38 protein-coding genes and 1 pseudogene are annotated in these 42,721 nt (G+C 52.7%); 22 read left to right on the top strand and 17 right to left on the bottom strand.

What is annotated here, in order from left to right; genetic code table 11:
* From KKE17_11630 to KKE17_11620, 3 genes are all read right to left on the bottom strand, one after another.
* On the bottom strand, window positions 1–610 hold a 610-nt coding region (locus KKE17_11630), incomplete at its 3' end, for an RluA family pseudouridine synthase (protein MBU1710645.1).
* Entirely contained in the window at window positions 607–1,353 is a 747-nt protein-coding gene (locus KKE17_11625) for a hypothetical protein (protein ID MBU1710644.1), read from the bottom strand. The genes KKE17_11625 and KKE17_11630, both read right to left, overlap by 4 nt.
* Window positions 1,354–1,405: 52 nt before the next feature.
* Window positions 1,406–1,621: a hypothetical protein gene (locus tag KKE17_11620; GenBank protein ID MBU1710643.1), complete on the bottom strand. Its 216-nt coding sequence runs from the start codon at window positions 1,619–1,621 to the stop codon at window positions 1,406–1,408.
* Window positions 1,622–2,358: 737 nt separating this feature from the next.
* Here KKE17_11620 and KKE17_11615 point away from each other — a divergent pair.
* Genes KKE17_11615 through KKE17_11600 form a run of 4 tightly spaced genes read left to right on the top strand, consistent with a single transcriptional unit; the run spans window position 2,359 to window position 5,359 of the window.
* On the top strand, window positions 2,359–3,018 hold the full coding sequence (locus KKE17_11615; protein MBU1710642.1) for a hypothetical protein: 660 nt from the start codon (window positions 2,359–2,361) through the stop codon (window positions 3,016–3,018).
* A 16-nt stretch (window positions 3,019–3,034) separates the two neighbouring features.
* Window positions 3,035–4,126, top strand: coding sequence for a L,D-transpeptidase (locus KKE17_11610; GenBank protein ID MBU1710641.1), 1,092 nt, complete (start codon window positions 3,035–3,037; stop codon window positions 4,124–4,126).
* Window positions 4,092–4,745 (top strand): L,D-transpeptidase, encoded by a 654-nt coding sequence (locus tag KKE17_11605; protein MBU1710640.1) that lies wholly within the window; start codon window positions 4,092–4,094, stop codon window positions 4,743–4,745. Before KKE17_11610 ends, KKE17_11605 begins: the two co-directional genes overlap by 35 nt.
* Window positions 4,745–5,359, top strand: coding sequence for a hypothetical protein (locus tag KKE17_11600; protein MBU1710639.1), 615 nt, complete (start codon window positions 4,745–4,747; stop codon window positions 5,357–5,359). Before KKE17_11605 ends, KKE17_11600 begins: the two co-directional genes overlap by 1 nt.
* 93 nt (window positions 5,360–5,452) lie before the next feature.
* Here KKE17_11600 and KKE17_11595 read toward each other — a convergent pair whose 3' ends face one another.
* Entirely contained in the window at window positions 5,453–6,175 is a 723-nt protein-coding gene (locus KKE17_11595) for a cytidylate kinase-like family protein (protein MBU1710638.1), read from the bottom strand.
* Between the two features lie 292 nt (window positions 6,176–6,467).
* Between KKE17_11595 and ychF the strand changes: the two genes are divergently transcribed.
* From ychF to KKE17_11575, 4 genes are all read left to right on the top strand, one after another.
* Window positions 6,468–7,565: a redox-regulated ATPase YchF gene (ychF, locus tag KKE17_11590; GenBank protein MBU1710637.1), complete on the top strand. Its 1,098-nt coding sequence runs from the start codon at window positions 6,468–6,470 to the stop codon at window positions 7,563–7,565.
* A 367-nt stretch (window positions 7,566–7,932) separates the two neighbouring features.
* On the top strand, window positions 7,933–10,461 hold the full coding sequence (locus KKE17_11585) for an SUMF1/EgtB/PvdO family nonheme iron enzyme (protein MBU1710636.1): 2,529 nt from the start codon (window positions 7,933–7,935) through the stop codon (window positions 10,459–10,461).
* Window positions 10,462–10,889: 428 nt separating this feature from the next.
* Window positions 10,890–11,198: a hypothetical protein gene (locus KKE17_11580; GenBank protein MBU1710635.1), complete on the top strand. Its 309-nt coding sequence runs from the start codon at window positions 10,890–10,892 to the stop codon at window positions 11,196–11,198.
* A 127-nt stretch (window positions 11,199–11,325) separates the two neighbouring features.
* Window positions 11,326–12,735 carry an MBL fold metallo-hydrolase gene (locus KKE17_11575; GenBank protein MBU1710634.1) on the top strand — a complete coding sequence of 470 codons (1,410 nt, stop codon included), beginning with the start codon at window positions 11,326–11,328 and terminating at the stop codon, window positions 12,733–12,735.
* Between the two features lie 744 nt (window positions 12,736–13,479).
* Here the strand turns inward: KKE17_11575 and KKE17_11570 are convergent.
* A complete protein-coding gene (locus tag KKE17_11570; GenBank protein MBU1710633.1) occupies window positions 13,480–14,409 on the bottom strand; it encodes a DUF3786 domain-containing protein in 930 nt (309 codons plus the stop codon).
* 77 nt (window positions 14,410–14,486) lie between these two features.
* Here KKE17_11570 and KKE17_11565 point away from each other — a divergent pair, with 77 nt between their 5' ends.
* The gene (locus tag KKE17_11565; GenBank protein MBU1710632.1) at window positions 14,487–15,896 is read left to right on the top strand and encodes a radical SAM protein; all 1,410 of its coding nucleotides are present in this window, start codon (window positions 14,487–14,489) and stop codon (window positions 15,894–15,896) included.
* On the opposite strand, the gene truA is transcribed toward KKE17_11565, so the two are convergent.
* Complete coding sequence (truA, locus tag KKE17_11560) at window positions 15,873–16,667, bottom strand: tRNA pseudouridine(38-40) synthase TruA (protein MBU1710631.1); 795 nt, start codon at window positions 16,665–16,667, stop codon at window positions 15,873–15,875. The genes KKE17_11565 and truA overlap by 24 nt on opposite strands.
* A 94-nt stretch (window positions 16,668–16,761) precedes the next feature.
* A complete protein-coding gene (locus KKE17_11555) occupies window positions 16,762–18,189 on the bottom strand; it encodes an MFS transporter (GenBank protein ID MBU1710630.1) in 1,428 nt (475 codons plus the stop codon).
* A 312-nt stretch (window positions 18,190–18,501) separates the two neighbouring features.
* Between KKE17_11555 and KKE17_11550 the strand changes: the two genes are divergently transcribed.
* Window positions 18,502–18,855 carry an iron-sulfur cluster assembly accessory protein gene (locus KKE17_11550; GenBank protein MBU1710629.1) on the top strand — a complete coding sequence of 118 codons (354 nt, stop codon included), beginning with the start codon at window positions 18,502–18,504 and terminating at the stop codon, window positions 18,853–18,855.
* Window positions 18,856–18,888: 33 nt separating this feature from the next.
* Here the strand turns inward: KKE17_11550 and KKE17_11545 are convergent, their stop codons facing one another.
* Together KKE17_11545 and KKE17_11540 are read right to left on the bottom strand one after the other, a co-directional pair.
* Window positions 18,889–19,527, bottom strand: a complete 639-nt coding sequence (locus KKE17_11545; protein MBU1710628.1) for a porin family protein — start codon at window positions 19,525–19,527, stop codon at window positions 18,889–18,891.
* Entirely contained in the window at window positions 19,518–21,251 is a 1,734-nt protein-coding gene (locus KKE17_11540; protein ID MBU1710627.1) for a right-handed parallel beta-helix repeat-containing protein, read from the bottom strand. Before KKE17_11540 ends, KKE17_11545 begins: the two co-directional genes overlap by 10 nt.
* A gap of 365 nt (window positions 21,252–21,616) precedes the next feature.
* Here KKE17_11540 and KKE17_11535 point away from each other — a divergent pair, with 365 nt between their 5' ends.
* The 5 genes from KKE17_11535 to KKE17_11515 all read left to right on the top strand — a co-directional run bounded on the left by KKE17_11535 (window position 21,617) and on the right by KKE17_11515 (window position 26,916).
* On the top strand, window positions 21,617–22,078 hold the full coding sequence (locus KKE17_11535; GenBank protein ID MBU1710626.1) for a response regulator: 462 nt from the start codon (window positions 21,617–21,619) through the stop codon (window positions 22,076–22,078).
* A 122-nt stretch (window positions 22,079–22,200) separates the two neighbouring features.
* A complete protein-coding gene (locus KKE17_11530; GenBank protein MBU1710625.1) occupies window positions 22,201–23,019 on the top strand; it encodes a nitroreductase family protein in 819 nt (272 codons plus the stop codon).
* Between the two features lie 227 nt (window positions 23,020–23,246).
* Window positions 23,247–23,519: a hypothetical protein gene (locus KKE17_11525; protein MBU1710624.1), complete on the top strand. Its 273-nt coding sequence runs from the start codon at window positions 23,247–23,249 to the stop codon at window positions 23,517–23,519.
* Window positions 23,520–23,878: 359 nt separating this feature from the next.
* Entirely contained in the window at window positions 23,879–25,468 is a 1,590-nt protein-coding gene (locus tag KKE17_11520; protein MBU1710623.1) for a dehydrogenase, read from the top strand.
* 29 nt (window positions 25,469–25,497) lie between these two features.
* Window positions 25,498–26,916, top strand: a complete 1,419-nt coding sequence (locus KKE17_11515) for a DEAD/DEAH box helicase (protein ID MBU1710622.1) — start codon at window positions 25,498–25,500, stop codon at window positions 26,914–26,916.
* A 127-nt stretch (window positions 26,917–27,043) separates the two neighbouring features.
* Here the strand turns inward: KKE17_11515 and KKE17_11510 are convergent.
* The 5 genes and pseudogenes from KKE17_11510 to KKE17_11490 all read right to left on the bottom strand — a co-directional run bounded on the left by KKE17_11510 (window position 27,044) and on the right by KKE17_11490 (window position 32,147).
* A pseudogene (locus KKE17_11510) lies at window positions 27,044–28,256 on the bottom strand (ABC transporter permease).
* Entirely contained in the window at window positions 28,256–28,987 is a 732-nt protein-coding gene (locus KKE17_11505) for an ABC transporter ATP-binding protein (protein ID MBU1710621.1), read from the bottom strand. Before KKE17_11505 ends, KKE17_11510 begins: the two are co-directional and overlap by 1 nt.
* Window positions 28,984–30,291, bottom strand: a complete 1,308-nt coding sequence (locus tag KKE17_11500; protein MBU1710620.1) for an efflux RND transporter periplasmic adaptor subunit — start codon at window positions 30,289–30,291, stop codon at window positions 28,984–28,986. Before KKE17_11500 ends, KKE17_11505 begins: the two co-directional genes overlap by 4 nt.
* 5 nt (window positions 30,292–30,296) lie before the next feature.
* The gene (locus KKE17_11495) at window positions 30,297–31,772 is read right to left on the bottom strand and encodes an efflux transporter outer membrane subunit (protein ID MBU1710619.1); all 1,476 of its coding nucleotides are present in this window, start codon (window positions 31,770–31,772) and stop codon (window positions 30,297–30,299) included.
* A 99-nt stretch (window positions 31,773–31,871) separates the two neighbouring features.
* Window positions 31,872–32,147 carry a hypothetical protein gene (locus KKE17_11490; GenBank protein ID MBU1710618.1) on the bottom strand — a complete coding sequence of 92 codons (276 nt, stop codon included), beginning with the start codon at window positions 32,145–32,147 and terminating at the stop codon, window positions 31,872–31,874.
* A gap of 143 nt (window positions 32,148–32,290) precedes the next feature.
* On the opposite strand from KKE17_11490, the gene KKE17_11485 reads away from it, so the two are divergent.
* Window positions 32,291–33,241, top strand: a complete 951-nt coding sequence (locus tag KKE17_11485; GenBank protein MBU1710617.1) for an SPASM domain-containing protein — start codon at window positions 32,291–32,293, stop codon at window positions 33,239–33,241.
* Window positions 33,242–33,285: 44 nt separating this feature from the next.
* On the top strand, window positions 33,286–34,620 hold the full coding sequence (locus KKE17_11480; GenBank protein ID MBU1710616.1) for a hypothetical protein: 1,335 nt from the start codon (window positions 33,286–33,288) through the stop codon (window positions 34,618–34,620).
* Between the two features lie 186 nt (window positions 34,621–34,806).
* Here the strand turns inward: KKE17_11480 and KKE17_11475 are convergent, their stop codons facing one another.
* On the bottom strand, window positions 34,807–35,712 hold the full coding sequence (locus KKE17_11475) for a radical SAM protein (protein ID MBU1710615.1): 906 nt from the start codon (window positions 35,710–35,712) through the stop codon (window positions 34,807–34,809).
* 282 nt (window positions 35,713–35,994) lie between these two features.
* Between KKE17_11475 and KKE17_11470 the strand changes: the two genes are divergently transcribed.
* The 5 genes from KKE17_11470 to KKE17_11450 all read left to right on the top strand — a co-directional run bounded on the left by KKE17_11470 (window position 35,995) and on the right by KKE17_11450 (window position 40,021).
* Window positions 35,995–36,930: a tRNA-dihydrouridine synthase family protein gene (locus tag KKE17_11470; protein MBU1710614.1), complete on the top strand. Its 936-nt coding sequence runs from the start codon at window positions 35,995–35,997 to the stop codon at window positions 36,928–36,930.
* A gap of 174 nt (window positions 36,931–37,104) precedes the next feature.
* Complete coding sequence (locus KKE17_11465; GenBank protein ID MBU1710613.1) at window positions 37,105–37,788, top strand: spermidine synthase; 684 nt, start codon at window positions 37,105–37,107, stop codon at window positions 37,786–37,788.
* A 111-nt stretch (window positions 37,789–37,899) separates the two neighbouring features.
* The gene (locus KKE17_11460; GenBank protein MBU1710612.1) at window positions 37,900–38,895 is read left to right on the top strand and encodes a serine/threonine protein kinase; all 996 of its coding nucleotides are present in this window, start codon (window positions 37,900–37,902) and stop codon (window positions 38,893–38,895) included.
* A gap of 5 nt (window positions 38,896–38,900) precedes the next feature.
* Window positions 38,901–39,113, top strand: a complete 213-nt coding sequence (locus KKE17_11455) for a YwbE family protein (protein MBU1710611.1) — start codon at window positions 38,901–38,903, stop codon at window positions 39,111–39,113.
* Window positions 39,114–39,184: 71 nt separating this feature from the next.
* A complete protein-coding gene (locus tag KKE17_11450) occupies window positions 39,185–40,021 on the top strand; it encodes a GntR family transcriptional regulator (protein MBU1710610.1) in 837 nt (278 codons plus the stop codon).
* Window positions 40,022–40,063: 42 nt separating this feature from the next.
* On the opposite strand, the gene KKE17_11445 is transcribed toward KKE17_11450, so the two are convergent.
* Window positions 40,064–40,990, bottom strand: coding sequence for an HD domain-containing protein (locus tag KKE17_11445; protein ID MBU1710609.1), 927 nt, complete (start codon window positions 40,988–40,990; stop codon window positions 40,064–40,066).
* Between the two features lie 367 nt (window positions 40,991–41,357).
* Window positions 41,358–42,721, bottom strand: a 1,364-nt coding sequence (locus tag KKE17_11440) for a helix-hairpin-helix domain-containing protein (protein MBU1710608.1), incomplete at its 5' end; no start/stop codon positions are given.

Raw genomic sequence — 42,721 nt, 5'->3', positions numbered from 1 at the left:
TTGTCTCCCCGGTTTCCGGATGCAGAAACTCCAGGTAGGAGGCGTGCAGCAGGAGTTGGTCGCCATCCCGGCCGGTACCGTAAAGCTGGTCGCCGACTATGGGGAAACCAATGCCTTTCTCATGGGAGGCGTGCAAACGCAGCTGGTGGGTGCGACCGGTGAGGGGGGTAAATTCAATGCGTGTCCTGCTTCCTTCCGTGGCGATTTTTCGCCAGCGGCTGACCCCGATCTTGCCATGCACCGGATCATAAACCTGATAAGGTCGATTGTCCGGATCCAGTCTGAATGGCAATTGAATCTCCCCTGAATCCTGTGTAACCAGCCCCTCAACCAGGGCGATGTAACGCTTTTTTATCAGGCGATTTTCAAACTGCATGGAAAGATGCCGATGCGCCTTCCTGGTAAGGGCCAGCACCATGATGCCGGAAGTATGCATGTCAAGACGGTGTGCCGCTGGCTGGGGGATGCATTCGGGATAGAGCTTTTTCACCCGGCTCTCCACACAGTCCTGCTTGTCCGGACCACGTCCGGGAACCGCGAGCAGCCCGCCGGTTTTTTCAACCATAACGATGTGCGTATCGCTATAGATGATTTTCATTTGTCCAATCATTCCAGGCCACACAGGAGAAAACCCAGAATCGGTTGACACTTGCCGGCACAGGACGGGTAAAATCTCCGATGCAGCCGGCTGCTGGATTTGTTTTCCCTGCCCCAGTAGAATTCCGCCAGGCCGAGGGGGATCAGGCCGCTTCGGGCCGCATGGTTGAACAGCTTTGGGGCACAGCAATCGCCGGTGCCGGTGGGGATACCGTTTTGCCCGATAAAGACATCCTTGAGGGGCCGAGATTCACCGTGGAAATTGGTGAGGGTGTAAAGGGCGTGGATGTCTTTCATCAGTTGTTGTGATAACTCGCGGCGTTGCAGGACAATGTTTGCACGTCTGGCCGGGTCGGTGTCCGGACGATCAATTTCTTTGCCAAGGGTCTTGATCTCTTTTTCAACATCATGGCTGATCCGGTGCCATTGGCGCACATCAAAGAGCGGCGGCGCCCAGCCTTCCACCACCCAGGCGCCGTCGAACTGACCGGAAAAGGCTTTGAGGTTTACCTTAGAACCCTTCTGGTTCCGACACGCCAGAATGCCGAACATCTGTCCTCGTGCCTCGCCAAAGAGGTAATCCGTGGAGAAATGGGGATTTGCCTCTGCATCCGGTACGGTGAGATCAATGCGCTTCTTTTCCTCCAGTACCTCCATGAGCTCCAGGCAGTAATCACGGGCCGGCCCTTCTGCTATGGTATGCTCCTGGCCGCATTTCCGGCAATAGCCTGAACAGGATGGGATTTGCTCGGCGATCTGTTGTTGAGGCGTCGCACCGAGTGATATTCTGCGTTCGCCCTTTATTTCTTTACTCCTCATCCAGATCCTTCAGGCGGGACTGCAGCAGTGTAATGCAGTTCCCGAGGCGTTGCACCCCTGCCTGGTTATCCTTGTTCTCATAATAGAGTTGCCCCAGTTCCAGGGACTCCTTTGCCTGCAGCAGGAGGCTACGCTGCACTTTCACCGACTTGACGCTCCAGGCCTCGCAGCATTCCCGGGCCTGCTCTTCATTCCGTATTTCCATGGTCTTCTTTTCTCTCTTGGTCTTTTTTCAATATTATTAACCTTTGTATCTACTGTCCATCAGGGCAGATTTCTTGACGGGTTAAGTTGCAGCTTATTGGCAGATCCTCATCCTTCTGACAAACAGGTCATGGCAAACCGGTGATTTGTTTATTCGAAATCATCCTTCTTGTCAATGTGGCAGATATGCGCCTTGGGGAAAGACCCGATGTTCAGTTAAATCAGAATCAATTCAAGGCCTGTTTATCGACAATACATTTCTATTGACTATTTCTAAAGCAGAGGTATATATGCGCATCTTCCTGCTTTGCTGAAAAAAATCAGCAATTCACGGACCACGGGCGACTTCCCACGGTCCGTGCATTCCAGGCTGCCTGCAGCTAAGGAATTTAACAAGAGTTTTTTATCGGGTCAACGCAATGTGGCCTTACCTTTATATGATATATAACGATATTCCAGAGTGCCTGTTCTGGAAAGAGCACCCATACAGGTGTGCGCTTCACATCAAGCCGTTTCTTTACACCCCTCAGTTTTACCTCCCCTAGTTTTATTTAAACTTTGCCGGACTCCGGCTCCGTTACGCCTTGGCCGGACTGTTTCTTGTCGTTGTAAACCCTCCTGCTTCAGCTGATAAGGCGATTAATGTTCCGGCCGGCATAAAGAATTTCTATTGATCAAAATGCGGATCAAACATCCTGTTCGATCCGCTCACAACCAAGCAGTTATGGAGGATATGCAGTGAAAAAGCAGATTAGGTTTATTGTTGTGGCTCTGATGTTTGTTGCAGGTATCACGGGATGTTCGAAACAGCCAGTCGAAGAAATAAGCTCTTCCCGTGCCGCAGTGGAAACTGTGGCCCAGGAGAGTGCCGGGATCTATGCCGCGCAGGAACTCCGGACTTTGCAGGCTGATCTGGCAGCGGCGCTGGATGAAGTCAAGGTGCAGGATGGAAAAATGTTGAAAAACTATGATAATGCCAAACAGCTGCTTGCCAAGGTGATGAGCGATTCCGAGCAGGTCAGATCTGTTGTCGCTACCAGCAAGGAACAGGCGCGGTTGAATTCCATCGACGCCCTCCAGGGTGCGCAGGCTTCCCTTGCCGAGGCTAAAAACGCCCTTGCCATTGCTCCAAAAGGAAAAGGCAGTCGCGCTGATATCGAGGCCATGGGTGCAGACCTCAACGGTCTTGAAGAATCAATGTATACCATTCAGCCCTTGATTGATGCCGGTGAATATGCCGGTGCAACTGAAAAGGCTGGCATCGTTTCCCAGAAGGCCAATGAAATTTCCTCCCAGGTGAAACTGGCCATGGAGAAGGTCGCCAAGGAGAATGCCGAAAAAGAAATGCTTGCCAAGCTGAGGGCAAAGAGCGCCAGCGCCAAAAAGGTAAAGAAATAAGTCTGGTTCTGCGTAAATGCCGCATCAAATTCTGGCGTTGATTTTCTGCCTGCCATTTTTTTTACTGGAAGGCTGCAACCGGCCGCCTGTCCCTCCGGAGGTCTACCTGGTGGAAATCCAGGAGAAGGATCTCTGGAGGGATGGAGCGGACGTTTATGCTGCCGCGGAATTTATTACCTATCGGGCAAAACTGCGTGAGTGCAGGGAAATGCTCGCTGCGGAAAGGGCGCGTTTTATCTGGTTCGTGAACTATGAATCGCTTCGGAAGGAATTCAGCGCGCTGTATAACCGCGGACAGTTGATCAGCATGGAAACCTCAAGCGAGCAGGAGCGAAGGACCGGCGTTGTGACCGAGGCCATTGCTTCCCGTGAACAGAGACTTGAAGCCCTGGCGGCACTGGCCGACTCCATCAACGAGGGACGAGTCGCGCGCAGGTTTCTGACGCGAGTCGAAGTCCTGCTCTCTGTGTCGCGGACCATGCTGCTGCAGCAAAAACATGACGAGGCCATGCTTCGGCTCGGCGATGCCGATCCTTATCTGCAACAGGCCGAGGATGCCCTGCGCCGGGTCGCAGGCCGCTATGCCGACAGAAAACAGATTGAGCACTGGCGGCGTCTTGTGGCGACGGCAAAACAGGGTTCTCAGAAAAACAGCGGCATTTCCATCCTGGTAAGTAAACTCGACAGGAGGCTCATTGTCCTCAAAAACGGTGCTGAAATCAGGAGATATCGCGTTGGTCTGGGTCGGAATGGACTGAAGGACAAACTCTACTCCGGGGATCAGGCTACTCCGGAAGGGCATTACCGCGTCGTAAAAAAGAATGATGAAAGCCGGTTTTATAAGGCGTTGCTCATCAATTATCCAAACGCTGAGGATATGAAGCGGTTCGCCTCTGCAAGAAAAAAGGGCTTGGTCCCGGAAAAATCGGGCATCGGCAGCCTCCTTGAAATACACGGGGGGGGGAAAGACGGAATTACCGATGGATGCGTATCCCTGGACAACTCCGATATGGCGGAGTTGTTTGACATGGCCGAGACCGGTACGCCAATTACCATCGTCGGTGTTACTGATTATGAAAATATCGTTTCCATTGCTCTGGGCAAATAAGACTAAAATACTCCTGTTCGGCGCGGTCATGCTGGCAGGTGGGGCATTATTTTTTTTCGGTTTTCCGAAAATCCCGGATGGCAATGCGGGGATTGCCGCGCCCGCTCCCACAAAAGCAAAGAATAGAAAAGGTGACGATGTTGCAGCGCTCAGGAAAAAGCTGAACGCCTTGTCTCCTCAGGGAATTCACGTGGTTATCGATACGGGGCAAAACCTCCTCTTCATCAGAAAAGGAGAGCAAACCCTTCACCGGGCGCTGGTTTCCACAGGCAGCGGCAACGTGCTTCAGGATCCTTCCGGGGAAAGAAAGTGGATCTTTGACACCCCCCGCGGCGTTTTCTCCGTTGGTTCAAAAACCCGTAAACCTTACTGGGTCAAACCTGACTGGGCGTTTATCGAGGAGGGTGAAGCAATTCCCAAGTCATACAATGACCGTATTGAAGCCGGAGGACTCGGTGAATATGCTGTTGGTATCGGCAACGGCTATTTTATTCACGGGACTCTTTATACCCGGCTCCTGGGCAGGAATGTCACGCACGGATGTATCCGGATGGCTGACGAGGATCTCAAACGCCTCTACCAAACCGTGCCCATCGGCGCAAAGGTAATGATATTCTGATGGCATCCTTGTTTACTCTTCTGCTTTTTCTTCTGGCCTTTTCCTTTCCGGAGTCGGCAAACAGTCTGGCCGATATCCGAAAGGACGAAAAACAACAACTTGAAATAGAACTCGCACTGGCAAAAAAGGATCGGATTTACGCCGTGTTCGACCTTCGCGGCAAGAAGATCCAGCTCAAGGCTAAAAGCTTGCAGCTGCAATCGTTTCCCATAAACAATATTCGGTTCAGGGGCGACGCTTTGGGTGTCGAGCTGATTAATTTTGAGAGAAAAGAATCCTTTCAGGCGCCGGAGCGACGCGAAATTCGTCCCGGAGGAAAAAACGCTGGCGACAAGGTTATGGCCCTGGAACTTGCCCACATGCCAACGCATTTTATCATGCATTTCAAGGAAGGTATTGAACTGACGGTGGTTGCTGATTCTCCCGACGCCGGTCTCGCCCGCCACATGCACCGCTGGGCCTGGGAGTTAACCGCCCGACTGCCGAAAATCATCAGGGGCGGAGATAAAAGGCGCCTTGTTAATGTTATGTTGCTGATGGAACCCTCTGCCGCCCGGGCGCTTTACTGGTATGTCTCTGAAAACGCCGAGGCGCTCATCATTCCCGGCGGTTGAAAGTGACCCTGCAACCCTGCATTAATCCTTTTCTCCCTGAATTGTTGCGTTGTTGAATGGATCATGGACAGCATGGATTAGATCACTGAAATATCAGTATTTGATTCCCTTTTCCACCAGATATTCGCAGAGGGTTTTTATCATGAAATCAGTGGGAACATGGTCATTATGAAACACCATGTGATAGAGATAGGGATCATTGACTGATGATCCGGTGAAATCCTTTACAAAATTGTCACTGGCCGACTGCTTCTCCTTGAGATGCTTTTGCGCTTCTTCCCTGCCGAGCCCGTAATATTCCATGATTTTTCCGGTTCTGAACTCCTCGCTGCCGATGATCCTCACATGGACTCCTGTGTAGCGCTCGGGATTTAAATCGCTGGTGATAATCTGTGCCGCCGATCCTACAATAATGCAGTTCCCCAGCTCCACCAGTTTGAGGTAAAGTTTCTGCATCTTCTCAAAAGTCTGGGAATGTGGTGACTTCATGAAATCAGGCACATAATTATCAATGAATTGATAGGAGAAACCATACCGCATTTCGCTGAGTTCATGAATGAACTTGGAATCGAATTCATCGTCTTCGATGAGCTTTTCTATGATGGGTCGTGTGAAAATCATCCATGGTGCTGACCGTTTGTTGAGACAGTCACGGAGTTCCTCTGCAATGGGATAGGCCTCGCATCCATACTCACGGGAGATTGTCACGAAATGGCTGTGCCCTTGTTTTTTTATGGATTTTGCCCGTTGGTTCAGCCAGGCATGAATCTCGTCGATGTCAAACTCGGGGGAGTATGGATTTTGGGATTTCGGCATTAATTTCCCTCCAGGGAAAAAGCATTGGAGAAGAGTTCTCAAGTCACTAATATAAAATAAACAGATAGAGCAATATATTTCAAGTATTCATGACACCGGACCTGCGACCAGATAGCCATTTAAGAGTAACCGAATTGCAATATTTGCGATTAATCATGGACATAATCGTCACAATGGTATAAAGAACTACTCCCTTCTATCAGCCTGCATTTCTCACAAGCGGTCTGCTACGAAAATGACAGTCAAACCCCCATCAATCGACCCCTTTAGCAAAGCAGCAGGAGTTCCACAGATGAAAATCGGAATTGTCGGTTTGCCAAACGTTGGCAAATCAACCTTGTTTAACGCCCTCACCAGAGCCGGTGCTGAGGCCAGTAATTACCCTTTCTGTACCATTGAGCCCAATATCGGCATTGTCGCGGTCCCGGATCATCGTCTTACTGTTCTGGCCAACCTTGGCAGGTCAAATAAAATTATCCCCACCACCATCGAATTTGTCGATATTGCAGGCCTTGTCAAGGGTGCGTCTCAGGGTGAAGGGCTGGGTAATATGTTTCTCGCCCACATCCGCAGCGTGGAAGCCATTGCCCATGTGGTCCGCTGCTATGATGATGAAAACGTCACTCATGTTCATGGCAAAATAGACCCGGTTGCAGATGTGGAGACCATTAATCTGGAGCTGATCCTCTCTGATCTCGAACTGGTTGAAAAGCGGATCTACAGTGAGGAAAAAAAGGCGCGCGGTCAGGATAGGGACGCAATAATAAAACTTGCCGGCCTGGTGAAAATAAAGGCTGTTCTTGAAGATGAAAAACCGGCCAGAGCGGCTGTGCTCAATGACCGGGAGAACGAGTTGCTTGATCGGGAGCTCCAGCTGCTCACCAATAAAAAGGTGATCTATGTTGCCAATGTCAGCGAGGACGATCTCAGTGCCGAGGGCGATAACCCCTATGTGCAGAAATTGCGGGCCTATGCGGATTCCCATGGCGATGGCCTGGTTACCGTCTCTGCAAAGATTGAATCGGAACTCTCTGAAATGGATGAAGAGGAAGTAGCAGTCTTTCTGGGGGAATTGGGAATCAAAGAATCCGGACTTGCCCGTCTTACCCGTGAGGCCTATTCCCTGTTGAATCTTATGTCATTTCTTACCACCGGTGAAAAAGAAACCCGGGCCTGGACTGTGCCGCAGGGCACCAGGGCTCCCCAGGCGGCGGCCGTCATTCACTCCGATTTTGAAAAACATTTTATCCGCGCTGAAGTGGTCCCCTATGAAGATCTCGTTGCCGTCGGCTCCTGGGCCATAGCCAGAAATCAGGGCAAGCTCAGGACAGAGGGCAAGGATTATATTTTCAAGGATGGTGATGTAACGGTATTTCTGACCAGTGCCTGATGGAGTGCTAGTTGTATCTGCAGGGGGCGACGATTTTTATTTTTGAAACTTGTCGCCTTATCTCCTGAAAACTCTTTTCTCTGCCATCCAAACATGAGAAGTGGGTCTCGCTTGAAACAGCAGATATTTCGAGCGATTTCCTTTTTCTTTCCCTCCACGTGACCCAGTATTTTCTTGAATTCATTTCATTCGGTACTCATTACATTGGCTCCTTTTTTTCAGGAAGTATAAAAAAGTTGCTAACTACCCTGAAATATTATAAAAGATAAAAGTTGCATGCTTTTTGAGAATGGTGGGCAAGATAGTCTTGCAGGCTGACAGATACTGTGTAAATGTTTTTGTTCGATAGGTTTAACTCAGATAATTCATGACGATTTCTACCGAAAACCCTGAAGGCAATACTCTGCGGAAACACATCGGCAAAGATCTTTCTTCGGGCGATGCATTTGCGATCCTCCGTCAATTAGCCAGCGCCCTTGTTTATGTTCATCAACAGGGTTTTGTTCATGGTCATATCAGGCCTGAAAACGTCACATTTCAGGAATCCGGAGCAACAACTCTTTCCAATTTCGAAATTTCCCGTTCAAAAAAATCATCTCATAGCGGCAACGGTTCGGGTGCCCAGGACCCTTACATGAGTCCGGAACAGGCTCATGGGTCGGAGATTGACGCCAGGTCTGATCTTTACAGTCTTGGTGTGGTCTTTTATGAGATGCTGACCAGGAAGCTTCCACCGTTAAGCCCGGAATCATCTCTTATTTCATTCCCTGATCTGCCGGTAATGTTGATCCAGTATCAGTCCCTGCTTGACCAGCTTCTGGCCGTTGATCCTGGCCGCAGATTCCAGAATGCCGGGACTCTGCTGGAGGCAATAGATCAGATTGAGGCAGGTTTTTTTCTGCCCCCCATGGACTCAGGCACTGAAGATGTTTTAGGACTTTCCGCCACAGAAGAGCAACCTCCGGAACCATTAATTGTTGACGAGGTTCAACCAGTCCATTCTGTTCAGGAACAGGAATCTCCCTTGTCGACCAATGTTGAAGAGAAGGTTTCCGGTGCCTCTGCCGCAGAGGTGAGTGACCCGGAGCCATCAATTAAAGAGGTGAAAAAGAAAGATCCCCAACCCCAAAAAACAACAAAACCCAAGAAATCATCACAGCACTGGATTCTGATAGGTGTGGTCTTTCTTCTTTTTGTCGCGGTTGGAATTTATTGGGCGCCGATCCTCTTGGATCAGCAGAACAGCCCCGCAAAGAATATTCCGCTACCAGTAGTTATCCCGGCACATGAAAAGGAAGTTGAGAAAGTTTTCTCAATTGAAGATGCGCCAGTCATTGAAAATTCCTCAGAATTTGATGCATTCGCTACAGGGACAGTGACGTTATCGATCACTTCAGAACCTTCCGGAGCAAGAGTCTATCTGGACAAAAGGGAGTTGGGGGAGACGCCCTTTACTGGAAATGCTCTGCCTTCTGGAAAGTTTACTCTCCTGTTGCAGAAGAAGTATTTCCTCGATCTTACCAGGGAGGTGGAATTAGAAAAGGATCAGACAGTAGAGACAAATTACTCCCTTACGCCTGGAAAAGGCGGCATCAGAATAACCTCAACCCCTGAATCAGGGGTTGTTGCCCTTGATGGCAAACAAATAGAGGAACGTACCCCGCTGACACTAGAGGCAATCCCGGCAGGCATTCATACAATCAGCATCCATGCAGACAGGTATTATCCTGCTGAAAAGGAAGTTGAAATTCTCATCGACCAGACTGCTCATCTGGACATGAAACTCACCGGCGGCAATCTGGTTAAATACCAGGGAGATTGGGTTGAACCAGACGAGCGAGACCGGCTGATAGAAGCGCAGATCAAAAAGCTGGTGATTAAGGCTGAAAATGCCATGAACAAAGAGAAGTTTACCGAGGCGGAAAACTATCTTGAGGAGGCAGAGGCACTTAAGAATGATGATCCCGGGGTCGCCAGCGCATGGGTACTTCTAAGGAAACTGCAAAATGAGGCAGCTTCACGAGCTCTACTGGCCGGTGCAAAGGGGTTTGTCGTTGAAGGAATAGCGTTAGAAAAGGCATTGGAGTTTGTGCAGGCCCTGCAAAAGTATATGGCAGCGAAAGCGCTCATGCCGACTCTGGCCGGCCTTGATGAACTCATCACGAATGTTAAAGTCCGGATAGACGAAAAAGAAAAAGAACTGGCCCGGGAACGTCTCATGGCAAAACTTGTCGGAGACATGATTTTTGTCAAGGGCGGCTGTTTTAAAATGGGTGACACCTTTGACATTGGCAACCAGTTTGAAAAGCCGGTCCATAAAGTTTGCCTTGATGATTATTATATTGCAAAATACGAGGTGACCCAGGGGAATTGGCAGAGTGTTTTGGGGGACAACCCTTCCCATTTCAAAAATGGGGCCGATTTCCCAGTTGAGCGTGTTTCATGGGATGATGCGCAGAAATATCTTGAAAAGCTCAAAGGGTTGACGGGAAAAAAATTCCGATTACCCACCGAGGCTGAGTGGGAGTTTGCGGCACGGAGCCGCGGTATGAACCAGAAGTATTCCGGTGGTGATGATGTGGATGCCGTGGCGTGGTATATGGAAAACAGTAAAGGCCATACCTGGGAAGTAGGGACCAAAAATCCCAACCAGCTGGGAATTCATGATATGAGCGGCAATGTCTGGGAATGGTGCAGTGACTGGTACAGCGACACCTATTATGGAATAAGCCCCGGCAAAAATCCACAGGGCCCGACAACAGGCACGAGCCGAGTCGTTCGGGGAGGCAGCTGGTCCTACTATAGAGATAATGTCCGCGCCGCATATCGCGGCAGGTACATGCCGTATTTCAAATTTAAATATCTCGGATTCCGCCTTGCCCTGGATCCGGAATGATTGGTAAGTAAACAGAGCGAAGAGGGCAGGCCTGCATTATCGTATTATTCCCTGAAAACCTTCTTTTTATGCTATCCTGGATTATCCTGTTCCAGCCAATGATTTGCTCCCATATTTTTTATTTCAACTTGCAGTCATGAGTTAAAGCCGGCAATAAAATGACTCCGATCAGGTAAATAGATTATCGATGTAAGAAACGATTTGGAAAACCGCACCTTGATGATATCATGTCATTAAACAAAGTTGATGGACTCGTATTTATGCCCTGTGGGTAAAAATTCGCGGGAGCAAAAGTTCACCTCACAAAATCAACATGTTGCAACGCAAGTCGATGAAATCAGTCTGTTCGAAGTCTCATTGCATTCGCTATCTATAGATTTTATCAAAGTTTACTATTAATAATATCAGTCAAACATTTTGGAATCACTATGAAAAAAACATTTAAAATGACCCATCCAAAGATCAAGGTTCCAAGGCTTGTTGAAGCCATCAAATATGAAGTTAAAAAATATATAAAAAGAGAACGGCGAAAGACTCTCCCCCCCAACGTGGATTTTTGGGATTTTGACTGTCGGTTCGGTGTTGATCAAGCGAGCAGTGAGGTTATCCACGTCTCCGCCATCAATAAATTCATTTCTCAGGCTGAATCAGAGCAGCTTGAATCATTTTATTTGGAAATTCTCGCCAAGCCCGGTATTCGAACCAAAAAACCAAGAGAAGAAGAGGAATTGGAGTGAACCGGGGCTGATCTCAATTGTTCGATGAAGAGTTATCAGCTGTGATGTTTTGAAAATCAGGAGTTTCAGAAGCTATTGTCGGGATGCCGCTGAAGTTCATTGAAGCCGGGTCCATACAGGAGGAAAGATGAAGATTACCACCCTCGGTGCTGCAAAAACAGTCACAGGCTCGCAGCATATGATCGAAGTCAACGGCTTACGTTTTCTTCTCGATTGCGGCCTGTTTCAAGGCAAACGCAAAGAGGCCTTTGAGCTGAACCGGCAATGGCCCTGTGAAGGCAAGGATCTTGATGCAATTATTCTATCTCATGCCCATATGGATCATTCTGGCAACATCCCCTGCCGGGTAAAAAATGGTTTTCAGGGCGACATCATCTGCACTTCCGCCACCCGGGACCTTTGCGCCGTCATGCTGATGGACAGCGCCTTCATCCAGGAGAAGGATGTTGAGTATGTCAACCGCAAACGGCTGAAAGCCGGCAAGAATCTCTTTGAACCGCTGTACGGCAAAGAGGATGTGGTCAAGGCCATGGAGCACTTTATCGGGATCGGGTACAACCACAAACGGCAGATTCTGCCAGGAGTTGAGTTGACCCTGGTGGATGCCGGTCATATGCTGGGCAGCGCTCATGTGGTCCTGGATATTCAGGATGATGCCACCGGCAAACCGGTCAGGGTTGTTTTCAGCGGAGACATCGGCCGGCCAGGCATTCCGATTATTCGCGACCCGCAGCCGATTACCGAGGGAGCCGATATTCTGATTATCGAGAGCACATACGGCGACCGAACCCATGCGCCGTACCCCGAGTCTGAAAAGGAACTGAAGCGGATAGTCGATCAAACGACAAAGCGCGGAGGGTCTCTGCTGATCCCGGCCTTTGCCGTGGGCCGAACCCAGCAGATCGTCTACGCCCTGCATAAGCTTTTCAACGCCGGGGAACTGCCGTCATTGCCGATATATGTGGACAGCCCTCTGGCAACCAGGGTCACTGACATTTTTCGTCTGCACCCGGAGACCTATGACGCGGAGATCCGCAAGTTCATGCTTCAGGACAGCAATAATAACCCCTTTGGTTTCGAGACCATGCAATACACCGGTTCGATCGCGGAATCCAAGGAACTGAGTGCTTCAGACAAATCGGCGATTATCATCAGCGCCAGTGGGATGATGGAGGGCGGCCGTATTCTTCATCACCTGAAAAGTCGCATCAGTGATCCGAGAAACACCATCCTGATCACCGGCTGGCAGGCTCCGAATACCCTGGGCAGAAGAATCGTCGATGGCGAGAAAACTGTACGGATTTTCGGGGAAGAGTATGATCTTAATGCCAGGGTGGAGGTGCTGACCGGGTTCAGCGGCCATGCAGACCGTGACGGTTTGCTGGCCTGGGCCGGGGCCATGAAGAAGAAACCGCGCCTTACCCTTGTTGTTCACGGCGAGGAATCTTCGGCAAACTCCTTTGCTGAAGCGCTGCGTTCAGAACTTGGCTTTGAGTCGGTTCATATCCCGGACCCGCACCAGAGTTTTATATTCTAAAGGACGAAAGACCAGGGTTACATCTTGAAAATTAAGCACTCAGGATGATGGATTAAAAGATGATACCGGTGATCGAAATCCGGGGACGTAATGCCAAGTTTCAGCAGTAGATGGTGCAGAATAAATCCGGTTGTTTCTCCTCCTGTTCGGCGGAGTCAAAGATATCTCAAATTTGATGATCACTGAGGCTGTCCTTTCTGGCCGCCCCCATCGGATCCGCTAACTAACAATTTAAGCTTTGCAATCTTCTGGCTGCCGGGTATGCTTGTTCGAGCAAGAGAATAAGGGAAAGGATAACAAGCCAGCATCCCTTCTTCTCCATCCATATATTGAAGGCGGCATATCTTAGCCGGCCTCCGGGACAGGAAGAGACGTAAAGTGAGGACTCACAACGCAGCGACAGCCCACATGTCGAGAAGATGACTGACAACAGGAAAGGAGCAGGCAATGGGAGACAAGGGTGGTAAGAAAGATAAGGACAAGAGCAAGAAACAGATGAATATGAAACAGGATAAACAGACCAAAAAGAAGCAGGATAAACAACCGAAAAAGACTTCATAGCTGTGTTCCGGCCAATGATTTGATTCCTTGTCCCATTATATCAGAGGAGGGGACAGGGGGATATTTATCCCTGAAACTCTTGGCACTATCTCCGGAAAATCGTATCCCTCTGCCTGCGGCGTAATTCCGGGGAGACAAGACACCTTCGTCTTTCGTTGAGGAGGTTGGCCCTTTGGTCTCTAATTACCGGTGATGCTCGGCAATCTTGGCAAACATCTGCACCAGTCCGGAGCAGAGGGTGAAGATGGATTTGATATGCAGATTGGTGCTGCAGCACGCATCGAAAAAGATGGTGAGCTTTGATTGCAGGTCGCCCTCCGGGGCCTGGTAACAGATGAGAATGGGGATCTTGGGTAGCGGGTAGAGGATCAGCGCAATATCCGCTTCATACCAGTCAATGGATTTCCCCATGAACAGACCGATCAGGTCAGTGAGCAGGTCCGGGTGGTCATCAGCCAGTTTGCGGAGCGGTTCTTCACAGCGGCTGGTAAAGAGCCCCTGCCATTCAATCCCCCCTTTGATTTCCCTGAATGATGTCCACCTGCCGGTAATGTCTGCATGAGTTTCATGGGTAATGTAGGAGAGCAACGGCGCCTGCACCCAGGGGATGATATGGCATTCCGAGGTCATGTTGCCCTGCCGGTCCAGGACGAAATCCTTGCCCATGGAATTGATGATGATGGCGTCTCTCTTGACAATTGCGCCGATCAGCGGGGCAATGGCGGCAAGATCAAGCATTGCCATTTTTCTCTGCAATTTGTCGATGAACTCCGCCTGGTTCATCTCCTTGACCTCCGGATTCTGATACCTGGCCGAGAAGTCGGCCATTGTGCTCTGGTCGAGGTCCGGGCAGTCCTTGAGTTTTCTGTTACCCGCGACGATTGCCGCGGCAAATGCCAGACAGGAGGGCAGCAGGCATTTACGGCAATTGGTTTGCGGCAGGATCTTATAGACATCCAGGGGAGTCAAGGTTGCTTTGGACATGTTGGCAGGGTAATGAAGAAATGAAAAAAGCGCAAGGGGTGGCAAAAAAAGGATTGAGGTGCGGTGATACCCTGTTCTCAACTGTCTGCAGGTGATTTTGAAATAGCTTGCTAAACAGGTGCATTGCATGATACATGCAAGCCCGCACTGGTCATGATCGTTTTTTTTAGAGACTGCGGAAAACAAAGAGCTGGGGGCAATCGGGCATGGAGCGGGAAAGTTTTATTGAAGGCAACCGCCAGGAGTTCGGCGAACAGTTCGACTCATTGAACTGGGTGACGACCGCTCAGACCGTTGCCGCTGAAGAACAACGGCGCGGGTTGCTTGCGGAACTGGCAGGCAATATCAAGACCTGTTGCAACGGCGCCAAACTCTATACCCATGCCCTTTCCCCGGGCTGCAGGTTGTGCACCGAAGGGGCCTGGTCCTGTCTCTTCATCAACGGCATCTGCAACGGTCGCTGTTTTTACTGTCCTGCGGACCAGACCCACAAGGGGGAACCCACCACCAACACCCTGCAGTTTTCTGCGGCAAAGGATTACGTTGATTATCTGTCGGCCTTTAAGATCCGTGGGGCCGGCATCAGCGGCGGCGAACCCCTCCTGACCTTTGACCGCACCGTCCAGTATGTTGAGAAGATAAAGAAAAGGCATGGCGCCGGCCTGCATGTCTGGATGTATACCAACGGTATCCTCCTCACCCCGGACAAGCTTGCGATTCTCAAGGATGCAGGGCTTGACGAGATCCGCTTCGACATCAGCGCCGACGGTTACAGCCTTGATAAAGTCAGCCTTGCCGTGGGAGTCATTGCCAATGTCACCGTTGAGATCCCGGCAATTCCCGAAGATGCGGCGATTCTGCGGGATTCCATGGTGCGGATCAGCGATCTCGGGGTCAATTATCTCAACCTGCACCAGCTGCGCTGCACAACGCATAACCGCGAAAAACTCCTGTCCAGGCCCTATACCTTTCTCCATGGCCCCAAGGTGACGGTTCTCGAATCGGAACTTACGGCCCTTGAAATGCTGCGCTTCGCCGTTGACAGGAAGCTTGGCATTGCCGTCAACTACTGCTCCTTCATCTACCGGCACCGGTATCAGAATATGGGCGTCCGCCGCCGGGGCGCGACGGTTTTCGTCTCCCCTCACGAAACAATTACCGCCGCCGGCAATATCCGCAGTCTGGCCCTTGGCGGCAGCCCTGAAGAACTGGATGAACTTGTCAAGGTGTTCGAACAGAATGACCCCGGAGAGAAGCTCTGGTCGCTGAATGGTCAGAAGACCAGGCTGGTGATCAATGTGCAGTTGCTCCCCCTTCTGGATCCCCATCGGTTTCCGGTCCATGTCACCTATTTCGGCGCCACGCTCAAGCCGTCGGTTACCTATCGGAATCCCTACCGCGAGATCAAAATAAACCCTGGGAAAAAGATCGTGGTGGAGCGCCGGGCTCTAAGTGGAGAACTGCTGCTTGACGAAGAATCCGTTCGGGCTTTCCGGGCAGGGTGTTTTCCCGGCGGCGATATCCAGGTTTCTTTGGCTGCGCCGGATGAATCGGCTATTCTCAAGGAAATCCGTTCCTTCGAGGAGACGGGGTCAGGCCTTCTCAGCTATTTCTGACAGAAAAGTATTGAATTCGCCCTGGTCATAAAAGGCCCGCTCAAAGAACAGGCCTGCGGGCGGGGCCAGCAACCGGCTGGGAGCATCAGTCCTGGTTCGGAGAAAGGTTTCCACATCCTCAACACTCAGCTTGCCCCGGCCCACCTCCACCAGCACCGCCGCCATCCTGCGGATCATCTTCCAGAGAAAGTGTGACCCCACCGTCCGGAAATAGATAATCTCATCATCTTCGAAGATCTGGATGGCGTTGATCATCACCTTGGTGGATTTTTTCAGTTCCTGCTTTTCAGCAAATGAAACAAAATCATGCATGCCGACGAAAAGACTGCCTGCCTCGGCCATGGCCTTTACGTCGAGCTTGTCTTTTACCCACCAGACATGTTTTTTGGCAAAAGCGCTCTTGCGCAGCGAGATCCGGTAGAGATAGCTCCGGCCGATGCAGTTGTGGCGGGCGTGAAAACGGGCGGCACAGGGCGCGACCTCCAGCACGACAATGTCTGATGGCAGGAGTTCATTGAACCTGACCAGAATATCCTCAGGCCTCATGGTTGTGCTGGCCTCAAGATGGGCGGTATAATTCAGGGCGTGGACCCCTGCATCGGTGCGGCCGTTTCCCTGGATGTCCAGCTTGCTGCCGAATATCACCGCTCCGGCGTCAAGGAGTGTGCCCTGGATGGTCCGGGCATCGTTCTGCTTCTGCCAGCCGCTGTAACGGCTGCCGTCATATTCCAGGAGGAGCTTGAATCGGCTGCATTGTCTGTGGTTGTTCATGAATATCCTTTTAAGTAAGGGGGATCTGTCGATCCCCAAGGGGCAAATTTTTTACGGATTTACCGTAAGAAGGTGTCCAATGTTTGGAAAATTTTCATTCCTGCTTCGGAGGGGAGTCGGATTTATCTTCCCGGGAAGTGCCGGTGAACAGGCTGAAAGTCGCTCCGGCGATGGGTTTGATGTGGCTCACCCGGTAGATGAGTTCCCGGTGCCGGATTGGTTCCACCGTGCGCACCTCCTTGAATTTGCGGAGCATGAATGCCGCTGCGGCGAGCCGCATCAGCCCTGAAAGCAGAAAAATGACCGGCAGGGTAAAGGCTGGCGTCCAGATCCAGAAACCCACATCAAAGGAATGCGGCAGCCGCACCGCCACAAATCCGCCCAAAAGTGAGCCGGTAAGGACCGTTACACCGTTTACCAGGCTCTGATAGGCCACACAGCGGGCACGTTTCGGCGGCGACACCGCGTCGAAAAGAAAATTATTGGATGCCAGACTGAATCCGGCCCAAACGATGCCGCCCACCACCTGAATGGCCATAAGATAGAAGATATTGGCTGAAAACAGCCAGAGCATCGGCACAAATCCCACTCCCCAGCCGCAGACATTGAGGATTTTCTTGTTGCCGAAGCTGTCGCTCAGATTCCCCCAGTGGCGGAACAGCAGAAACTGGGTGATGGTGGAAACCGAGGTCACCGCCGTAAACTGCAGATAGGAAAATTTGAGATCGCGGAGCATGTAGAGGGCGAAATAGGGGGCGGAGAATGCTACAGCAAAATTTATCGCCGCAACAAAAAAGACGTATTTGGCGAAATTGGAATGCGGCGAGCGTTGAAGAAATTGTCTGAAGGTGAAGACGTGCTCGGCGGGCAGGATGAATTCCGGATCGCCGTACCGGGCGAGCCAGCGGCTTGAATTCAGGCGCGCCAGAGCGGCAACCATGAAAATGATCAAAAAACCCATGGCGGTCTGACCGCTGCGCGCAAAGAGATGAAGTACGACTCCGGCAAGAGACAGGGCGAAAAACGAATAAATACCTTTTATCCGATTCCTGTGTCCGAAAAAGCGGCCGCGGATGTCTGCCGGCACCAGATCGCCGATCAGGCTGTTCCACACCGGCAGGGAAAAACCCGCAGTGGCGTGGTACAGAACGGCCAGGGCAATGAGCAGGTAGACGGCAGACTGGCTGCGGCTGACAAAAAATGGCAGCAGTCCCATGGGAATCCATACCAGGGCCTGGCAGATGACACTGGCGACAATTATCCTGCGGCGGCTTTTGAACCGGTCCATGGTTCGGGCGTTCACCCATTGCATGATCGCCCCGACCAGCTGGGGCAGGGTGGCAAGCAGGCCGATCTGCAGGGTGCCGGCCTGCAGAAAAATGCCGAAGGGACCAAGGTAGGTCTCGCCACAGCCGAGCATGACGGCGCTGGATCTGCCGTCGCGTATGGCGGCGTCAAGAGACGGGTCATCCCACTTCTTGCCCCTGGCAGTGGCCGGGGTATGGTCTGGTCGATCAGTCATGGTTACTTGTCATCGATATTCATGGTCAGTAGCATCTTTGGACATGTATTTCCCGGCCTCTGTCAAGGGTATGATGAAGAGCGTCTGTTTCTCATTTTATAGTTGATGCCAGAGGTTTCACAAGAAATATAGGATCCGCTTAAAAATAACTTAACATTTTCATAACTCTGCTTCCGGCTGTCTTTTTGAGGTCTTCAATCGCCAAAGCCTTAACGTTGACCTGTTATCTGCCTTGCCGCACCTTGACATTTCCCGCTTGCCTGCCAATAATCTTCAATATATGAGTGACAACAATCAAACACGGAGGATTTTATGAATATCACCATTATGGATAAAGCAGCGACGATGTTGAACAATAAGCTGGAATCCGGCCAGTTCGTGCGGGTCGGGGTGGCGGAAGGCGGCTGTGCCGGTCTGACATACAGTGCTGAAATCGCCGGAGCGATGAAGGACAACGAGGGTGTGGTCCATACCGCCGGGGGAATCCGCATCGTCTCGGATGAAAAAAGTTCGAAATTCCTCGACGGCCTGGTTATCGATTTTTCAGATGACCTGATCAACGGCGGGCTGAAATTCACCAATTCCAACACCAGGACTACCTGCGGCTGCGGCCAGAGCTTCAATCTGGCCGGTTTCCCGAAGATCGAAGGCGGAAAGTGCAAGTGAACGTCGGGGAGGAACAGGGCTTTTTGTCCGGGGTCAGAACTCGAAAATCAGGCCGCCGGCGATTCCTTTGGCGCCTAAATTGTCCGTTGCAGAACCAAAGTCATCAATCTCGGACTGATAATATTCAACAAACAGCGAGGAGTTTTCCAGCCCCCAGTTTTGTTTCATTCTGGCAGCGGCTGCCGGCTCGATCCAGTCCAGGAGAAACTGCAGGCCGGCTTTCAGGTGATAGCCGCTCTGATCACCAATTCTCTCATCATCATTGAGATCTGTCTGGTAAAACATGTGGGTATAGCCTGCAGCGGCATACGGAACGACAATCTGATCCTTCATGAAAACAAGCCGGTAGAAGCACGATATCTCCACCGGCGCAAGCCGTGTTCTGACATTGTCATTGCTGGTTCTGCCGCTTGTCGTCGTGGCCTTGCCGGTTGAGCGGGAATAGGAGATTCCGAGATTGATGCCAAGCTGGTGCAGGAATTTCCAGCCGATTTCAATGCCGGCGTAATTCGTCTTATCGGAATAGGTTGTCTCCCAGTTGTCGGTCTGCATTTCATTTTGCATTCCTCTCAGGGCAATTGACCAGCGAGGGTCTTCGCTGGCAGAGACTGAGACCGGAAACTGCAGCGCCAGGGTGAGGAGGATCAAAGTTGATAACAAAATCATCCGCATTGTTTCATCCTCGAAAACCTCTTGAGCGTCATGAACAATCCAAAAACAAAGAATGCGGAAAAAATTTTCAGCGCCGGGCCTGTTTTGAGGCAGAACCAGGCAAGGCCGATGGCTGGATAAAGACCTGTCCGGGCAACCGGTTTGAGCCAGTCATGCGCATTGATAAAAGCTGCGGCATCTGGGCTCAATTGATAATACATGGCGACAAAACGCCTGCCAGGTGAATTGGTCAGGAGAAAATGGTTTCTGAATTTTCGCAGCCAAACAACCTGCGGCGCCATGCTCGATCCATAGGCCGCGGTAGCAATGAAACAATTGTATTCGTCCTTGAGATCAGGGAAAATCACGCTTTCTTCAGGAAAGTCCGATACTTCACTCGAAACGGGACCGGTGGTGATATCGTCTGAAAGGACAGCGGCGATTTCATTGACCAGGGGGCTTTCGTTGTCATCGGTATCAACGGCGGCCACTGCCAGATATACCGTGGGTTGGAAGTACGCTGTAACCGTAATGAAAATCTCCACACCGTTTGTCAGTCCGGTGATCTGATGGATGACTGAGCTGCCGGCATCAACGGTGGTTGGGTAACTGCCTGAGGTTGTGCCGTAGGAAACCTGGTAGCCCGTAGCCCCGGGCACCGATTCCCAGGAGACCAGGAGGGTTTCATCCCCGGGCACGGTGGTGAGTCCCGTTGGCGCGGTTAGAATGACTGGCGCGATAACCAGGGAGGTCAATTGGAGCGAAAGCAGGGTCAGGCTTACCGGAGAGGCGCCCTCTGCGGCAGTCCCTGCATAGGGTTCCCCTGAATTATCTATATCAAAGTAAACCTTGTAACCGGCAATATTGTAGGCATTGTTTGCAGTCCAGGCCAGGGTCACCGTGTCAGCGCCCTGTGCCGTGACGGTGAGGCCGGAGACCGGAAATGGGGTCACCTCCGCACCATTGCCGCCATAGGCGCCGATATCTGCGGTGCTCAGGTCCTGATCATTGCCCGATCCTGCATCTATTGCCGGGGAACCAGTCTTGAGGTGATAATCGTTGCTTGCAGAATTCACGAAGAGTGGTGATTCGTCGAAAACACTGCTTGTATCACTGGTGGGGTAATTGTCGTTCTGGTTGGTATAAAGCAGATTATTGGTGAATGTCTGGGTTGTATTGGTAAGACTGATGTCGGTTGTATTGTTGGAAATAACCGTATTTCTCACAGTGAGATTCGAGGTGTTGCGGCTGATAATTGCGGTTGTGTTTTCGTTTAATACGACGTTTGACACGGTGAGGGTTGAATTATCACCATCAACAGCAATGGTGGTGTCTGAGATGATGACATTCTGGATGGTGAAGTTGCTGATGGTATGGGCGAATATGCCGATACCTCCATTCTGGATGGTCAGGTTCTGCACAATGGCACTTGTTGCACCGGTAATTATTGGTGATGTTTCAGTCGCGCTTTCAAGAAACGTCCGTGCCAGTTCAAGGCCCTGCAGGGTGATGCTTGCCTTGAGATTCAAATTCACCTGATAGGTTCCCGCCGGGATACAGACCACATCCCCGGATTCGGCCTCGTCTATCAATGTCTGGATTGATGCGGCATCTGTTGCGGTTTCCGTGCAGGTCGCCGCAAAAAGATGGTTCGAGTACAGAAAAACCAGCCCGAAAAGAAACAGGAGGATCAACTGAATCCGCCCAGGACGGGTGAAAAGATATGGTTTTTTTTCAGGAGGCATAGTCCTTTTCCGGTGCAATGTCAGTGTATTTGAGGAAATCTGATTTCCCGCAACTCAGCCACCAGTCTCTTACCACAGCGCAACATATCCTGTCAATATGAAGGGGTTATGGAGCGCGAGGGTAAATATTGTTGGATTGTTTCACTGAAATCCAGTGAAACTAATTTTCTTTTTAAAATAATTGGTAATGCTTGCTTCATTTTTTATTCTGGTAAAAATAGTGCTGCGGTGCCAGGCAGGCCGGGAAATTTCCATAATCAGGAAAATAGCGGAAATGTGAGCGGTCGCAGATCATATCCATTCTTCACCTCTTTCTTATATCATTGGCATTTGATTGTTCTCTCCGGAACTGATACGGTAATGCAATGTATACGGTGTTGATCGTTGAAGACTGTCCAATTACCCGAGAAACCCTGAGGGATTGTTTACAGGCCCATGCCCGGATAAGTCAGGTCCTTACGGCTCCGGATGGCATTGCAGCAACAGTCATCCTTCATGATAACCGGGTGGATTTTGTCTTGACGGATCTGACCATGCCGAGAATGGACGGTTATGAGCTGATGGAGCATATCCGGCGGTTTTATCCGGAAATTCCCACCTGCGTCATGACTGTTCACGAACAGGCCACCGAAAAGCTGATCAAGTCCGGGGCGCTGCTTGTATTAATCAAGCCGTTCTCTATTGATGAAGTATTGAACAGAATAATTCACTGTATTGAATTACCCAAAAGTATCCATGCACTCCAGGAACAGATCGACTCTCTCCAGGCAGGTATCCGAAAACACCGGTTTAGCCTCATCCGGGGCGGTAAATACCATTCTTTATAAACAGGTGATAGGGAGGCAGATCGGTATCTCTGCTTCTTTTGGTCTTTGGGTGAGGCGATGTTTGATGACTCGCAGAAATGCATGCCGGTAATGATGAAATCAACGCAGAAAGGAGTTTTGTGATGATCCGGTTCATTATAGACGAGGAGCGTTGTACCCAGTGTGGAGAATGCGCCGCTGATTGCCCGGCTGAAGTCATAGTTATGGAAGACTTCCCGAAGATGAGTAATGAAAAAGGCTGCTACCAATGCCAGCACTGTCTTGCAATCTGCCCTACGGGCGCGGTGTCGATTCTCGGCAGGAATCCTGATGACAGTGCGGAATTGTCCGGCAATCTACCGGACCCGACCCAACTGGAGATACTGATCAAGGGCCGGAGGTCGGTGCGCCGTTATACCGGCAGGGACCTGCCACCGGAGCTGATCGATGATTTGCTGCAGATCGCCTGCCACGCCCCCACCGGCGTCAACAGCCGGGCGGTAATGTTTACCGTGGTCAGGGATGGCCAGGCCATGGACAGATTGCGGCAGGAGGTGATGACCCGGCTTGCGGAAAAAAAAGCGGAAGGGGGTTTTCCGGCAGGTTTTGTCGGCCAGTATCTCGGTGCGGCGGTCAAGGGGTGGCAGGAGGAGGGCAGGGATATCATTTTCCGCGGGGCTCCCCACCTGCTCATAACCAGTGCGCCGAAAACCTCCCCCTGCCCGGTACAGGACACCCACATCGCCCTGACCACCTTTCAGCTGATGGCCCATGCCCGCGGCGTTGGCACGGTGTGGGACGGGATGTTCATGATGGCCCTTGCCGTCTGTCCCGAGCTCATTGAGCGGCTCGGGATTCCGGCAGATCATCTCATCGGCTTTGCCATGGCATTCGGCGAACCTGCAGTGGAATACCAGCGGACCGTGCAGCGCGGCCCGGCTCTGGTGAATGTGGTCCGGTAAAGAAGAATAGAAGAACGGGGTCAATCCAGGGCAGTAATCAATGCCAGGCTTGATATAGGGGCTGATCGGGACGGTGTATTCGCCAGGAAATTGTCCAGTCATGGAGGCGAAGATGTTTTTCATCAGGAATGTTTCCTTTCAGCCCATTCATTGTAAGTAATGCTTGCGTTAAACATCGTAAAAAGCAAGCTGGAAGCAGCGTCCCAGGGGACGCGGAGAGGACTATTATGAAGACGGAACAGTTCAGGAAAGGTCGGGAAGAGGTGGAAAAGATAATCGGTGGTGTTGAAGAGGAGATCAAAGCCAAATTTGTGCCGGAACCGGATAAGAAAATCAAGCAGGCGAAGCAGATTATCGATGGACTGGCAATAGAGGCAAGCGGCGAGATCCAGACCAGGTCGATCTACAATTTGAATATGAAGATCACCCACCTTCAGGTGCAGATTGACAAGCTTCCTGTAAGGAAAAAACCATTAGTAAAAAGAGTGAAGAAAAAATAAGTTTTTATTGATGGAACAGGAATAGCAAGGCCTTTATCCCTCTCAAGGGGTACTGGAAAGAGTGGTTCTTGGGGTGCATTTCATGTGCTCGGAGTTGAGGTTTTACTCCTTGCAGGTACTTTCCTGCGGCGGCAAGATGCAATATTGTGAGTAACGGGATCAGCCCCAGGTTATTCCCTTATCCAACGCCGCTTAAAACAACAATTAAAACGTGGGAGCAGGGCGGGAGTTTAATTGTTGAATGAAGTGTTGGTGTATCCGTTTCTACGGCTCCTTTTTCTTTGAGCATCTCACCTTTACATTCAACCCTGTGCCGCCGCACGCCATTGCCTGAATAAAATAGACTCAGGAGTGATCCTTTGGATCTGATAATTAATAATTTGTTCATTCCCATTGAAAGAGATGGGATGAGTGCATACCTAACTGCCGCCTCGCAAAAGCTTCAAATAAGCGAAGGGCGGATAGCAATCACTAAAATCCTCAGCAAAGCACTTGATCTGAGCAATCAGGAACAGTTTTTTTACAAAGTTTCGCTGGTTGTCAGTATTGATGACAGCTTTAAAAACCAGCAGAAGTTCCCGGTCTACGCAGAACCAATTCAAGTAAACAGCAAAGCATCAAAGATCAAAGACCGTCCGATCATCGTCGGTTTCGGGCCGGCTGGGATGTTTGCCGCCCTGGAGTTTATCGATCGCGGAATCAAGCCCATAATTTTTGAACGGGGCAAAAACATAGCTGCGCGCTCCGTTGATGTGCAGCGGTTTTTTCATGAAGGGCAGATAGATCCCGAATCAAATATCCAGTTTGGCGAGGGAGGGGCCGGTTCCTACTCGGATGGCAAGCTTTTTTCCCGACGGAATTATAATACGAGTTATGTGAATCGTGTCCTGCAGACTTTTATTAAATTCGGGGCGCCTCCTGAAATAGGCTATATCAGTAAGCCTCATCTGGGGACCGACGTACTGTGCCGAATTGTTGCTAATATTCGGAACCATATCCTGGCGCGAGGCGGTGAGATTCATTACGGTTCAAGAATGACCGATATTCTGATCTCGGCAGGAAAGGCCGCCGGGGTTATCATCAATGATGAAAAGGAATATCTCTCAACAAGTATCTATCTTGCCCTGGGACATTCGGCGCGCGATACATTTGCGTTGCTTCATGAAAAAGGGGTTGCGGTTGAACCGCGACCGATTTCAGTGGGAGTGCGAATCGAGCATCCGGTTGAAACGATTAATCTGATGCGTTATGGCGATAAATATAAGGATTTTCATGGGTTGGGGGCTGCCACCTATTCTTTGAATTATACCAATCGAATAATCAAGCGGGGGGTCTATACCTTCTGCATGTGCCCGGGAGGCGAGGTGCTTAATGCCTCCTCGGCGCCAGGGATGCTGGTGGTTAATGGCATGAGCTACTCACGCCGGGCATCGGCATTTTCTAATGCGGCGCTGGTGGTTACCTGTCATGCCGCTGATTATCAATCTGCCGGTCCACTGGCAGGCATTGATTTTCAGAAGGATATTGAGCAAAAGGCGTTTCAGGCGGGCGGTGGAAACTGGCAGGTGCCGGCGCAGAATCTGATGGATTTTTTAGGCGGCAGGAGTTCTGCCGCCTTGAATGAAAACTCCTACAGGCAGGGCGCGGTTGCTGCTGATCTGAAAGAGATCTTTCCTGGATTTGTTGTTGAGGAGCTGATGAACGCATTTCATCAATGGCAGAAAGAAGTGCCGATATTTGTTTCCGGCCAGGCCATATTATTAGGTGCCGAAACCAGAACCTCATCTCCGGTGCGTATTACCCGTAATGAACAATTCGAATCAGTAAACACCAGAAATCTTTTTCCCATAGGCGAGGGCGCAGGCTATACCGGCGGCATCACCAGTTCTGCCGCGGATGCGCTCAAGGCGGTGGATAGCCTCCTGATGCATCAAACTGACAATTCATGATCTGACTGATTATTTGTGATCGAGGCCCCATGCTATTTTCTTCTCTCGGACTTTCCGCAGCCCTTCTTCGGATTATCGATGAAATCGGCTACTCCATCCCCACTCCCATCCAGCTCAAGGCGATTCCCGCTGTTCTTTCCGGCAGGGATGTCATGGCTGCGGCGCAGACCGGCACCGGCAAAACCGCAAGTTTTGCCCTGCCCCTGCTGCAGCGTCTCGCCGGCGGACCCAAAGTCGAGGGGAATCATATTCGTGCCCTGGTGTTGACCCCGACCCGTGAGCTTGCGGTGCAGGTTGCCGAGAGCATTGCTACTTATTCCAGGCATCTTTCGCTGAAGTCGGGCGTTGTCTACGGAGGGGTGAAGATCAATCCGCAGATGATGAAACTGCGCGGCGGATTAGATGTACTGGTGGCGACACCGGGACGCTTACTTGACCTTTTCAGCCAGAATGCCGTAAAGTTTTCGCAGGTGGAGACCCTGGTCCTGGATGAGGCGGACCGCATGCTGGACCTGGGTTTTATCGGCGATATCCGGAAGATCCTGGCGCTGCTGCCGAAAAAGCGCCAGAACCTCCTGTTCTCGGCCACCTTTTCCAACGATATCCGCACGCTCACCAAGGATCTCCTTAGGAATCCGCTGCAGATAGAGGTCAGCCCCCGTAACTCCGCAGCAAAGAATGTCAAGCAGTGGGTCTATGAGGTCGACAAAAAACGCAAGCCGGCCCTGCTCAGTCACCTGCTGCGCAATAAAGGCTGGGAGCAGGTGCTGGTCTTCGTCCGGACCAGGAAAGGCGCTGATCAACTGGTTGGGAAACTTGCGTGTGACGGCATCTCCACTGCGGCGATCCATGGCGACAAGACTCAGAGTGAGCGTAGCCGCACTTTGGCCTATTTCAAGGAAAATAAGCTCCGGGTCCTGGTGGCCACCGACATTGCGGCGCGTGGTCTCGACATCAGTGAATTGCCCCATGTGATTAATTTTGATCTGCCCAAGGTTCCCGGCGACTACGTGCACCGCATCGGTCGTACCGGGCGAGCCGGTTTGCAGGGTGAGGGAATCTCGCTGGTCAGTGCCGATGAAGCCCCATTGCTTGCCGCAATCGAATCCCTGATCCGCCAGACTCTGGTGCGTGAGGTTGAGACCGGTTTTATCCCGACTCATACTGTTCCGTTGACCCGCCAGATGAAGCTGCGCCCCAAGAAACCTAAAAAACTGAAAAAGCCAAAGATTGAGGAGAACCAGGGCGAAATCCTGGAAGCCAGTGGCGACCCTAAAAATGCCAGCAATAAACCGCGCCGGGGTGGCAGGTTGCAGGCATCAGATAAATCAAAAGGGGGGCAGAGGGTCCGGGGAAGGCAGCGACCTGACAGTAGCGCTGTCTCTGCGAAGAAATCCAGGCTTTTGAAGTCGCGTCGTGGTGTCACGACAAAGAAAACCCGTGGGTAATGTCTTGAAACAAACAATGAAAGTTCATAATAACGGTGTTGGGCATACACATCGTCTAGTTCAGCCTTGATGACCGAACGACATTAGAGCGCAACCTGTTGTAAAGGGCGTTGTTGGATTGTGCCGGTTACTCGTGGCGCAGGGCCTCGATGGGATCCAGGCGGGCTGCCTGCCGGGCCGGGAAATAACCGAAAACCACTCCCACCGTCGCCGAGAAGAAAAAGGCGATGATGACGATCTGCGTGCTCATCACAAAAGGCATTTCCAGCGCATGAGCCGCCACTGCCGCCCCTGAGAGTCCCAGGATAATCCCAACCACCCCCGCCGAAGGTTGAAAGAACCACCGCCTCCACCAGAAACTGCAGCAGCACTTCCGACCCCAGGGCGCCGATGGCCAGTCTGATGCCGATCTCACGGGTCCGCTCGGTGACCGACACCAGCATGATATTCATGATGCCGATACCGCCCACCAGCAGGCTGACCGCAGCCACCGCCCCCAGGAGGGTGGTGAGAATTCTGGTGGTGCCGGTGAGGGTGGTCATGATCTCCTGCATGTCGCGGACGCTGAAGTTGTCATCTTCGCCAACCGGGACGCGCCGCCTTTCTCTGAGCAGTTTGGTGATGTTCTCCTTGGCCTTTTCGATGGCCTCACGGTCACGGACCGAGATGAAAATGGCCGAGACATCATTGTTGCCGACAATCCGCCGCTGCAGGGTACGCAGTGGGATGAGGATGAAATCGTCCTGGTCGCTGCCGAAGCTGGACTGACCCTTGGCCTCCAGCACGCCGATCACCTGGCAGGAGAGTTTCTCAAGACGCAGGGAGGCATCCAGGGGATCCTGATTTCCGAAGAGCTCTTTTTTAACAGTGGCGCCGAGGATGCAGACGGCGCTGCCGGCGCGCTGTTCGGAATCGGTGAAGAGTCGTCCGGACTGCAGGGGCCAGTCGCGGGCCGCAAGATAGCCGTTGGTGCTGCCGGTCACCGAGGTGGCCCAGTTCAGATTACCATAGATGGCCTGGGTGCCACGGGACGAAACCGGGGCTACCGCACGTATCCCTGAAACCTCGTTGGCGATGGCCGCGGCGTCTTCGCTGCGGAAGGGCGAGGCACTGGCACTGGCGCCGCCCGGACCGTGGCTGTGCTGCCCCGCCCTGACCTGCAGCAGGTTGCTGCCCAGGCTGGAGATCTGTTGGGTAACCTGCAGGGTGGCGCCGCGGCCCAGGGTGACCAGGGCGATTACCGCTGCCACGCCGATGACGATGCCGAGGATGGTCAGCGATGAACGCAGGACGTTGCGGCGGATCTCCCTTTGGGCCAGTTGCATGGTTTCCCAGAGCATCAGCTGTGTCCTCCAGGGGTCGGCTCGGCTGCGATCAGCCCGTCTAGAAAGTGGATCTGGCGCCTGGCGTACGCCGCCATATCCGGTTCGTGGGTGACCATAAGTACGGTGAGGTCCTGTTCACGATTGAAGGTGGTGATCAGCTCCATGACCTCGCGGCTGCGGGCAGTATCCAGGTTGCCGGTGGGTTCGTCTGCCAGCAGTACCCGGGGTTCGGTGACCATGGCCCGGGCAATGGCGACTCGCTGCTGCTGGCCGCCGGAAAGCTCGCCGGGTGTATGATTCTCCCAGCCGGAAAGCCCCACTGCCGCCAGGGCGGCCTGGGCGCGGTGTCGGCGCTGGGAGCGGGCAACACCGCGATAAATCAGCGGCAGTTCAACGTTTTCCAGGGCCGAGGTGCGGTTCAGGAGATTGTATCCCTGGAAGACAAATCCCAGATAATGACGCCGGAGCAAGGCCCGCTGGTCGCGACCGACGCTCCCCACCTCAACGCCATCGAAGAAATATTCGCCTTCAGTGGGGGTGTCAAGACAGCCCAGGATATTCATGCAGGTGGACTTGCCGGAGCCGCTGGGGCCCATGATCGCCACGAAGTCGCCCTGCTCGATGCGCAGATCGATGCCCCGCAGGGCGGCCATGGCGGCAAGGCCTGTGCCGTATATTTTGCTGACTCCCCGCAGCTCGATGAGTGGCGGCTTGGTCCCGGTTATGGTGGCGCTGGGTTCGTTCATGGCTTGGCGCTGACGATGTCCACCACCAGCTCTTCTCCGGGTTGCATGCTGTTGTCAATAATTTCGGTAAAGACGCCGTCGGTGGCGCCGGTGCTGACCGGGATCGGGGTGAGGACTCCTCCTTCCCGCATTACCCAGACCCGCTGAACTTTCTTAGCACCTTTGGTGGTGGTTTCCTTGCGTGTTGGCCCGTTACGCCGTGGACGTGGGAACAGTCGGCTCAGGACACTGCCGCTGCTACGGGACTTGTTGCTGTCATTGATTTTTGCAGGCGGCGTAAAGCGCAGGGCCCCATTGGGAATCAGGAGTGCGTCACGCACCTCCTTGACTGTTATGTTTGCAGTGGCGGTCATCCCCGGCCGCAGGGAGAGGTCGGAATTGTCGACATCCAGCAGGGTCTCGTAAGTCACCACGCCGTCAACAGTTTTGGAACCGTAGCGGACCTGGGAGGTTCTGGCCGGGAAGCTGCGCTCCGGAAAGGCGTCCACCGTGAAGGTGGCGGTCTGGCCGGCTGTGACCTGGCCGACATCGGCCTCGTCTACGTCCACATGCAGTTCCATCTTGGCAAGATCCTCGGCCAGGGAAAAGAGTACCGGCGCCTGCAGGGAAGCGGCCACGGTCTGGCCTGGATCCACGGAACGGCTGAGCACGACGCCGTTGATCGGCGAACGGATCACGGTTTTTGAGCGATCGGTTTCAATGGCGGTGAGTACCGCTTCGGTCTGGTTGACGGAGGCCTCGGCGCTGGCCTGATCGGCTCTGGCGCGGTCAAGGGCGGCCTGGGCCGCTTCCAGGTCGTGCTTTGATATGGCTTTGCCCTGGCTCATCTCCATTACCGACTGCAAACGTTCCAGGTTGCGGGTGGTCTCCTTGACGGTGACTATGGTCTGCAGGACCTTGGCCCTGGTTGCTTCAAGGCTGGCGCGGGACTGGAGCACCTGGGCCTCAAGTTTTGAGGTGTCCAGTCGGGCCAGAACCTGGCCGACCCGGACACGGTCGTTGTAGTCCACATCAACGCTTTTGACAATGCCGGAAAGTTCGCTGCCCACCTGGACCTGGTTCACCGGCGCAAGATTACCGGTGGCGGTGATAATTACCTGGAGGTCGCCGCGCTGGATTGGCTGGGTCTTGTATTGAGGGGCAGTGGTCGGGGTGTCACGTTGCCACCAGTAAAGCGCTGCCACCAGTACGGCAAGGATGATGGCCGCCGTCAGCAGTCGTTTCAACCAGGGTCTGCTGCCTGAGGAAGAAGTCCGGGCCAGGGTTGCGGCAACCTCGGATTTTTCAGGGGAATTATCGTGCATAGTATTTATTCCTTTGTCTTAACAAGGGTCTCGGAAGGTTCAGCGGCCAGATTCTGCCAACCGCCTCCCATGGCCTTGTATAACCGCACCATGTTGGAGCTGACCGCCCCCTGGCTCTGGGCCAGTTGATCTTCGAAGGAGAGCTGCGAGCGTTGGGCGTCAAGGACCGTGGAGAAATCCTGCAGGCCGGCCTGGTACTTGTCGCGCGCCACTGCGGCGGCGATCTGTGCCGCCTGTGCCCCTTCGGCCAGGGCCTCATGGCGGCGCTGCTCCTCGACATAGGCAATGAGGGCGTTTTCCACCTCTTCCAGGGCGGTGAGGACGACGCGTCGGTATTGGAGCAGTTTCTGTTCCTGCAGGGTTGACTGGATCTCGATGTTGCGGCGCACCTGTCCGCCATTAAAAAGCGGCCAGGAAAAAGAAGGGCCGAAGCGCCAGCTGCGGCTGCCAGGGGCGAGGATGTCGGCGGAATCTATGGACTCCAGGCCGATGGAACCACTCAATCGGAATTTAGGGTAGAGATCGGATACTGCCACTCCGATCCGGGCGGTGGCCGCTGCCAGTTGTTGTTCGGCGCGCCGCAGATCAGGACGCTGGCGCAGGGTTTCAGCCGGAACCCCGACGGCCACTGTTGCCGGTGGCGCTGGAATCGGCGCCGGGTCTTTCAGGAGTTGGTGGATTCGCCCTGTTTCTTCGCCTGTGAGAACCGCCAGGCGGTTGAGACTTCCTGCCAGGCCGACTCGCAGGTTGGGCAGCTGGGCGCGGGTACTGGCCAGGTTGTAGCGGGCCTGCTGGACGGCCAGTTCATCGCTCAATCCTGCCTGGTAGCGCCAGTCGGTCAACTGGAAGGTTGCTTCCTGAAGCTTGAGATTTTCGTTGGCAGCGGCCAGACGGGCCTGATAGGTGCGGGTTTCAAGATAGTTGCCTGCCACCTCGCCCAGCAGACTGACAAGAACATCACGCAGATCCTCCCTGACCGCGTCAAGGTCAGCCTGGCTCGCCTCCAGAGTGCGGCGCAGTCCGCCGAAGATGTCCAGTTCCCAGCTTGCATCGAAGCCCAGGGCAAAGTGATTCTGGGTCTGGCTGTGGCTGCGGCTTCGGGTAGCAGAGCCGGTGGCGTCCAGGGTTGGAAAATTATCAGCCCTGGTTAACCCCAGGCGGGCCCTGGCCTCCTGCAGACGGGACTGGGCCAGTTGCAGGTCAAGGTTGCCGTCCACCGCCCGTGCAATGAGGTCGGAGAGCACCGGGTCGTTGAAGTTGGTCCACCAATGGGCCAGATTCGCCGGGTCAAGGGCCTCCACCGACAGCCCTCCAGCAGGCTCGCTCTGCCAACTTGCCGGGGTCTGCGGCTCAGGGGGCTGGAAATCAGGGCCCACCGGCGCGCAGGCGACAAAGAAAAGGCTGCAGAGTATGCCGGTGGTGATCTTCTGGAAAGGGCGGTAATCTGGCAATACTTGCAGGGCAACAAAGAGATTTTTCATTTGTTACCCAAAATACAGAAGGGATATAGGCAAGTCAATAGCGATTCTGGAATCCGCGTCGGGCTTTTGTTGCTGCTGATTTGCCGAAGCCGCAAGGTATTACGCCGGGATAATTTCAAGGCCTCCAGCATTATTGATCAGATTTTTCGGACTATGTTTATACAGCAGGTAAATGGAGATAAAAAAGGTGACCAGTTCGGAAAGGGGAATTACGATGAGAATGGCATCATTGCCGATCATTATGTGAATAATAAAGAGAAAGATAACCGGCAACAGCAGGTTTCGTGCCAGAATCAGCAGGGTTGAATCAAGACAGCGGTGCATTGTCATCAGATAGGGTGCGTTGTCTGTGGGCTTAAGCTTAGTGGAAACCATGATTTTTCTTTAGTTCAATACCCCAAAAAATGGTATGATGCTGTGTATCTGGTGCAGATGGTTCTCATCTTGCTTTTTATTGTCCCAGTAGTAAAACAAACTTATATTCCGAAGCCCCTTGTCGTCGGGCTGGTTTATCCCCATTGAAAAAGTTCAAAAAAATATATATTGAGATCACCAACCGTTGCAATCTCGCCTGCAGTTTCTGTGAGCCCGGCAAGCGTCCCAAGGCTTTCATGCAATTGGCGGCTTTTGAGGAAATCCTCCGGAAGATCAGCGGCAATACCGAGTATATTTCCCTGCATGTCCTCGGCGAGGCGCTGCTCCATCCCGAATTGGAGCCCTTCCTGGCCATGAGCCGGGAATATGGTCTGCGGGTTAATCTGTCCACCAACGGCATGCTGCTTTCCCGGCACCGGGAGATGCTGCTCCGGCAACCGGCCCTGCGGCAGATCAATATCTCCCTGCACAGTTTTGAACAGTCGGGGGACGCTGCCCTGGATGCTTATCTGGCCGGGATCTTTGATTTCATTGTGGCGGCGGTTCCTGCCACGCAGCTGTTCATCAACCTGCGGCTGTGGAACCAGCAGCAGGATTCAGCTCCGGGTAAGCAGGACACGGGCAGCCTGGTGCTCCAGCGCCTTGAAAATCATTTCGGGATGCCGGTGCCCCTTGCCGAGGATTTTTCCACCGGGCGCGGCATTATTCTGGCACCGCAGGTTTTTTTGAGCCGGGCGCGCCGTTTTACCTGGCCCCATGCCCCGGCTCCGGAACCGGGGGCGCACGGATATTGCCGCGGCCTGCGGGACCATATCGCCATTCTGGTGGACGGTACGGTGGTGCCCTGCTGTCTGGATGCCGAAGGCGATATCCCGTTGGGCAATATTTTTCAGGCGGCTCTGGATGAAATTCTTGCCGACCCCCGTGCTGTGATGATCCGCGAAGGCTTTGCCCGGCAGCGGTTGGAGGATCCTCTTTGCCGGCGCTGCACCTACCGGCAGCGTTTCCAGCGCAATATTCCCGTACAGCAAGTACAGGAAAGGGTAAAGGGGATGTCAAAGAAATTAATGAAAAGACAGAGGGTTGCATCGTGAAGTTAATGCAATCATAAACTGAACCACTCAACTGAGATGAAAACATGACTGATAATAATATCATAGAATTAACCCCGTTCCGTGCCGATCTGACCCGTGCTCTGACCCGTCGGGGCGAGCGGCTTCTGGCCGCAACTGATCTGGCTGAGGAGGTCGCAGATCTCGAACCTCTGGAAGCATACTATATCGTCAGGGAGATCGGTCTGGACCATGCCCTGCCCATCCTTCTTGAGTTGAGTCACGAACAATTGCAGACCGGTATTGATCTGGATTGCTGGAACCGTTACGATTTTGCAGCGGAAAGTCTTGATGAATGGCTGACTGCTTTTGCGCAGGACGGGGCGGATACTCTGGCCAGGACTTTTTTCTCCCTGGACTATGTGGTGCAGCTCCTTTTTCTGACCCAGACGATGACGGTGTTTGATCCGGATACTGATCAGGTTCCTGAAGTGGAAGAGGGTGACATGTCCCGTGCCATGACCCCGGATGGTTTTTTTATTGTGGAGTTGAAAGAGGAGGTGGCGCTGAAGGTCCATCCCTTTGCTGTGTTGGATGCGTTGTATCAGTACGATCCCATTGCAGCCCACCAACTCCTTCGGGGGGTTCGGGTGGATACCCAGACCCAGATCGAAGAAGAAGCCTTGCGGTTCCGCAACGGCCGTATGCAGGATATCGGTTTTGTGCCACCGGACGAGGCCACAGTTCTCTTCTCCCGACCGGCTAGTCAACCGTTGACCCTGCCGCAGAAGCCCATAGACATTATCAATACCCGGATTCCGTCGGTGTATGCCGCCCCCTTGATCGAGACCACCCTGCTTCAGCAGGCCCTGTCTCTGGTTACTGACCAGGAAAGTCTGTCCCGCCTGGAGCAGGAAATTGTTTGGGCGATAAACAGCGCCATTGTCGCCTATGGCGAAAAAACCCATGACATTAAACAGATTGCCGACATTGCCGAACGGGTGCGGGACACCATCTCCCTGGGTCTGGAATCATTGCTGGCCAAACAGCAACCCGATTGTCCGCCGGATGGCCCGGAAGCAGGCGCCAGGGCCTCCGAGCTTCTGGATGTCTGGTGCATAAATGATCTGTTCCGGCACGGTTTTGCCGCGACAATGGCTCTCAAACAGGAGATACGCAAGGCAATGGCTGAGTCACAATTCCGTGCCTGGTATGACCTGTCGGATACCAACCAGTCTGATGAGCCAGGCGATCGGCTGGACCGCGCCTTTGTCCGCGCCCTGCTGGGGCCGCACCCTTTGCGCAGCGGTTTTGATCTGGCCAATGCTGAGAAAATCAAGGCCTTTGCCTGCCTCGCTGATATCAATGTTGCCCATGTCCGTCTGAAACGGATTGTGGGCAGGTTCCATAATCAGTCATGACCGCGACTTCATGAACCGCATTGACCCGCGGATCATTGAAATGGCTGATCAGGCAATCACTACCTATACCGGCATTTTCTGCGCTTCCTGGTCAACCGCGTTTTTTGTATAGACCATGGGGAGATGCGGATTTATGAAGGCGGCTATGCATATTATATGGAAAAAGCAGGGCAGAAAGAATGAGGGTTATCGGCTCCAGGCTTCCAGTTTTGAGACTTCAGCCCGCAACCTGCTTACCATTTCCGGGGAGTTGAACAGCTTCCGGCACAGTTCACATTTACTATAGGTAATGATCTCACGGGCCTTGATACCGGCATAGGAGGCGATACTGGTGATTCCCATGGTTCTGATCAGGTTGTGCAACCGGTCGGTTTCAGTTTTCGGGAAAAGCTGTTCAATGGTATTGCCGCTGAGGTTGCCAAGGTAGAAGAAGTTGGTTTCCGGAAAATGGCTTCCTGCATCGCAGCAGGCGTACATGTCGAGATTCGGAGTGAGGTAGGGATTCATCGTGCAGCAGTTTGCCTGGTAATCGGTGCGAATGTTCCGCCGTTTGAAAGAACCCGCCCGGCCTGCATAGATCACCGGTTCGGGGAAGAAGGTGAGATTATGCTCACGCAGAAACTGCTCATGGGCATCATCTTCCGGTGAAAAATCAGTAACAAATGAAATAAAATAATCCAGGCCGAGCTTCCGGCAGCTGCCGGCCGCATGTAAGACATTGTCCCGGCTGATATTTTTCTGGTGCCACCGGGAGTAACTCAGGCGTAACTGGCACAGGCCATTTTCCTTCAGTTCGGTAATATGTTGGTCGGCAGTTTCAGCGGTCTTTGCCCAGAAGCTGTTGGTGACAATTCTCGTGTATATCCCCAGCTCACTGCAGAGCTTGACCAGTTGGGTGATTTCAGTGAAATCCAGGAACGGTTCTCCAGCGGAAAAGCTCAAAGCCCCAACACCTGCCCGGGCCATCTCGACAATGATCTCTTTTGCCGTGTCATGATCCATCTTTGTCGCGGCAGGAAGATCTTCAGTGGCCACGCAGTGCTCGCATTTAATATTGCATCTGGTTGAGTATCCGAAAGCTATTTTGCGCATATGTTGCAATCATCCTCCTGGAGGCGGTCCAAATCAGTTGAAAGTCGGGAAAGGTAGCATTAAAAATGCAGGAACAAGCCATGTTCTAACGTATCCTTGGGGAATTATCTTTCGAAGTCGGCGTTTATCTTTCCCCAATGCAAAGCCTGAAGAATACTATTTTCGGATACCTTTATTTCAGCTATGATGGCGACGCATTACCATGAATTTACTGTCATCTGAAAAAATCAGCAAGGACGTTACAGCGTGAAACTGCCGTGGAAGCCGGAGAGCCGGCCACTGATGCTCGCCCCGATGCAGGGTTTGACCAACCGGGCGTTACGGGCGGTGTTTATTAACCGCGTCCGGCCTGATGTGGTTTTTACTGAATATGTCCGGGTTCAGTCGAGCAACCGGAAATGCATCTCCAGCACCGATCGTCGGGAAATTGCCGATGATTGCCAGACAACGCCGCTGGTGGTGCAGCTCATCGGCAGTAACATCGATTATCTGGTTGCTGCGGCCGAAACCGTCCAGGAACTTGGTGCACAGCACCTGAATATCAATCTTGGCTGTCCCTACGGCCGGATGACAAAAAATACCGCAGGCGGTTCACTGCTGAAATATCCTGCCGGTCTGCCGTTGATGCTGGAGAGTCTGCGGAAAATCATAACCGGCAGCTTTTCAGTAAAAATACGCTCCGGGTATGACGATCCTTCCCAGTTGCTGTCCCTGATCCCGATGTTTGAAGACTGCGGCATTGATTTCCTCATCGTTCACCCGCGCACCGTGGTTCAACGCTTCAGCGGTCTCGCGGATCACGCGGTCACCGCCGCCGTGGTCAGGAAAACTTCGTTGCCGGTTATTGCCAACGGTGACATATATAGCGCGGCTGACGGAGACCGGGTAAGTCAAACCGGCGCTGCCGGCCTGATGCTGGGGCGCGGCGCCATAGCTGACCCACTGCTCTTTGAAAGGCTGCGAGGTAATTATCCGGCCACCTCGTCAATGGAAAAGAGGGGGTCAGAATTGCGGGAATATCTGCAGGAACTCCTTGTCCGTTACCAGGGATTATTCTGTGGCGATCAGCAGATACTCTCTAAAATGAAAGACGTTCTCGGCTACGTCAATGATCCCTGTTTTTCAGAACAGTTGCGAACACTCAGAAGAACCAAGCGCCTTGCCGAGTTTTCAGAGCTCCTGGCTGCTTTTTCATGGGTCAGTTCAGAAATAAATTAGCAGAGTTCGCGCCCGGATTGGGGTAAGATTCCGTTGGCTCGATTGAGCGAAACCGCAGGCGTAGCAGCGATACGTTGAGGATCTTGCGATTGAGAGCCGATGGAAGATTGACCCGAGCAGGGATGTGAAAATGTGAAGTCATTTCTGTTCGGACCCCAACAAAGAGGAATGTAAATGGCTCAACCATGGCGTACCGTTGACAGTATTGATACCAATGAGGGGCTTCTTGATCTGAGGCAACGGGGCGAGAAGGATTTTCTGATCACCATTGACAGCCGGGTGCTGATGAATTCCTCGGCCAATATGTCCGAGATAGTTTTATCGGAGCTGGCCTGTGAGCCCCTGAAGAATATAAAGAGTCCCCGGGTGCTGGTGGGTGGCCTGGGTATGGGTTTTACCCTGAAGGCCGCCCTGGATAATCTCCCGGCGGATGCCGAGGTGGTGGTAGCTGAGCTGAACCCGATTATGGTTAAATGGTGTCAGGGACCCATTGCTCATCTTACCGGCGGCGCCGTTGACGACCCGCGGGTCAGGGTGGTGATTGATGATGTGGCCTCGGTGATTCGTTCTGCAGCCATGAAGGGCAAAAAAAATCGCTTTGATGCGATTATCCTCGATCTCTACGAAGGACCTTATGAAGGGGACCGGGGCAGGGGAGAATACCTGTATGGCGATATGGCGCTGGAGCTGAGCAGCTCCGCCTTGAAAGCGGGCGGCGTGTTTGCGGTTTGGTCCGAAGACCCGGACAAGGCCTTTGAGAAACGTTTGCAAGGTGCCAGGTTCGTGGTTAACCGGCAACGCCCGGGCCGGGGTGGCCGGCGACATGTGGTGTATATCGCCCGCAAAACCTCCATGTGACGCCTGGCCAGCTCCCTGGTTCAGTCATCCTGCCAGTTTTTTTTGAAGTAAAAATAGATATAAGTGGATATGTCATTAAGAGTATCCTTGAAAACAAAGGAAGAACAATAAATGAATATATTCGAAGAATCGAAACAGCAGACCGCATTTCACCGCCTGACCCCGGACCGGGTGATCACCCTGGTGGAGAAAGCCCTGGGGCGGCGCTGCACCAATCTTTGTCGGCCCTTGAACAGCTATATCAACCGGGTCTACGAACTGCAGGCCGAGGACGGCAAGGGTCTGGTTGCCAAGTTTTACCGGCCCGGCCGCTGGTCGAAGGACGCCCTGCAGGATGAGCATGATTTCCTTCTTGAGCTTGCCGGCCAGGAGATTCCGGTTATCGCGCCCATCATGCTCCTGGGCGGCGGAACTCTGGGCAGGTATGAAAACATATATTTCACGGTGTTTCCCAAGACCGGCGGCCGCAGCTTTGATGAATATAATGATGACCAGTGGATGGAACTGGGGCATCTGCTGGGCCGTACCCATAATGTCGGCGCCATGCATCTGCCCAAAGACCGGCTCACCATGGCGCCGGACAGGTCAACCCGGCAGCAGGTCGACTATATCCTCGCAGGCAGCTTCATTCCTGCCGATATGCTGGGCGGCTTCAGAGACCTCACTGACACCCTTATCAATGAAATCAGTCCCCTGTTTGATAAAACCGGGATGATCCGTATTCACGGCGACTGCCATTTCTCCAATCTCATCTACCGGCCGGACGAATCCTTTTTTATCATCGACTTTGACGATATGGTGGTGGGGCCGCCGGTGCAGGATTTCTGGATGCTGCTCCCCGGCCATCAGCAGGAATCACGAAGGGAACTCGGCGCATTTCTGGAAGGCTACGAGATGTTCAGGGATTTTGATTACGGCAGCCTGCGTCTCATCGAGCCGCTCAGGGCCATGCGCTTTATCCATTACACGGCATGGTGCGCCCATCAGTTTGCCGAGGACGGTGAAACCAGGGTGGCTGCGGATTTCGGTTCAAGGCATTACTGGCAGACCGAGATGAATGATCTGGCAGACCAGCTGGACCTGATTGTTAAGGGCAATGGCGGGTGACGGGAATGGATGGCACAAAGCGGGCGGATATCAAGACGGGAGCTGCGGTTTACATAGTCCTGAAGGAGGATCAGCGCACAGGAAAGCTCACCCGGGGAATTGTCAAGGATATCCTGACAAAATCCCCGACCCATCCTCATGGCATTAAGGTCCGCCTGGAAAGCGGTGCCGTCGGCCGGGTTAAAAAAATATCAGCACCGGAAGCTGTGGATGATTGACAGAAGTTTGAAAATAGTTACCATGGAATCGGGTCAGGACACTTATTGCGTAACGCTTGAAAGGAAAGAAAATGGCAGAGATCGGCAGGATAAATAAGCTCACGATAAAAAGAATGTTGGATTTTGGCGCCCATCTTGACGGTGGTGAGGAAGGGGATATTCTCCTGGCGAAAAGGGATATCCCCAGGGGGGGCGAGCCTGGAGACGAAGTTGAGGTTTTTGTTTATAAAGATGCGGAAGATCGTCTCCTGGCAACCACCCAGAAACCCTATGCAACTGTCGGCCGGTTTGCCAAATTGCGGGTGAAGGCGCAGTCTCCATCTGGTGCGTACCTGGACTGGGGGATGCAGAAAGATCTGCTGGTGCCAAAGAGAGAGCAGCAGACCAGAATGGAGGAAGGCAAGTCCTACGTGGTATATGTCTTTCTCGATGAAAAAACCAACCGCATCGCCGCATCATCAAAGCTGGATAAATTTCTTGATCTGCAGCCCCCGGAATATGAAGAGGGTCAGGAGGTGGATCTTTTGATCTATGGCCAGTCAGATCTGGGATATACCGCCATTGTCGACCATGCGCATCTCGGCATGGTCTATAAAAACGAGGTGTTCCAGAAGCTCTCCATCGGCCAGGAGATTCGGGGGTATATAAAAAAAGTTCGTGAAGACCTCAAAATTGACTTGAGTCTGCAACCATCAGGCTACAAAAAGATTGATGATGTTTCGAAAGGCATTCTCGCCACCTTGAAAGACCATGGCGGCAGGATTGCGGTTACTGATAAAACCCCGCCGGAAGAGATCTATGCCCTGTTCGGAATCAGCAAGAAGACCTTTAAAAAGGCCATAGGCGCCCTCTACAAAAGAAGGCTTATCACCATGGATGACAAGGGTATCAGGCTTGCCAGACGATGAGGGCGGGGCGCAGACGGTTGTAAGCACTATCTGGTCGAGGTTTCATTCCTCACTGCTGCAGACCAGTTTCAGAAAGACCTCCACCACTTCGGGATCAAAGTGGCTACCGGCGCGTGACTTGATATGCGCGCATGCCTTTTCAATTGGCCATGCTTCGTGATAGCGACGTTCGCTGGTCAATGCGTCCCATGTGTCGGCAACGGCAAAGATCCTTGCCCCCAGAGGGATTTCCTTTCCTTTGAGTCCCTGTGGATATCCTGAGCCGTCCCAGCGTTCATGGTGACTGTAAGGGATATCAAGGGCCGGCTGCAGGTATTCTATGGATGACAGCATCTTGAAGGCGTGCAGCGGGTGTTGCTGCATTATTTGCCGTTCCTCCGCAGTCAGTTCACCTTTTTTCAACAGCACCTTGTCGGATATCGCCATTTTGCCTATATCATGAAGCAGGGCGCCCCGGTTCAGGTGAACGAGGTTTGCTTCAGTCATGCCGATTTCTCTGGCAATTTTTCCGGTCAGCGAGGCGACTCGCTGGCTGTGCCCCTCAGTTTCCCGGTCTCTGAGGTCCAGGGCGTGGCCCCAGCCGGCAATGGTTGAGTCGTAGGCCTGGACCAGTTCGAGATTGGTTTGTGTGAGTTCCTTGTTGATTCCCTCGAGTTCCCGCTCATGGGCTGCAACCTGTTCCAGGGCCCGCAGGGTAATCCTGGTGATCACCAGAACAAAAAGGCCGCCGCCCAGAAACACACTGGAGGTGAGAATTTCCAGGGGAAATTTAATCTGTAGTATCTGGATGATAAGGAACAGCAGGTAGCCGGTGAGGAAAAATGACATCAGCCCGGACATCAGGCGCCATTTGGAAAAGAGTTCGTGGGGGATATGCCGTGAGGCCTTCAGGTGGAGAATCAGCGAGACTGCGATGAACAGCGAACCGGTTATTACTGCGGCTATGATCAGGAGCGGGAGGGTATTCATTAATTATTCCATTTCACTCTTTTTCATGATATTCTGTAAATCAGTTCGGAGCAGATCACCTAATGCATGGAATGATAAGCTATCTTTTCTTTCTTCGCCAGCCTTGGCATTTCTCTTGTTGGATAAAGGGGCACTCAATGGTTGGTCTGAAGATTATCAATTAATTATCAGGAGCTAAAAGTATGAGTAAAGAACATAAAGCAGTTAAGGCGGAAAAGAAAAAACCAGCCATGTCGCCAAAAGAAAAGAAGGCTGCCAAAAAAACCAAGAAAGCAACCAAGAAGGCATCCAAGGATTTTTAGCCCTGATCGCCTCGGGCAATGTCCGAGCCCCAGGTTGTGGAAATCCCCTGCTCTATTCAACCCGTTTACATATCCCTCAATGAAAGCGCTATGCGTTTTCGCGGCAGATCGATTTCAAGCACCCGGACCATGACCTGCTGGCGAACCTTGACCACTTCGGACGGATCCTTGATAAAGCGGTCCGCCAGTTGACTGATGTGGATCAGGCCGTCCTGGTGAACGCCGATATCGACAAAGGCCCCGAATTTCGTGACATTGGTGACTATCCCCGGCAGTTTCATCCCCGGATGCAGATCTTCCACGGCGTTGATCCCTTTGGCAAAGGCAAAGACCGCAAATACCTCCCGGGGGTCGCGTCCCGGTTTGGCAAGTTCGGCCATGATGTCGGACAAGGTCGGCAGGCCTATTGACTCCGAGACGTAACGATTCATATCTATCTGTTTTCTGATATCCTCGTCTTTGATCAGATCCATAACCATACAGCCGGTATCCCTGGCCATCTGTTCGACTATGGGGTACTGCTCGGGATGCACGGCGCTGCAGTCAAGGGGGTTTTTCGCCCCTTGAATCCGCAAGAATCCGGCGCATTGTTCAAAGGCCTTGGCACCGAGCCGCGGCACCTTCAGCAATTGCCGTCTGCTGTCAAAGGGGCCGTTTTCATTTCTGTAGGCAATGATGTTTCCGGCAAGGACCGGTCCCAGGCTGGAAACATAGGTGAGCAGCTCCAGGCTCGCGGTATTGACTTCCACTCCCACACTGTTGACGCAACTTTCCACTACATCTTCAAGACCTTTTTTCAGCGCCGCCTGATTGACATCGTGCTGGTATTGGCCGACGCCAATGGCCTTGGGGTCGAGTTTCACCAGTTCGGCCAGCGGGTCCTGCAGGCGACGGCCGATGGAGACTGCGCCGCGCACCGTCAGGTCATGATCCGGGAATTCCGCCCTGGCGGTTTCTGAAGCGGAATAGATGGATGCACCGCTTTCATCCACCATGGTTATCATTATATCCCCTGGCAATTGCAGGGCGCGCACAAAGGTTTCGGTTTCACGGCCTGCCGTGCCGTTGCCGATGGCAATGGCCTCGATCCTGTATTTGTTACAGAGCTCTCTCACTATTCTGTCGGCATCAATGATCTTCTGAGCGGAAAGTGTGGGGTAGATGGTGGTGAAATGCAGCAATTTGCCCTGGGCATCCAGGCAGACCAGTTTGGCGCCGGTGCGAAATCCCGGATCCAGGGCCATGACTCTTTTCTGGCCCATGGGGGGCGCCAGCAGGAGGCCGCGCAGATTCTCGGCAAAGACCCGGATGGCTTCGCCGTCGGCACGCTCTTTCAAGGCGTTGCGCAGGTCATTTTCAAGGGATGGCCCCAGCAGTCTTTTGTACGAATCTTCCACCGCCAGGGCAACCTGTCGGCCTGCTTCGTTTT

The organism is Pseudomonadota bacterium (genome assembly GCA_018823135.1).
Lineage (GTDB): Bacteria > Desulfobacterota > Desulfobulbia > Desulfobulbales > CALZHT01 > JAHJJF01.
This window is presented reverse-complemented; position numbering and strand designations above follow the sequence as displayed.

Excerpts from the sequence above, each read along its gene's own strand:
- KKE17_11620 (MBU1710643.1), bottom strand. The coding sequence starts at position 1,621 with ATGGAAATACGGAATGAAGAGCAGGCCCGGGAATGCTGCGAGGCCTGG.
- KKE17_11610 (MBU1710641.1), top strand. The coding sequence starts at position 3,035 with ATGCCGCATCAAATTCTGGCGTTGATTTTCTGCCTGCCATTTTTTTTA.
- KKE17_11605 (MBU1710640.1), top strand. The coding sequence starts at position 4,092 with ATGAAAATATCGTTTCCATTGCTCTGGGCAAATAAGACTAAAATACTC.
- KKE17_11600 (MBU1710639.1), top strand. The coding sequence starts at position 4,745 with ATGGCATCCTTGTTTACTCTTCTGCTTTTTCTTCTGGCCTTTTCCTTT.
- KKE17_11595 (MBU1710638.1), bottom strand. The coding sequence starts at position 6,175 with ATGCCGAAATCCCAAAATCCATACTCCCCCGAGTTTGACATCGACGAG.
- ychF (MBU1710637.1), top strand. The coding sequence starts at position 6,468 with ATGAAAATCGGAATTGTCGGTTTGCCAAACGTTGGCAAATCAACCTTG.
- KKE17_11585 (MBU1710636.1), top strand. The coding sequence starts at position 7,933 with ATGACGATTTCTACCGAAAACCCTGAAGGCAATACTCTGCGGAAACAC.
- KKE17_11580 (MBU1710635.1), top strand. The coding sequence starts at position 10,890 with ATGAAAAAAACATTTAAAATGACCCATCCAAAGATCAAGGTTCCAAGG.
- KKE17_11575 (MBU1710634.1), top strand. The coding sequence starts at position 11,326 with ATGAAGATTACCACCCTCGGTGCTGCAAAAACAGTCACAGGCTCGCAG.
- KKE17_11570 (MBU1710633.1), bottom strand. The coding sequence starts at position 14,409 with ATGCAATGCACCTGTTTAGCAAGCTATTTCAAAATCACCTGCAGACAG.
- KKE17_11565 (MBU1710632.1), top strand. The coding sequence starts at position 14,487 with ATGGAGCGGGAAAGTTTTATTGAAGGCAACCGCCAGGAGTTCGGCGAA.
- truA (MBU1710631.1), bottom strand. The coding sequence starts at position 16,667 with ATGAACAACCACAGACAATGCAGCCGATTCAAGCTCCTCCTGGAATAT.
- KKE17_11555 (MBU1710630.1), bottom strand. The coding sequence starts at position 18,189 with ATGACTGATCGACCAGACCATACCCCGGCCACTGCCAGGGGCAAGAAG.
- KKE17_11550 (MBU1710629.1), top strand. The coding sequence starts at position 18,502 with ATGAATATCACCATTATGGATAAAGCAGCGACGATGTTGAACAATAAG.
- KKE17_11545 (MBU1710628.1), bottom strand. The coding sequence starts at position 19,527 with ATGCGGATGATTTTGTTATCAACTTTGATCCTCCTCACCCTGGCGCTG.
- KKE17_11540 (MBU1710627.1), bottom strand. The coding sequence starts at position 21,251 with ATGCCTCCTGAAAAAAAACCATATCTTTTCACCCGTCCTGGGCGGATT.
- KKE17_11535 (MBU1710626.1), top strand. The coding sequence starts at position 21,617 with ATGTATACGGTGTTGATCGTTGAAGACTGTCCAATTACCCGAGAAACC.
- KKE17_11530 (MBU1710625.1), top strand. The coding sequence starts at position 22,201 with ATGATCCGGTTCATTATAGACGAGGAGCGTTGTACCCAGTGTGGAGAA.
- KKE17_11525 (MBU1710624.1), top strand. The coding sequence starts at position 23,247 with ATGAAGACGGAACAGTTCAGGAAAGGTCGGGAAGAGGTGGAAAAGATA.
- KKE17_11515 (MBU1710622.1), top strand. The coding sequence starts at position 25,498 with ATGCTATTTTCTTCTCTCGGACTTTCCGCAGCCCTTCTTCGGATTATC.
- KKE17_11505 (MBU1710621.1), bottom strand. The coding sequence starts at position 28,987 with ATGAACGAACCCAGCGCCACCATAACCGGGACCAAGCCGCCACTCATC.
- KKE17_11500 (MBU1710620.1), bottom strand. The coding sequence starts at position 30,291 with ATGCACGATAATTCCCCTGAAAAATCCGAGGTTGCCGCAACCCTGGCC.
- KKE17_11495 (MBU1710619.1), bottom strand. The coding sequence starts at position 31,772 with ATGAAAAATCTCTTTGTTGCCCTGCAAGTATTGCCAGATTACCGCCCT.
- KKE17_11490 (MBU1710618.1), bottom strand. The coding sequence starts at position 32,147 with ATGGTTTCCACTAAGCTTAAGCCCACAGACAACGCACCCTATCTGATG.
- KKE17_11480 (MBU1710616.1), top strand. The coding sequence starts at position 33,286 with ATGACTGATAATAATATCATAGAATTAACCCCGTTCCGTGCCGATCTG.
- KKE17_11475 (MBU1710615.1), bottom strand. The coding sequence starts at position 35,712 with ATGCGCAAAATAGCTTTCGGATACTCAACCAGATGCAATATTAAATGC.
- KKE17_11470 (MBU1710614.1), top strand. The coding sequence starts at position 35,995 with ATGCTCGCCCCGATGCAGGGTTTGACCAACCGGGCGTTACGGGCGGTG.
- KKE17_11465 (MBU1710613.1), top strand. The coding sequence starts at position 37,105 with ATGGCTCAACCATGGCGTACCGTTGACAGTATTGATACCAATGAGGGG.
- KKE17_11460 (MBU1710612.1), top strand. The coding sequence starts at position 37,900 with ATGAATATATTCGAAGAATCGAAACAGCAGACCGCATTTCACCGCCTG.
- KKE17_11455 (MBU1710611.1), top strand. The coding sequence starts at position 38,901 with ATGGATGGCACAAAGCGGGCGGATATCAAGACGGGAGCTGCGGTTTAC.
- KKE17_11450 (MBU1710610.1), top strand. The coding sequence starts at position 39,185 with ATGGCAGAGATCGGCAGGATAAATAAGCTCACGATAAAAAGAATGTTG.
- KKE17_11445 (MBU1710609.1), bottom strand. The coding sequence starts at position 40,990 with ATGAATACCCTCCCGCTCCTGATCATAGCCGCAGTAATAACCGGTTCG.